General features: G+C 46.7%; 43 protein-coding genes, 2 rRNA genes, 1 pseudogene and 3 riboswitches (2 of these 49 only partly in view). Of the genes and pseudogenes, 36 read left to right on the plus strand and 10 right to left on the minus strand.

Annotated elements, in window-relative coordinates; translation table 11 throughout:
- A protein-coding gene (mutY, locus tag NYE58_RS03480; protein ID WP_341001084.1) for an A/G-specific adenine glycosylase crosses the window boundary here: on the plus strand, window positions 1-185 show its end. It extends 1,099 nt beyond the left edge of the window; only the last 185 of its 1,284 coding nucleotides appear in the window; its start codon lies beyond the left edge, outside the window; the stop codon is at window positions 183-185.
- An 867-nt stretch (window positions 186-1,052) separates the two neighbouring features.
- Here mutY and NYE58_RS03485 read toward each other — a convergent pair.
- Window positions 1,053-1,661, minus strand: a complete 609-nt coding sequence (locus NYE58_RS03485) for a superoxide dismutase (protein ID WP_036676820.1) — start codon at window positions 1,659-1,661, stop codon at window positions 1,053-1,055.
- A 482-nt stretch (window positions 1,662-2,143) separates the two neighbouring features.
- Here NYE58_RS03485 and NYE58_RS03490 point away from each other — a divergent pair, with 482 nt between their 5' ends.
- The 5 genes and pseudogenes from NYE58_RS03490 to folE all read left to right on the plus strand — a co-directional run bounded on the left by NYE58_RS03490 (window position 2,144) and on the right by folE (window position 5,614).
- The gene (locus tag NYE58_RS03490) at window positions 2,144-2,563 is read left to right on the plus strand and encodes a GNAT family N-acetyltransferase (protein WP_036676822.1); all 420 of its coding nucleotides are present in this window, start codon (window positions 2,144-2,146) and stop codon (window positions 2,561-2,563) included.
- 190 nt (window positions 2,564-2,753) lie between these two features.
- On the plus strand, window positions 2,754-3,362 hold the full coding sequence (gene lepB, locus NYE58_RS03495; RefSeq protein WP_076101394.1) for a signal peptidase I: 609 nt from the start codon (window positions 2,754-2,756) through the stop codon (window positions 3,360-3,362).
- A gap of 35 nt (window positions 3,363-3,397) precedes the next feature.
- Window positions 3,398-4,594: pseudogene (queG, locus tag NYE58_RS03500) on the plus strand (tRNA epoxyqueuosine(34) reductase QueG); the annotation flags it as partial.
- 129 nt (window positions 4,595-4,723) lie between these two features.
- Window positions 4,724-4,975 (plus strand): YneF family protein, encoded by a 252-nt coding sequence (locus NYE58_RS03505; RefSeq protein ID WP_036676828.1) that lies wholly within the window; start codon window positions 4,724-4,726, stop codon window positions 4,973-4,975.
- A gap of 45 nt (window positions 4,976-5,020) precedes the next feature.
- Window positions 5,021-5,614 carry a GTP cyclohydrolase I FolE gene (gene folE / locus NYE58_RS03510; RefSeq protein ID WP_036676830.1) on the plus strand — a complete coding sequence of 198 codons (594 nt, stop codon included), beginning with the start codon at window positions 5,021-5,023 and terminating at the stop codon, window positions 5,612-5,614.
- Window positions 5,615-5,732: 118 nt separating this feature from the next.
- Here folE and NYE58_RS03515 read toward each other — a convergent pair whose 3' ends face one another.
- Complete coding sequence (locus NYE58_RS03515; RefSeq protein WP_076105973.1) at window positions 5,733-6,911, minus strand: Fe-Mn family superoxide dismutase; 1,179 nt, start codon at window positions 6,909-6,911, stop codon at window positions 5,733-5,735.
- Between the two features lie 256 nt (window positions 6,912-7,167).
- On the opposite strand from NYE58_RS03515, the gene NYE58_RS03520 reads away from it, so the two are divergent.
- Window positions 7,168-8,544 (plus strand): MATE family efflux transporter, encoded by a 1,377-nt coding sequence (locus NYE58_RS03520; RefSeq protein WP_341001086.1) that lies wholly within the window; start codon window positions 7,168-7,170, stop codon window positions 8,542-8,544.
- On the opposite strand, the gene NYE58_RS03525 is transcribed toward NYE58_RS03520, so the two are convergent.
- Window positions 8,545-9,585 (minus strand): alpha/beta hydrolase, encoded by a 1,041-nt coding sequence (locus tag NYE58_RS03525; protein ID WP_139329954.1) that lies wholly within the window; start codon window positions 9,583-9,585, stop codon window positions 8,545-8,547.
- A 294-nt stretch (window positions 9,586-9,879) separates the two neighbouring features.
- Between NYE58_RS03525 and NYE58_RS03530 the strand changes: the two genes are divergently transcribed.
- Window positions 9,880-10,623: an IclR family transcriptional regulator gene (locus NYE58_RS03530; RefSeq protein ID WP_036676839.1), complete on the plus strand. Its 744-nt coding sequence runs from the start codon at window positions 9,880-9,882 to the stop codon at window positions 10,621-10,623.
- A 421-nt stretch (window positions 10,624-11,044) separates the two neighbouring features.
- On the opposite strand, the gene NYE58_RS03535 is transcribed toward NYE58_RS03530, so the two are convergent.
- Window positions 11,045-11,329, minus strand: coding sequence for a hypothetical protein (locus NYE58_RS03535; RefSeq protein WP_341001088.1), 285 nt, complete (start codon window positions 11,327-11,329; stop codon window positions 11,045-11,047).
- Between the two features lie 856 nt (window positions 11,330-12,185).
- Window positions 12,186-14,927, minus strand: a complete 2,742-nt coding sequence (gene acnA / locus NYE58_RS03540) for an aconitate hydratase AcnA (protein WP_038568617.1) — start codon at window positions 14,925-14,927, stop codon at window positions 12,186-12,188.
- A gap of 453 nt (window positions 14,928-15,380) precedes the next feature.
- Here acnA and NYE58_RS03545 point away from each other — a divergent pair, with 453 nt between their 5' ends.
- The 9 genes from NYE58_RS03545 (at window position 15,381) to NYE58_RS03585 (ending at window position 23,157) form a co-directional block, all read left to right on the plus strand.
- On the plus strand, window positions 15,381-16,412 hold the full coding sequence (locus NYE58_RS03545; protein WP_405173572.1) for an amidase domain-containing protein: 1,032 nt from the start codon (window positions 15,381-15,383) through the stop codon (window positions 16,410-16,412).
- A gap of 20 nt (window positions 16,413-16,432) precedes the next feature.
- Entirely contained in the window at window positions 16,433-17,524 is a 1,092-nt protein-coding gene (locus NYE58_RS03550) for a D-alanine--D-alanine ligase (protein ID WP_076220194.1), read from the plus strand.
- 45 nt (window positions 17,525-17,569) lie between these two features.
- Window positions 17,570-17,887, plus strand: coding sequence for a hypothetical protein (locus tag NYE58_RS03555; protein WP_036679853.1), 318 nt, complete (start codon window positions 17,570-17,572; stop codon window positions 17,885-17,887).
- Window positions 17,884-18,891 (plus strand): UV DNA damage repair endonuclease UvsE, encoded by a 1,008-nt coding sequence (gene uvsE, locus NYE58_RS03560; RefSeq protein WP_341001091.1) that lies wholly within the window; start codon window positions 17,884-17,886, stop codon window positions 18,889-18,891. Before NYE58_RS03555 ends, uvsE begins: the two co-directional genes overlap by 4 nt.
- A gap of 268 nt (window positions 18,892-19,159) precedes the next feature.
- Entirely contained in the window at window positions 19,160-20,044 is an 885-nt protein-coding gene (locus tag NYE58_RS03565; protein WP_036679857.1) for an inositol monophosphatase family protein, read from the plus strand.
- A gap of 15 nt (window positions 20,045-20,059) precedes the next feature.
- Window positions 20,060-20,326, plus strand: coding sequence for a hypothetical protein (locus NYE58_RS03570; RefSeq protein ID WP_076220195.1), 267 nt, complete (start codon window positions 20,060-20,062; stop codon window positions 20,324-20,326).
- A gap of 95 nt (window positions 20,327-20,421) precedes the next feature.
- Entirely contained in the window at window positions 20,422-21,714 is a 1,293-nt protein-coding gene (locus tag NYE58_RS03575; RefSeq protein WP_341001094.1) for a stalk domain-containing protein, read from the plus strand.
- 101 nt (window positions 21,715-21,815) lie between these two features.
- Entirely contained in the window at window positions 21,816-22,367 is a 552-nt protein-coding gene (gene def, locus NYE58_RS03580; protein ID WP_036679906.1) for a peptide deformylase, read from the plus strand.
- 169 nt (window positions 22,368-22,536) lie between these two features.
- Window positions 22,537-23,157, plus strand: coding sequence for a hypothetical protein (locus NYE58_RS03585; RefSeq protein WP_076220196.1), 621 nt, complete (start codon window positions 22,537-22,539; stop codon window positions 23,155-23,157).
- A 363-nt stretch (window positions 23,158-23,520) separates the two neighbouring features.
- Here NYE58_RS03585 and NYE58_RS03590 read toward each other — a convergent pair whose 3' ends face one another.
- Together NYE58_RS03590 and NYE58_RS03595 are read right to left on the minus strand one after the other, a co-directional pair.
- A complete protein-coding gene (locus tag NYE58_RS03590; protein ID WP_076307388.1) occupies window positions 23,521-24,837 on the minus strand; it encodes a glutamate-1-semialdehyde 2,1-aminomutase in 1,317 nt (438 codons plus the stop codon).
- 124 nt (window positions 24,838-24,961) lie between these two features.
- A complete protein-coding gene (locus tag NYE58_RS03595) occupies window positions 24,962-26,008 on the minus strand; it encodes an LCP family protein (protein ID WP_341001096.1) in 1,047 nt (348 codons plus the stop codon).
- A 105-nt stretch (window positions 26,009-26,113) separates the two neighbouring features.
- Between NYE58_RS03595 and bcp the strand changes: the two genes are divergently transcribed.
- From bcp to NYE58_RS03615, 4 genes are all read left to right on the plus strand, one after another.
- Entirely contained in the window at window positions 26,114-26,581 is a 468-nt protein-coding gene (gene bcp, locus NYE58_RS03600; RefSeq protein ID WP_341001098.1) for a thioredoxin-dependent thiol peroxidase, read from the plus strand.
- 123 nt (window positions 26,582-26,704) lie between these two features.
- Window positions 26,705-30,988 (plus strand): acyl-CoA dehydratase activase-related protein, encoded by a 4,284-nt coding sequence (locus tag NYE58_RS03605; RefSeq protein ID WP_341004233.1) that lies wholly within the window; start codon window positions 26,705-26,707, stop codon window positions 30,986-30,988.
- Window positions 30,989-31,204: 216 nt separating this feature from the next.
- On the plus strand, window positions 31,205-31,657 hold the full coding sequence (locus NYE58_RS03610) for a MarR family winged helix-turn-helix transcriptional regulator (protein WP_076130529.1): 453 nt from the start codon (window positions 31,205-31,207) through the stop codon (window positions 31,655-31,657).
- On the plus strand, window positions 31,654-33,165 hold the full coding sequence (locus tag NYE58_RS03615; protein WP_076106051.1) for a DHA2 family efflux MFS transporter permease subunit: 1,512 nt from the start codon (window positions 31,654-31,656) through the stop codon (window positions 33,163-33,165). Before NYE58_RS03610 ends, NYE58_RS03615 begins: the two co-directional genes overlap by 4 nt.
- Before the next feature lie 84 nt (window positions 33,166-33,249).
- Here NYE58_RS03615 and NYE58_RS03620 read toward each other — a convergent pair whose 3' ends face one another.
- Together NYE58_RS03620 and NYE58_RS03625 are read right to left on the minus strand one after the other, a co-directional pair.
- On the minus strand, window positions 33,250-33,555 hold the full coding sequence (locus tag NYE58_RS03620; protein ID WP_052096752.1) for a zinc ribbon domain-containing protein: 306 nt from the start codon (window positions 33,553-33,555) through the stop codon (window positions 33,250-33,252).
- A gap of 95 nt (window positions 33,556-33,650) precedes the next feature.
- Entirely contained in the window at window positions 33,651-34,592 is a 942-nt protein-coding gene (locus tag NYE58_RS03625; RefSeq protein ID WP_076130530.1) for a helix-turn-helix transcriptional regulator, read from the minus strand.
- 150 nt (window positions 34,593-34,742) lie between these two features.
- On the opposite strand from NYE58_RS03625, the gene NYE58_RS03630 reads away from it, so the two are divergent.
- On the plus strand, window positions 34,743-36,005 hold the full coding sequence (locus NYE58_RS03630; RefSeq protein ID WP_341001100.1) for an MFS transporter: 1,263 nt from the start codon (window positions 34,743-34,745) through the stop codon (window positions 36,003-36,005).
- 14 nt (window positions 36,006-36,019) lie between these two features.
- Here the strand turns inward: NYE58_RS03630 and NYE58_RS03635 are convergent, their stop codons facing one another.
- Window positions 36,020-36,688: a DedA family protein gene (locus NYE58_RS03635; protein WP_076106058.1), complete on the minus strand. Its 669-nt coding sequence runs from the start codon at window positions 36,686-36,688 to the stop codon at window positions 36,020-36,022.
- A gap of 107 nt (window positions 36,689-36,795) precedes the next feature.
- On the opposite strand from NYE58_RS03635, the gene NYE58_RS03640 reads away from it, so the two are divergent.
- The 14 genes from NYE58_RS03640 to NYE58_RS03705 form a co-directional block, all read left to right on the plus strand.
- Entirely contained in the window at window positions 36,796-38,169 is a 1,374-nt protein-coding gene (locus NYE58_RS03640; protein WP_341001102.1) for a polysaccharide deacetylase, read from the plus strand.
- Window positions 38,170-38,301: 132 nt separating this feature from the next.
- Window positions 38,302-39,660 (plus strand): DUF58 domain-containing protein, encoded by a 1,359-nt coding sequence (locus tag NYE58_RS03645; protein ID WP_076305524.1) that lies wholly within the window; start codon window positions 38,302-38,304, stop codon window positions 39,658-39,660.
- The gene (locus NYE58_RS03650; protein ID WP_341001104.1) at window positions 39,629-41,968 is read left to right on the plus strand and encodes a transglutaminase family protein; all 2,340 of its coding nucleotides are present in this window, start codon (window positions 39,629-39,631) and stop codon (window positions 41,966-41,968) included. The genes NYE58_RS03645 and NYE58_RS03650 overlap by 32 nt, the downstream gene beginning before the upstream one ends.
- 162 nt (window positions 41,969-42,130) lie before the next feature.
- Complete coding sequence (guaA, locus tag NYE58_RS03655) at window positions 42,131-43,669, plus strand: glutamine-hydrolyzing GMP synthase (protein ID WP_036679874.1); 1,539 nt, start codon at window positions 42,131-42,133, stop codon at window positions 43,667-43,669.
- Window positions 43,670-43,814: 145 nt separating this feature from the next.
- On the plus strand, window positions 43,815-44,279 hold the full coding sequence (locus NYE58_RS03660) for a hypothetical protein (RefSeq protein ID WP_341001106.1): 465 nt from the start codon (window positions 43,815-43,817) through the stop codon (window positions 44,277-44,279).
- A gap of 202 nt (window positions 44,280-44,481) precedes the next feature.
- A riboswitch (purine riboswitch) is annotated at window positions 44,482-44,581 on the plus strand.
- 122 nt (window positions 44,582-44,703) lie between these two features.
- Complete coding sequence (locus NYE58_RS03665; RefSeq protein ID WP_036679893.1) at window positions 44,704-46,104, plus strand: NCS2 family permease; 1,401 nt, start codon at window positions 44,704-44,706, stop codon at window positions 46,102-46,104.
- Window positions 46,105-46,504: 400 nt separating this feature from the next.
- Window positions 46,505-48,760: a glycosyltransferase 87 family protein gene (locus NYE58_RS03670; protein WP_341001108.1), complete on the plus strand. Its 2,256-nt coding sequence runs from the start codon at window positions 46,505-46,507 to the stop codon at window positions 48,758-48,760.
- Complete coding sequence (locus tag NYE58_RS03675) at window positions 48,750-50,528, plus strand: phospholipid carrier-dependent glycosyltransferase (protein ID WP_341001110.1); 1,779 nt, start codon at window positions 48,750-48,752, stop codon at window positions 50,526-50,528. Before NYE58_RS03670 ends, NYE58_RS03675 begins: the two co-directional genes overlap by 11 nt.
- A 97-nt stretch (window positions 50,529-50,625) precedes the next feature.
- On the plus strand, window positions 50,626-51,606 hold the full coding sequence (locus NYE58_RS03680) for a glycosyltransferase family 2 protein (RefSeq protein ID WP_036679898.1): 981 nt from the start codon (window positions 50,626-50,628) through the stop codon (window positions 51,604-51,606).
- Window positions 51,596-52,000 (plus strand): GtrA family protein, encoded by a 405-nt coding sequence (locus NYE58_RS03685; protein WP_081383522.1) that lies wholly within the window; start codon window positions 51,596-51,598, stop codon window positions 51,998-52,000. The genes NYE58_RS03680 and NYE58_RS03685 overlap by 11 nt, the downstream gene beginning before the upstream one ends.
- A gap of 102 nt (window positions 52,001-52,102) precedes the next feature.
- Window positions 52,103-52,768, plus strand: a complete 666-nt coding sequence (locus NYE58_RS03690) for a class D sortase (RefSeq protein ID WP_254848855.1) — start codon at window positions 52,103-52,105, stop codon at window positions 52,766-52,768.
- Between the two features lie 113 nt (window positions 52,769-52,881).
- Window positions 52,882-52,964, plus strand: a riboswitch (cyclic di-GMP riboswitch).
- A gap of 74 nt (window positions 52,965-53,038) precedes the next feature.
- A riboswitch (cyclic di-GMP riboswitch) is annotated at window positions 53,039-53,119 on the plus strand.
- 13 nt (window positions 53,120-53,132) lie between these two features.
- The gene (locus NYE58_RS03695; protein WP_341001113.1) at window positions 53,133-53,942 is read left to right on the plus strand and encodes a transglutaminase-like domain-containing protein; all 810 of its coding nucleotides are present in this window, start codon (window positions 53,133-53,135) and stop codon (window positions 53,940-53,942) included.
- A 367-nt stretch (window positions 53,943-54,309) separates the two neighbouring features.
- Window positions 54,310-55,867: ribosomal RNA gene (locus tag NYE58_RS03700) — 16S ribosomal RNA — on the plus strand.
- Window positions 55,868-56,099: 232 nt separating this feature from the next.
- Window positions 56,100-57,671: ribosomal RNA gene (locus NYE58_RS03705) — 23S ribosomal RNA — on the plus strand; it runs 1,355 nt beyond the window's last position.
- The 16S and 23S rRNA genes sit together here, the layout of an rRNA operon.

The following is a 57,671-nucleotide window of genomic DNA, read 5'->3' on the forward strand; positions in this document are numbered from 1 at the left end:
CAGGAATCGACAGCAGCATGCCTATCGAGAGATTTGAGGACGGGACCGCTAGTCCAGAGGACGGCGGAGCTGTGCGCTGGATCAGCCGCGAAGACATGGCTAACTATGCGTTCCCTAACGTTTTTCTGAAGCTATTGAACCTTTATTTTGATGAGCAGGAAGAGCGGGCGAAGCTAGAGCAGTAGGGGATTCGCTGTGTTGTGTTGCTAAAGTGCTAAATGTACAAAACCTGAGTTTGATGTATGCACCTAAGTAGGGTCGTATGCACCTAAGTATGGTCAAATGCACCTAAGTATGGTCATATGCGCCTAAGTAGAGTAGTATGCACCTAAGTATGGTCATATGCACCTAAGTAGGGTCGTATGCACCTAAGTAGGATCGTATGCACCTAAGTAGGGTCGTATGCACCTAAGTAGGGTCGTATGCGCCTAAGTAGGGTCGTATGCTTCAGTCTGTTCGTAGCAAATATTTGTTTATTTGGTTCAGATTAGTTCAGTCTTGTTCCAACTAAATTCTTCTGGTGTTCTATGGCTACGAGAGTGGTAAAGATTTAATTGGGGAATTCTTCCCTAAAAATAGGTCGATTTGGCTTGTAATTGATCATTTTAGGGAAAACCTCCTTAATAATTAGGAAAATATCGGTTTTATGCCCAAAACGGATAATTTTTAGGGAGTATTTCCCTAATTACTCGTGTTTATGGAGTATATCGCAGAATTTTAGGGAGTTATTCCCTAATCTATTGCTCAGCGACTCCAAACGCAGATTCTCGTAAGCCGAGTATAGATTTATTGCGATTTATTGCGATCTCTTCCGATTTATTCTCATCTATACCGATCTATTCTGATCTATACCGATCCAGCGCATCCATTTAAGCGACGCAAGCGGCGTGAAATGCGGTGTCTGGGAGGATCTCAACCAATCAATCAGTCAATCTCTGTCTTTATCTTTATCTCTCTATATCTCCAACCTAAACAAAGAAGGTATCCCTTAGCCTATTCGGCTCTGAGATACCTTCTTTTTTAGTTAAATGGCATAAGCCAAATGGAATTTCTTATTTTGCGCTTTCGTAACGTTTGCCAACTTCTTCCCAGTTTACTACGTTCCAGAACGCTTTGATGTAATCAGGGCGTTTGTTTTGGTAGTTCAGGTAGTAAGCGTGCTCCCATACATCCAGTCCGAGGATTGGAGTAGCGCCTTCGCTGATTGGGTTGTCTTGGTTAGGTGTGCTTGTTACTGCCAGTTTGCCATCTTTAACAACTAGCCAAGCCCAGCCGCTGCCGAAACGAGTAGTTGCTGCTGCTGCGAAATCTTCTTTGAATTTTTCGAATCCGCCCAGTTCTTTATCGATAGCTTCAGCCAATGCGCCAGTTGGTGCGCCGCCGCCGTTTGGTCCGATAACTTCCCAGAACAAAGTGTGGTTAGCGTGTCCGCCACCATTGTTGCGAACAGCAGTACGGATAGCTTCAGGTACAGCGTTCAGATCTGTAAGAAGCTCTTCAATGCTTTTGCTTTGCAATTCAGGTGCTTTTTCCAAAGCTGCATTCAGATTAGTTACATATGTGTTATGGTGTCTGTCATGGTGAATTTCCATCGTCAATGCGTCGATGTGTGGTTCGAGTGCGTTGTTCGGATAAGGAAGTGCCGGTAATTGAAATGCCATGGAAAAATCCCTCCTGAGTTATATTAGAATTTTGTTATAGATAAAGAATTCTGGCGAACTAACGTCAAAATCCTTTATTGTAAATATGTACTATAGGGTTTCGCCCAATAGGATACTTTAATTAAACCGTATCTAGACCAATAATGCAACACTAAACAAACATAAATGTTTATAAAGTATAATTGGAGAGGGAAAGGGTTTTACAATTGTATTTAGAATGTTAAAATAAATAGTCCCTAACCTATAGACATATATCCTTATTAATACCCTTTTAATGAAGAAATGAACCCCATCCGAAATGTAAACGTTTGATATTAAGCGCTTTCAAAAGAAAAATGATGATATCACAAGAAAAGTGTGCTTTAATAGATTTAAAAGCAGGTATTCCTCGATATTTGATGCTTTTTTTTATTTTCTCTATGTTAAGGGAACCCCTTCTTTTTGTTAAATTCATAAGCCATAGACAAGGGAGATTTTAAAGAATGCACGTTCGTTCCTTTCAATTAAGCGACGTTAGCCCTGTGACTGATTTGCTGCAAACCGCATTATCGGAAGAGTGTTTCGAGAACACTATCGAGCCTTTCTCCAGGCAGCTTTCTTGGGATTCAGATCTCATTGTAGTTGCGGAAGATGAAGAAGAAATTGTTGGAGCACTGATTGGTACAATTGAGAAAAACCACGGTTGTTATTTCCGGATTGCTGTACATCCTGATTATCGCCGCAGAGGAGTCGGTAGAAGTCTGGTATCAGCTATGGAATCCAGGTTTCAAGCTCGTAAAGTCAGTGGTATCTATGTAGCCGTCGATGAGCATAATTCTTTTGCTTTGCCATTGTATGAAGCTATGGGATATAGCGAGAATCAAATCTTTAAATCTGTCCGGAAGCTGAGCATTGTTGGGTAATTTTGATCACTCAGCTGCGAAAGCGGAAACATTTTCTAGAAAAAAGAACTATAGCTGACGATATAGTCTGTTTCATTCATACTCGAGCGTATTTTCCAGAAGTCCATTGCTAATGGCTGGGAGATATGCTTTTTTATTGTTATAATATCTGCAAGTATAGACTTCAATTATTGAGAACAGAGGTGACATATTGAATCAGGAGCCCCAAGTAGATTACACGAGAAATAGGAAACAAAGACATAGATCCTCCAGATCCAAGACTACCCTGGGCGGTCGTTTGGTCTCGGAAATGAAGGATTGGCTGCTTACAGCTGTGATTGTTTTTGCTGTGATGTCTGTTCTTAATGTTTTTGTGTTCAATATATCAACGGTTAAAGGTCAGTCTATGCAGCCAACGCTCTGGGAGGGTGAGAGGCTCTTCATTAATAAAATTTCATTGCTCTTCGTAAATCCAAAACATGGTGATGTTGTCATTCTTCATGATCCAAGTACCGGACCTAGTCATAAGGAGTATTTAGTGAAGCGAGTGATTGGCATACCTGGAGATATCATAGAGGTACGGAATCATCAGTTATACGTGAATGGAAAAATAGTGAATGAGCCCTATATCGATACTGAGATTGAAGATCCGGATTTTGCAGCGTTAACCGTGGAAAGTGGCAATTATTTTGTAATGGGCGATAACCGTCATGCTTCAGCCAGCAAGGACAGCCGTTACTTCGGCTCTATTTCACAGGATATGATTGTCGGCAGGGCTGATTATATATGGTGGCCTCTGTCAAAACTGAATAGATTATAAGAAAGTCAGCGAAGATATGAAAGGAGAAGGCGGAAATGACCAATACATTTCAGTCATCGTATGCTCCCCCGCCTTCCAAGTGGGCACAGCTTAAAGCAGAGATTCAGGAGGCTGCGACATCACTCGGTATTGATGATATCGGATTTACAACAGCAGAACCTTTTTTATATTTAAAAAATATACTGCAAGACCACCGGGACAAAGGATATGAATCTGGCTTCGAGGAACCCGATCTGGATAAAAGGACAGTTCCAGCATTGTCTTCTGGAGACAAGCCGTTATCTATTATTTCGATTGCAGTGGCTTACCCTTCTAAAATGGAGAACCCTCCTAAATCTGAGCCGGGTGCACGTAGAGGCATCCTCGCCCGGGCATCTTGGGGCAGGGACTATCACCATGTGCTGAGGGAAGCCTTAAGTAAGCTAGAGGAATTTATTCACGAGCGTGTACCGGAGGCTGTGCTGGAAAGTATGGTGGACACTGGTGTTCTAGTAGATAGAGCGGTAGCGGAAAGAGCGGGAATAGGCTTCAGCGGCAAAAACTGTTCTATCATCTCGCCCAAATGGGGATCATGGATTTATCTTGGGGAAATGGTTACGAACATTCCTTTTGCTCCGGATGAACCTGTTGAAGAAGGCTGCGGGGAGTGTACTAAGTGCATTGATGCTTGTCCGACCGGAGCGCTGGTGGGTCCGGGTCAGCTTAACGCACAGGCTTGTATTTCTTTTTTGACGCAGACTAAAGGGTTCCTCAGCGAGGAGTATATGACCAAGATCGGCAATCGTCTATACGGCTGTGATACTTGCCAGATTGTATGTCCCAAGAATAGGGGTAAGAACTGGAATCATCGCCCTCAGATGCAACCTGATCCTGAAATTGTGAAGCCGCTGCTGCTGCCGATCCTTGATCTTAGCAATCGTGAGTTCAAAGAGAAATTCGGCAATAGCTCAGCAGCCTGGAGAGGCAAAAAGCCGATGCAGCGAAATGCGATCATTGCCCTAGGCAATTTTAAGGAAGCCGGGGCTGTGCCAAAGCTATCAGAGATTGTTCTGAAAGAGCCGCGGCCAGAGATGCGGGGCACTGCTGCTTGGGCGCTTGGACGTATTGGCGGTGATGAGGCTCTAGCGGCTGTAGAAGCGGGTTTAGAGCGCGAGGAGGATAGCACGGTGAGGGAAATGCTAAGCCGGGCGCAGGATGTGCTCCTTACTGGGAAGAAGGCACGGGAGGACAGCGATATTAATGGAGGAAAAAGTTCATAGACAGGTTGCATATTGCCAATTGCTGTCCAGTTCCCGAAATGCTATGATAGATTCGCGTGCCATATGGCGATGCAGACAATAGAGTGTAGAGGTGGGCTTTAGATGAGTATCGCATTACCTATTATTACATTGGTCGTAGGTCTCATCGGTGGTTTTTTCATCGGTGTATATTATCTGCGCAAACAAATGACAAACATGCAGAATGATCCTGAAATGCTGCAAAAGGTTGCAAAGCAAATGGGTTATAACCTGAACGGGAAGCAAATGCAGCGTGCCCAGCAAATGATGAAGACTCAGGGACAGCCAGGTGCGCGCCCAGGAGCAGCTAAAGGGAATAAACGTAGAAGTAAGTAACCGGGTCCGGATAACATGTATACGGGTGCGGAAGGGGGAGACATCATGGGGAACATCAAGGAATATGTGAACGGTAAAGTTGCAGAGAACCGTGAGCAAATCGAGTATCACGTTGAGAAAATATTAGAATTAATCGGTGAAGATACCGGCCGCGAGGGACTGCTGGAAACACCGGCACGTGTTACGCGGATGTACGAGGAGATATTCGGCGGTTATTCGATAGATCCCCGCGAGGCGCTCGGCGTTACTTTTGATGAGTCTCATGAAGAGCTAGTGATCGTTAAGGATATCGTCTATTACAGCCAATGTGAACACCACATGGCTCCTTTCTTTGGTAAAGTGCATATAGGATACATTCCGAGCGGACGTATTGCTGGACTCAGCAAATTAGCTCGGCTTGTTGAAGCAGTAAGCCGGCGTCTACAGGTTCAAGAACGCATTACGGCGCAAATTGCTGATATTATGACGGAGGTGCTAGGCCCCCACGGTGTTATGGTTGTTGTGGAGGGAGAACATCTGTGTATGTGTGCACGCGGAGTGAAGAAGCCAGGCAGCAAAACGGTAACTATGGCTACTAGAGGGGTCTTCCGTGAGGATGCCGCCGCTCGTGCGGAGTTTCTAAGCTTGATTAAGGAATAAATATCGGGGTGCATACCTCGAAATTGGAAGGACCCATCGTTCACGTAATGTGAATGATGGGTCCTTTTTGGTCAGGGTGTGGGAATAAGAGTGATGTTCACTGTGAATTGAAATAATATCAAAAAGGCTTCCAGGCCAGTTTACTGGCAGCAGCATAACGTTCTGAGACGTAAGGCCAGTTAACGACCTTCCACCAATCCTCAATATAATCGGCCCGATTATTCTGATGTTTAAGGTAATAGGCATGCTCCCATACATCCAGAGCCAGTAACGGAACCACGTCCCATTGTGACAGGTTCTGATGTTTCTCCGCAGTCAAAATCTCCAGTCTATGACTGCGTGGACTCCAGACGAGAATAGCCCAGCCGCCACCTTCAACCTTATTCGCAGCTTCTGTGAACTGTTTCTTGAAGTTGTCATAGCTGCCAAAGCTTTGTTCAATGGCTTCCAGTAAGGCTCCAGTTGGACGCCCGCCACCTTGTGGAGACATTACGTTCCAGAAGATTGTATGGAGATAGTGGCCTGCCCCATTAAAGGCTAGCTCCCGCTCCCAATGCTTAACGAGATCGAAATCTCCTTTCTTGCGAGCCTCAGCTAGCTTGTTCTCCGCTTTATTTAGTCCATCTACATAACTTTGATGGTGTTTATCGTGATGAATCCGCATGGTTTTCTCATCGATGTATGGTTCCAGCGCATTATAAGCATAAGGCAATGGAGGCAGCGTATGTCCGCCAATTGGCACAGCACTCATTTCACGAATATCAAGGATAGTATCTGTAGAAGGAATAAGTCCCTCATTCCGCGTGACATTGTCCTCTTCTGTTCTTACGACATAGTCGGCTGCTGTATAATCTCTCATAATTTGCGTGAGCTGTCCGGGCGAGCTCAGAGTGTGCAGTACGGCAAGGAAATACTCTGATTCGCGAATAATATGCAGGATCACAGTGGTAGCAAGGGGGACGGCTTTGACGGCTGCGCTACTTTCCATAATGGCAAAAAGCTGCCGAACAAATTCTTGGGATTGGGTACAGGAGATATGCAGCAGCTTTTCTGTTTCCGCAGTGAGTTCAGCCTGACTTGGTGGAGAAGCAGAGAGGGCAGAATTCAATAACTGCTGAGCGGCCATCTCTGTGGCACCGAAGACCACTGCCCATTCATCCAGCAGTTTAACATAGGGTTCCTCCAGGTTAGGTACGATTGCTTTGATAACCTCGGTATGCTCTTTCTCTTGTGTTTTCCAGAATACGATTTCTTCTAAAATACGTACTGGCAGCATCGGCCCGTATACATATAACATTCCAAGAAAACCTCCCGTGATATGTCTTCATCAGTCCATTATATGTGTGCTCATGATAGCTTATGAAGAGCATAAGAACGCGATAATAATATCGTTGACAACCGTTTGATATGGTGAAATAATACAGGAAAATAAAGGAAATGATACCGAAAGGTACAACCTCGCGAAAAGGAGGGTGTACCTTTTTTTTGTCGTGTGGACCGATTAATGAAATCCTATGGGGTAGTAGAAAAACTTTGAGAAATGAGATGAGGGTATGAACAAGCTTGAGAAGAAGCAATTTTATAATCAGCTTTTAAAATTAGCGGTACCGATATCCCTCCAAAGTCTAGTCATGGCGGTGCTGTATTTAGTAGATCAATTGATGGTAGGGCAGCTTGGGGGTGTAGCAATCGCTTCGGTTGGGATGGCTAGTAAAATCTATAGCGTGATTTCAGTGGTACTGGCGGGTCTTGCTACGGGTCTTGCTATATACGCGGCTCAATATTGGGGGAGTAAAGACCGAAAGAGCATCACACCACTACTGGGATTAAGTCTTGGAATTGGCCTGATCTTGTCGGGTTCATTTACGATATTTGTTTTTTTCAACCCTCGGCTATGTCTGTCTATTTTTACAACGGATAAAGAAGTGTTGGAGAATGGGTACATTTTTCTGAAAATCGTTGCCCTCAGTTATATTCCAACGATGTTGACGATGCTCTATTCGGCGGTTCTACGAAGTTCAGGACATGTAAAGTATCCAATGATTGTTAGCATAGCTGCTGTAGGAATGAATATTATTTTAAACTATGCGCTTATTTTTGGGCATTGGGGATTTCCAGAGCTTGGACTTGCAGGTGCGGCATATGCAACGTTAATCTCACGTATAGTCGAAAGTGCCTTGATTGTCGGAGCTGTATATCGTGGAAAGCTGCCGGGTGCCGGAGGTATTAAGGATCTCAGTTCGTTTTCGAAAGCGCTGTGCATACCTTTTTTAAGAACGATAGCGCCTATTGTTTTAACGGAATTGGTTTGGGTCTTAGGGGAGGCTTGTTATTCCGTAATATATAGCCGTATGGGCACAGCGGAGATGACCGCTATGACAGTGACCTTTCCGCTGCAGGGGTTGACGATTGGACTTCTGGCAGGGCTTTCTGGTGCAGCTGGCATTATGGTCGGACATAAGCTGGGAGAAAATAATAATGCAGGTGCTTTTCAGTATGCTCGTTTTTTTGTTCGAATAGGAGTAGGGATTTCATTGCTGCTTGGTGTGCTTATTGCTGTTCTTGCCCCGCTCTACGTCTCAGCCTTTAACTTAACATTGGAAGAACGCCGAATGGCCACTTCCGTTATCTGCTTTTTTGCTCTTTTTTTATGGATAAAGGTGGGCAATATGATGATTGCGGGAGGGATCCTGCAGAGTGGTGGCGATAGTAAATTCGTCTTTATTATGGAAGGCTCGACAACTTGGTTGCTTGGGGTGCCTCTAGGGCTACTGTTGTCATGGGGATGGAAACAGCCTCTTCCCTGGGTATACTTCTTTCTGTCCCTGGAAGAGGCTGTTCGATTGGTTATAGGTTACGTGCGTTTTCGCCGTGGTAAATGGTTGAAGCAACTGACCCATCAGGGGACAGAGGCGGATTGTAGTGCTTAACTAGTTACTTGCCATCGCCGGCTGGTTGCCATTGTAGGTTTTGGCTAGTTGAACATTTCCTAAGAAAGCAGAGACTCGCCGCAAATACTCACGCGGGTGCTCACGGAATAGCAATTCATGATGGCTGCCCTCTACGACCCAGGAATCTGAGAACGGATTGCTTTGGTTCGCGGCCAGCTTTTCGGCAATAGGATAAGGAGCTTTATCATCTTCGGTTCCATGCATGAGTAGAATAGGGAAAGGATAATCTTCGGATTTGACCTTCGCATAAGGAATTTGATTCAGCCCCGTACCGTTCAGAACTGGGAACAGCATTTCCATAATCGCCAGGGAAGGCTGGCGGGGCAGATCAATATTTTGCTTAATATTATGATACAGCGTATCTGGCTCTAACAAAAAGGTGCTGTCCAGAATCATCGCGTCAATGTCCTCTGATACTAATCCTGTTTGCAGTGCTGTGCCTGCTCCCATGGAGAAGCCCCATACCACTAACTCCTCAGCTCCACGTTCCTTAGCAAAATCAATAGCGCCTAGAAGCTGCTGGGATTCTTTTTTACCTCCGGTTGCAATATCCTTGTTGCCTTGGGCAGCAAAGCCGTAATCAAACATCACGACATTGAAATTCAGACTGTGTGCATAGTGAGCGAGATCGTACATAGGTACCCAAGATTCTTCCCGGTTGGCGCCATAGCCATGGCTGAACACGATAGTTTTGGTAGCCCCTTCGGAGGGAATATACCAGCCGCTCATCATCCGACTTCCATCTTTAGCTGGAAACGTCACATCCTCGTATGCGAGACCTTTGGCCTGCATGGGATTGGAATACAGAGGTGCGACCGTTGGATTAGATAATACCCAGGCGATATAGCCATGAAGTGAGACAAAGCAGAAGGCTAAGAAGAAAAAAATAGATAATAGCAGTGCAACGATAATATGCTTCACACGAATCATCCGCAGCGATAGCCGGGACGAACTGCCTTGTTTAGGTAGTTTAGGTCGACGGGAGACGGTTGTGCCGGTTTGGCGAGTTGCCAGATCCATATGGTCCCCTCCTAGAATGATGTGAGTACTAGTGCCTAGAAGAATTTGTAAAAATGATTCTAAAGCATCAGTAGATAATTTAATATGTTAATCGTATGAAAAAGCCCTTACAAAGTCAATGAATTAGACGCTTTTGTAATGTAACTGTAAAGTGCGGCCCAACCTTTTCCGGCACATTTTTGGCACAACTCCGGCGGAGTGAATATACTGGACTTTCCATAGAGTTTTGCACTAAGATAGAGTTAGTTATAATGTAACCGAGTTTCATTTGATGAAACACGAGGGGAGATTGTCATGGAGGACCGAAAGCTTACAGTGCGTGCGGTAGAACGTGCGCTTGATATATTGCTTTGTTTTACGCAGGACAGAGATTTAGGGTTGACGGAGATCGCTTCAAAGATTGATTTACATAAAAGTACCGTCCATCGGCTGCTGGCAACCTTGGAGGAAAAGGGCTTTCTCATTCGTAATCCGGCCACTGAGAAATACAGTTTGGGTATACGAATTTGGGAATTATCTACGCATTTGCCTGCTTTTGATGAGTCAGCCGCGGTATTATTGCCGTCAATGGAACGGCTGCGGGATCGGCTAGGGGAGACTGTTAGTTTATACTTACGCGACGGCATAGAACGTGTGCGGATTCAGGCGGTTCAGAGCCAGCAGGCCATCCGGCGAGTGGCGCAGATCGGTGCGAGATTGCCTTTATCTGTGGGGGCATCAAGCAAAGTGCTGGCAGCCTATGCTCCTCCAGAGGTGCTGAAAGAATTGCTGGAGAGTTCGGGATGGCCGGACTACGTTGAGAAGGATGTCTATCAAGAGCAGCTTAATGACATTATCCGGCTCGGATATGCCACTAGTTTCGAGGAACGCGAGCCCGGTGCGGCCGCGGTGGCGGTGCCTGTTACGGGCCGCAGTGGAAATGTGATTGCGGCGTTATCACTGTCCGGCCCAGTTAGTCGCTTATCCCGAGATACGCTAGTGGAATATGCCGCGGTACTGAAGGAAGCGGCTAGTGAAATGGGCATGATGATTCCTTAATTCGCTGGCTGAGACATACCTTGTTAAACAGCAAAGCAGCGATCTCTCCGTTACTGGAGGATCGCTGCTTTGCTGTTTTTGGGGAGAGATGCTTAGTCGATTGTGGGTAAGTGGCAGGAAACGATGGTGATGGGTAACTGAGGGTAATTGATGAGTGACTGATGGGTAACTGACGGCTGACGACTGATGGGTAATTAACGGCTAACTGATGGGTAATCAACAGCTAACTGACGGCTAGCTAATGGCTAACGGCTCCCCTACCTTGCGTTGGTTTGGTGAGCTTCAGTGAATATACGTTCCTTTGGAAGCCTCAGTAACTCGTAATCTGAGGCTCGAGCGTTTGAACCCCGGGTCTAGATAGGCAGAGGGACGGAGGGGCGGGAGGATGGAAGGACGGGAAGGTAGAGAACCCGCTATGAACCTATGAGCCAACGAACCTACGAGCCAACGAACCTACGAGCCAACGAACCCACCAACCAACGAACCCACGAACCCACGAACCAACGAACCAACGAACCAACGAACCTACGAGCCCACGAACCCACGAACCCACGAACCCACGAACCAACGAACCAACGAACCTACGAGCCAACGAACCTACGAGCCCACGAACCCACGAACCCACGAACCCACGAACCCACGAACCCACGAACCCACGAACCCACGAACCCACGAACCCACGAACCCACGAACCCACGTATCTCATAACTCGTACACAAGTAATCCCGGGTTGTTATTTAGATATTCCCTGAGGCTTCCGGACTTAGAAGACGCTATTTGCCCATTTAAAGCCTTTTGGGCATAGTTTCGGACCCCAGTGCAGCTATTCGGCAAAAATGGGCTCCTGTAGCGTGTTTTTTATGCCAATAGCGACTATGGAGTCCGATCGCACGCCAAAAGTCGGATAATCGAGCGTATAGAGTCATCTGAGTCCGATCGCGCGGAATCCTAAGCGTCCCCTGAGACGTGCGGACTCAGGGGACGCTATTTGCGAATTGACAGCCAGTTTGGCATAGTTTCGGACTCCAGTGCAGCTATTCGGCAAAAATGGGCTCCTGTAGCGTGTTTTTCATGCCAATAGGGTCTATGGAGTCCGATCGCACGCCAAAAGTCGGATAATCGAGCGAATAGAGTCATCTGTGTCCGATCGTGCGGAATCCTAGGCGTCCCCTGAGGCTTTCGGACTCAGGGGACGCTATTTGCCCATTTAAAGCCTTTTTGGCATAGTTTCGGACCCCAGTGCAGCTATTCGGCAGAAATGGGCTCATTCAGCGTGTTTTTTATGCCAATAGCGACTATGGAGTCCGATCGCACGCCAAAAGTCGGATAATCGAGCGACTAGAGTCATCTGAGTCCGATAGCATGGAATCCTAGGCGTCCCCTGAGGCGCGCGGAATCCTAAATGTCCCCTGAGCCTCACGCAGTAATGGTGAAGATTCCAAAGACAACAGACAGAGGCACCCTACCCGCCGCAAATTGGCTACTGAAACCACCCCATAAAAAAGGGACTGCTCACAGCCACACATGGCCGTGAAACAGTCCCTTTTTAAGTTACTTTAAATCTATTCTACCGACACCGCGGAAGAGTCTGTAGCATCTGCCAGCATCTGGCGAAGAACAGTCTGCAGGATACCGCCGTTGCGATAGTAATCAATATCGACTGTACTGTCGAGTCGTGCAATGACAGGGAAATCGAATTGTGTGCCGTCTTCACGGGTAGCCGTGACAGTTAGCTCTTGACTTGGTGCCACGTTGTTATCGAGACCAGTAATATTGAAGGTCTCGCGTCCGGTCAGTCCCAAGCTGCTCCAGCCGTGGCCTTCTTGGAATTGAAGTGGGAGTACGCCCATACCGACCAGATTGCTGCGGTGAATCCGCTCAAAGCTCTCAGCGATAACTGCTTTAACGCCAAGTAGAAGCGTACCCTTAGCCGCCCAGTCACGTGAGCTTCCTGTACCGTACTCCTTACCAGCGATGACGATCAGATTTTGTCCAGCATCCTGATAGAGCATGGAAGCATCATAGATGGACATAACCTCGTCGCTTGGCAAGAAGGTAGTAACGCCGCCTTCTGTACCAGGAGCTACTGCGTTACGAATCCGAATGTTAGCGAACGTACCGCGCATCATGACTTCGTGGTTTCCGCGGCGTGAGCCGTAGGAGTTGAAGTCTGCACGTTCTACACCATGATCGCGCAAATATTCGCCAGCAGGACCAGAGGTAGAGATATTACCCGCTGGTGAGATATGGTCGGTTGTTACGGAATCAGCAAGCAGCGCTAGAACGCGTGCATCTTTGATATCCTTAATGTCTCCCAGACCGTCTGCCAGATGTTCGAAGAATGGCGGATTCTGGATGTACGTGGAATTATCATCCCACTCATACAGCTCGCCTTGCGGAACAGGAATCGAATTCCAACGTTCGTTAGCGGTGAATACATTTTCGTATTTGCTACGGAACATCTCCGGACTAAGGGAGAGACCAATGGCTTCACGAATTTCAGCAGTGGTTGGCCAGATATCTTTCAGGAATACTGGCTCACCTTGCGGATCAAATCCAAGTGGCTCAGTCTGCAAATCGATATTTACTGTACCAGCCAGTGCGTAAGCAACTACGAGCGGCGGTGAAGCCAAGTAGTTTGCTTTTACCTGAGCATGTACGCGGCCTTCAAAGTTCCGGTTACCGGAGATGACTGCGGCTACGGTCATGTCATTGTCAGTAATGGCTTGACTAACTTCTTCAGGCAATGGACCGGAGTTACCGATACAAGTGGCACAGCCATAACCAGCCAAGTAGAAGCCCAGTGCTTCGAGTGGTTTCAGCAAGTCTGCTTTTTGCAGGTATTCAGTAACCACCAAGGATCCTGGAGTCAAGCTGCTCTTAACATAAGCTGGTTTGGTCAGACCACGTTCCACAGCTTTTTTCGCCAAAAGACCTGCTCCAAGCATAACGCTAGGGTTGGAAGTATTCGTACAGCTAGTAATAGCTGCGATTACGACTGCGCCTGTGCTGAGCTTGCTGGTAGTATCATTTTTGTGCTGTACTTCTACGACTTGAGCGATTTTCTCATCGCTGAGACCATAACCGCCTTTGTCTACAGGTGTACGGATAATACCTTCGAAATTTTCCTTCATATGCGTAAGTTCGATCCGGTCTTGTGGACGTTTTGGTCCAGCCAAGCTAGGAACGACAGAAGCTAAGTCAAGCTCAATCACATCGCTGAACTCAGGGTCTGGCGTATCCGAGGTACGGAACATCCCTTGTGCTTTGTAATAAGATTCAACCAACGCCACCAGATCATCCGGACGGCCCGTGCTGCGAAGATAAGCGAGTGTCTCGTCATCTACAGGGAAGAAACCGATAGTTGCTCCGTATTCTGGCGCCATGTTGGCAACAGTTGCCCGGTCAGCCAGACTGATGTTAGCAAGGCCAGGTCCGTAGAATTCGACGAATTTGCCGACTACACCCTTTTTACGCAACATTTCAGTTACTGTCAGTGCCAAATCCGTTGCTGTAGCTCCTTCGATAAGGCTGCCTGTAAGCTTGAAGCCCACTACATCAGGTGTAACAAAATAGAGCGGTTGTCCAAGCATTCCTGCTTCAGCCTCAATACCGCCTACACCCCAGCCCACAACACCCAGACCATTGATCATCGTGGTATGGGAATCCGTTCCTACAAGGGAATCTGGATAAACGACAGTTTCACCATCGATAGTTTTAGTAGTGGCAACGGAAGCTAAATACTCTAGATTTACCTGGTGCACGATACCTGTTGCTGGTGGAACTGCACGGAAGTTGTTAAAAGCTGTCTGTGCCCAACGAAGGAAACGGTAACGCTCCTCGTTGCGTTCGAACTCAACGTTCATATTGTATTCCAAGGCGTCTGCTGTACCGAAAGCATCAACCATGACAGAGTGGTCAATTACAAGGTCAACCGGGACAAGCGGATTGATCTGTTTAGGATCTCCTCCGGCTTTTTTTACAGTATCACGCATAGCTGCGAGATCCACGACTACCGGAACTCCGGTGAAATCCTGAAGCACGATACGAGCAGGGATAAATGGAATTTCTTTATTACGGTCAATGTCACCTGACCAATCGGCCAGTTGTTTCACATGTTCTTCAGTAATTGCCCGTCCGTCAAACTGACGTACAGCAGCCTCTAGTAGGACTTTGATCGAAAAAGGCAGGGAAGAAATAGAGCCCAATCCTTGTTCCTCAAGGGACTTCAGATCATAATAGCGATAAGATTTGCCGCCTGATTCCAGAGTCCGAGCCAATGAAAAATGATCCTTGCTTGGCATATATGCGCCTCCTTGTTTCGTCTAATGAAACCCAATTTCAAATTGCTTCTAGCTTAATTATAACGGTTACAAAGTGGGGAGTAAAGTTTTTTTTCCTACATCTAAAGCCCGAATTATGCCTGAGAAAATGCCAAGCTACCCTTCCATTGTTACATTGTATCGTTTCGGGATATTCTTTTTACCTCAAAAAGAGCCATTTAAAGGAGATAATACGAAAGAATTCACCGGAATCCTTGGTTTTACTTAATTATTAGGCAAAATACACACTGAATTTCTCTTCCTCAGTCATTAGGTGATAGGGTCCTCGTTGTCGATGTTGGATTGAGATGTCGGACTTGGGGTTAGAGTTTTTGCTTGAAACATCCTTAACTATTCAACCGATCTGTATAGCGGCCTGTTTCCTTTCATATACATAGAACAGCAGTTAAAAGGGAAAGAAGGGGCGCGAGTATAATGGAACAACAGTGGAAGCAAAGTCTTTATGTATATGTTGATCAAGTGAATAAGGCCAGGGTGGAGCCTAAGTCATCATCGCATACCGTTTCCGTATCCGTTAAAGATCCGCGTTTTCTGGTAGAACAAGGGGAGCGTTCAAGACGTCTTGCGGAGTGGTATAAAGAACGTGGGATAACTCCTTTGCGCGGAGAGACAGGGGTTAAGACTTTGCGGACCGTCCGGCAGACTCCGACCGAGGTAGTAGCAGAGGTTACACTGCATAGTGCGCTTTATTATGAAAAAGGCGGTGTTAACCACCGCGAGGATATTATCGAGCTGGAGCGGCTGACCTTTGTACGGGACGGCGGGGGCTGGGAGATTGCTGGTGTGGAACGAAGTGTCCCTGAAAGAAATACGGTTCATCGGGGAGAGGTAGAGCTATCGGGCAGACTATCCAAATGGGGAGAGGCTTTGCCGGCACCGCTGCCATCACAGCCCCTGCTAAACCGGAATGTTCTCGGAGAAATTGCAGGTTCACGAGAGGTTCGGTATAACCGTGAAGAAGCTGTGGCGTATGCCGACCGCTGGTGGAAAGACGGCAATCCGGAGTTCGAAACCTTCGAGGTGGATTGCACAAATTATGTCTCCCAATGTCTCTTTGCAGGGGGAGCACCTATCAACTATACTGGTAAAAGAGAAACGGGCTGGTGGTACAAAGGTTACCAAGGCAAACAAGAATGGTGGAGCTATAGTTGGGCTGTGTCAGACAGTCTGCAACGCTATTTGAGCGGAAGTCGGAGCAGTGGCTTGCGTGCGGAAGTCATGGAGCGGCCGGAGCAATTGATGCTGGGCGATATCATTCAATATGACTGGGATGGCAACGGGCAGTATCAGCACAGCACAATCGTCACAGCTTTTGATGCAGGAGGCATGCCGCTTGTGAATGCACGTACCGTTAGCAGCCGTCATCGCTATTGGGATTATCGTGATTCCTACGCATGGACTGATCAAACGAAATACCGTTTTTTTCATATTAACGACTACTTATAGTACAGAAAGAGGTTAAGGGAATGGGGAACGCAAAACTAACCGTAGGGCTGGTGTACGGGGGCAAATCAGGAGAACATGAGGTATCGCTACAGACGGCTTTTGCCGTGATGAACTCATTTGATTATGATAAATATGAGATTATACCTTTTTACATTTCAAAACAGGGATTGTGGAAGGTTGGAGAGAAGTTATCAGCGCCTTACAGCCAAGTGGAGCAGCTCAAGCTTGCAGAAGCGACCGAAGATATGGGCACAGCCCTGAACGTGGTATTTAGTGGATTATCCGGTGCGGACAAAACAGTGGACGTAATGTTCCCGCTGCTGCACGGCACGTATGGTGAGGACGGAACGATTCAAGGGTTGTTCGAAATGGCGAATATTCCTTACATCGGTGCTGGTGTTCTTGCCTCTTCGGCAGGTATGGATAAGGTGGTCATGAAGAAGCTGTTCGCTGATGCCGGTCTGGATCAATGCGAGTTTTGTTATTTCAACATCAGCGCTTGGAAAAGAAAACGTCATGAGTTGATTGTTGGTGTAGAGGATAAACTGGGGTATCCGGTATTCGTGAAGCCTGCCAATCTAGGCTCAAGTGTAGGTATTTCTAAGGCTGCCGATAAGGATAGTCTTGTAAAAGCTATTGATTTTGCTTTCCGCTATGATACCAAAGTTATTATTGAGGAGTTTGTGGATGCGCGTGAGGTAGAGGTTGGCGTGCTTGGAAATGATGAACCAGAAGCCTCTGTTCCGGGTGAAATCGTTTCTTCTGGTGAATATTATGATTACGCAGCCAAATATACGGACGGCAAATCGCAAATGATGATTCCTGCACCAGTGGATTCTGAAGTGGCCGATCGTTTACGGGAGTCCGCGATAGTTGCTTTTCGAGCGATTGAGGGCAGTGGAATTACCCGGGCAGACTTCTTCTTGCGAAAATCGGATGGTAAAATTCTAATTAACGAAGTGAACACGATGCCTGGTTTCACTCCTTACAGCATGTATCCGCTATTGTGGCGTGAGACGGGTGTATCTTATAGAGCTCTGTTAGACCGAATGATTGAGTTAGCCTTGGAGCGCTATAATTTTAAACAAGGCCTTAAGTACGACAACGAGTAATAGAAGCTATAGCGGGAAGATCCCGACTGGAAGGAGAGAAGAAACATGGGTTTTCAAACAGAATTCAACTCCGTCTGCAAATTCAAGAGTGAACAAGAGCTGTACGAGCTGCTGGAATATGGGCGCACCAAAATGGTGAAGCAAGGCTTTCGTGTGTATCCGACGGGTCAAAAGGTTATTGCTTACACCCCTGAGAACGTAGCTGTAGCCATTGTCAAAATTTCAGCCTCGATTGCAGAGATTAATTTTCAAGGGCATGAGGTTACCGCGGTAGAGATGGAGCTTGTGCGTAAGCTGAATGAAGAAGAGTCCAGAGTGCAGACGGCTTTGGCTGAGGAAATGTTTTTTGGAGCACAGGGATGATTGTCCGCTTCGGATATGTAGCGATGTCCACCGTTATCAAAGACTGCTCCCCATCTAAGACAATGACGATGGCCTCTTTTAAGAAGCTGGATGACCGTGAAGCGGCACTTCGGCGTTTGGAGAACATCGCTAGAATGAATCTGCATAATACGCTGCGGTTGATGAAGCATAATGTGGCTTCGGACATCATGGTGTACCGCCTCACTTCCAAAATCATTCCTCTGGCGACGCATCCGGATTTGCAGGACTGGAATCCGTTTGCGGTGCTCGCCGAGGAATTTGCGGAAGTGGGCCGATATGTGAAAAAGCACGGGCTGCGTGTTTCTTTTCATCCAGATCACTTTACAGTACTTAGTACACCCCGTCCGGAGGTGCTGATAAACTCCGTACGGGATTTGCAGTACCATGTGGACATGCTGGTTGCTATGGGGCTTCCTGCCATGGCGAAGAACAATATCCATATTGGCGGAGCTTATGGGGACAAGCCTGTAGCGGCGAAGCGATTCGAGGAGCATTTCCGCGCGCTGCCGGCAGCGCTGCAGGAGCGTATAACGCTAGAGAATGACGATAAGACATTTACAGCTCCGGAGACACTGGCAGTCAGTCAGAGCGTAGGATTACCGATGGTGCTGGATATTCACCACCAATGGGTGAATAATGAAGGAGAGCTCCCTTGGGAGCTGTGGCCTGACATTTTGCAGACATGGCGAAGCGAGCTAGCACAGAAGGACGTTCCTTCTGGAGAGCTTTTGCCGCCTAAGATTCATGTATCCAGTCCGCGCAGCCCGTCTGATCCGCGCAGCCATGCGGATGGCGTGGAACCTGCGCCTTTGCTGGCTTTTCTGAAACGTATTGCCGCAGATACGCCTGCTGTCGATGTTATGATTGAGGCGAAACTAAAAGATGGCGCGTTATTTGGATTGATGGAGGCTATGAAGGAGCTGGCTGAGGCTGGTAACGGAATTTCCTTATTAAATGGGGCAAGCGTGAATATTGAACCTTAAACAATGAAAATAAGGAGATAGGTCCCGAATACGGGTCCTATCATGACTTGATATGTAACTTGAAATAGGGTACGTTGAATGAAACTTTAATCGCTTATCGTCTTTATATGGACCTGGGGCATTTATGCTCGCAGATGAGAATTGGGTCCTCTTTTGGCGGAACTTTGGGAACTTGGGGAACGTTTTGACGTATTGCACGGTATTGTGAATAGGATTGCTTTAGAATTAAAGCCATTGGCGATTATGTTCAAGAAAGTGGAGTGAAGATATGAGTCCTTTAAATCCAGAGGGTAAGAATGAACGTGAACCCTATGTAGTAACAAGCAAGGGACATACGGCGGTGGCCATTAATGCGGCTGCCAAAGCAGGAGAATGGATAAAGAGCAGACAGGGTCTCGTGAAGGAGCTGAATACAAAAACTTCAGCACAAGATCTGGTTACGGAAGTTGATAAAGGCGTTGAGCAAATGATCCGCAGGCTGATCCTGACACATTTTCCCGACCATGCCATTCTCGGGGAAGAGGGGGTTTCGCCGGGAGCAGCAGCGGCTACCGCTGCATTGGAAGAAGCTCGTGAGCATGAATATTTGTGGATTGTAGATCCTGTAGATGGTACGACTAATTTCGTACACGGATTTCCTTTTTACTGTGTCTCCATAGCGTTGGTGATTCGCGGTGAACTAACAGTAGGCGTTATTTATGATCCGACTCGTGATGAAATGTTCGTCGCTGAAAAAGGAAAGGGAGCTTACATGCACGGTGTCCCTACCTCGGTCTCTACGGAGACTGATTTTGGAGACAGCCTGATTGCTATGGGCTTTCCTCCGGATCGTGAGTTTGCACAACCTGTGAATATGGCCGGACTGCAAAGTATTCTTCCGCAGATTCGTGGTATTCGTGCCGGAGGCGCGGCTGCTCTACATTTAGCTTATGTGGCGGCAGGCCGTGTAGATGGCTATTGGGAAGTGGGCTTAAGCCCTTGGGACTGTGCAGCAGGAGTACTGCTTGTACTTGAATCAGGAGGCAAGATTACGGATACCCTAGGACGTTCATATGATATTGGTACACGCCATGTAGTAGCAAGTAATGGCCACATTCACGAATATTTGGTTTCGTCACTGAAGAATGCTGAAGCAACAGGATATAAGCTTTAGGGAGGACGATACAGCATGAGTGAGAAGGATGATTTGGAACGCAAGCTGAGCGAAATGTTGGTAGATGGTGAGATGGAACAAGGCGATCGTACGGCTAAGGAAATCCGGGAAATCTCACCTAAATATGAAATTCGTATTCAGACTACGCTCGATCCTATTGTGGAAGAAACATTACGTTATCGTAAGATTGGATATGAGCTGGATGACCGTTATGATAAATATCTGGAGCGTGCAGGGCAGAAGTTAGAGTCAGATGAAGAGTCAGACAATAATAGCCAGTGATTTGCGAGGGGCGGTTTCCTGAATATAGGAGGCCGCTCTTTTGCGTTGCTATCCTGGATGGTAGAATGGAATTAGAACAATTTGGGAGGGATACGATGCTAGGCAATTGGAAAAAAATTTGGGCAGCTGGCATAAGCAGCCTGCTTTTGTTATCTGCGCTGATTAGCGTAGGAGCAGGCACGGCAAATGCGGCTGACACGACTGCGATACAAGACTCTGGGCAAGATGTCTTTCGCATCGTAGCTCTAGGTGATTCCATTACTGCTGGCTACGAGCCAGGAATGACGGACGTGAATACTAAGCCATACGGCTATGCGGAGAGATTGCTTGAGCAGGGCTGGTATCATGGCAGAAGTGCACTTACTAATTATGGTATTCTAGGGCTGACTACGGCCGGATTACGTAATTACACAGGAGCGATCAAGGATGGTTCAGTGATTACTGCTGAAGGAGTTCAGGCAGGTCTCCCAGATCCACGAATAGAGCAGTTCGTGAAGCTAACTCCGCAGATCGCAGCAGAGCTTAAGGAGGCTGATCTGATTACCATTACGATTGGTGGGAATGATGTAAGCAGTCTGTTCTTGCAGTTCAAGGAGCTGACGGATGCGGATTTCCAAACACAGCTGGACCAGCGGCTAGCGGATTATCAAACAAATGTGAAGGCAGTGCTGGAGAATATTCGTGCGGTAAGTCCGCAAACGACGATTATACTGGCCGATCAATATCAGCCTGCCCCTAAGGTTGCGCTTGGTCAAATGTACAACAGATTAATGACGGCAGCGGGCAAATTTACGGAAGCAGCGGATAGTGTAGCTGCAAGCGTGAACCAAGAGGGAGCGAAGGTGCTTGTAGCTCATGTTGCGGCTAAGTTTGCCGGGGTAGAAGGCTCGCTGACACATATTATTGGAGCAGGGCAAACTGATTTTCACCCGACGCAGCTTGGATACGAGACTATTGCTAAGGTCTTTGCGGAGTTACAATGGGGAGAGTATCGCGTTCCTACTGTAGCTACAATGGCTACTGCATCGGTACCGATGTCGATTGTAGTGAAGGGCGTGGAGTTGAATACACCCAATAAGCCTATCCTTAAAAATGGGCAGAACTTTTTGGCGCTAAAAGATATTCTAAATGCCGTGGGCGCAAGCGGGAAGTGGGTTAACAAAACCTCCAGCGCTACCATCGTGTATGGTGGAAGAACCGTTGTGATCACCATTGGCTCGAAATTTATTAAGGTGAATGGAGAGAACGTGGCTATTGATACTCCAGCTTTTCTGCAAAAGGTAGGCAAGGAGGACAAAACCTACTTACCCCTTGCCGCTTTGGCGACAGGACTTGGATTCGATGTTAATTACAGCAGCAAACTGCGAACTGCTTTCATAAATCCATAAAGCTGCATACTATACATCATAAGAAATTAAATTAAGCCCGTAAGGAAAAGGTGGATGGAATATTGTCTAGTTCAAAATATAATGCTGAATATATCATCACCATGGATGATATAGTGCGGGAGGGTCATCCCGTACTTCGTACCGTAGCACAACCAGTGGAGCTTCCATTACAGGCGGAAGATCGTGAGGCTTTGCAATGTATGCTTCAATTTCTGAAGAACAGTCAGGACCCGGAGATTTCCGAAGAATATAAGCTGCGCTCTGGCGTAGGTCTGTCGGCGAATCAAATCGGACTGGAGAAGCGTATGTTCGCGATGTATCTTACAGACGAGAGAGGGCGGGCTGTAGAGCATGCTTGGGTTAACCCTAAGATCATAAGCCACTCCTTGTCTATGGTGTACTTACCAGAAAGCGAGGGCTGTCTGTCCGTTGATCGTCCCGTGCATGGCTTTGTACCTCGGTATGAAACCGTGAAGGTGAAGGGTTATGATCTGGAGGGCAAGGAGGTTGTCCTTAAATTTAAGGGCTACCAAGCTATCATCATCCAGCATGAAATAGACCATCTCGATGGGATTATGTTCTATGACCGAATTAACAAGGAGAATCCGTTTAAGCTGCCTCAGGGCGTGGAGATCAGGAACTTATATGAGTAGGAGAGTAACTCTGAATTAAAAAGCGGGCGACCTTACAGCGTAAAGCTGATGGTCGCTTTTTTTTTACCTATCGGCAAGATTATAATATTTCAAATATTTTACAAATCAATCGGAAGGATGTACCCTTACAATTAATGGATTTAAATTAGTAATAAGAGGAGGGCGTTAAATGAACTGGAGCAGAATGCCAATTAGAGGATTCGCCAACGAATACAATGATGAGGTTAAAAAGATTGATGAGCAGATTTTGAGTCTGATTCAGGAACGTAAAGCTATAACAGGCAAGAAACGATTATCCCCTGATAGTAAGCTACTTGAGGAATGGGCAACTAGATTCGAGATGAATACTACTCAGATTGTGCAGCATTTGCACCTTATGAATGAAACTGTACCCAGAAGACAATATTGGGAAGAGCCTGGTTTATTGCTGGGAGTGCTTCCGATTGTGAAGCGGACGGTCGTTGAAGAATGCGAGTATATACTTACGCATGCTATGCAGTATGAAGCCTTCAGCATAGTTACTGTGGAAATCAAATATTTAAAAGAAGCTGTAGGACATATCCATCTTCGAACGGCTTTAACGCTTGAAGTGGCGGGTGAGAATGAATATGAAGTGCAGCCGCATGGTGGTCATGGAGGTGGAGCGCATACACAAATGCAATTCTTGGTCGCCCCAACGCTGCCGGAGCATCTGGAGGGTGTAGAGTTTTCACTAGTACCTGGGAGCGAGCAAATGTTAAGACCGTTAATGACTGAGATTACGTTGGACAAGCAGGTGGATTTTACATGAGAGCAGTAGAATATTTGGACTTCCAAACGCTGTTAGCGGATGAAATCCGTAGATAAAGGTGGTCACTATCGCTCACACTCTTACAAAACGATTCTTTGTTTAACCCCTAGACTATATACGGTGTGTTTCTGCTTTTTGCGGTGTGAGCTACAGAGTTATTAGGGAAAACTCCCTGAAAATAACCTATATTCTCTGTAAATGAACAGAATTAGGACCGTGGATGAGTAAAAATGCAGAGCAGCGATCCTCCAATATAGGAGAATCGCTGCTCTTTTAACATTTGCGGTTTATGGGACTGGGACAGCCCCTTAATCTATGCAGCTGTTATTCAGCTTATAGAGCACTGCGTTTCATAATCCATTCTTATTTCTCAGCCGCCATAGCGCGGAAGGATTCTTCAGCTGCGATAAGTGTAGCATCAATATCTGCATCAGTATGTGCTGTGGTCAGGAACCAAGCTTCGTATTTCGAAGGGGCAAGGTTAATGCCACGGTTCAGCATATGCCGGAAGAAGCTGGCGAACAATTCGCCGTCTGTATCCTGAGCCTCGTCATAATTCGTAACCGGATGATTACAGAAATGAGTGGAGAACGAACCACGGATGCGGTTGATTGTCAGTGGAATGCCATGACGGTCTGCAGATGCTTTAAGTCCATCGGCGAGGCGGATTGCAAGCCGATCCATTTCTTCGTATACACCCTCTGCACTCAGAACCTCTAAACAAGCAATCCCTGCAGAGATAGACGCAGGATTGCCCGCCATTGTGCCGGCTTGATATGCCGGTCCAAGTGGAGCTACCTGTTCCATAACATGCTTGCGGCCGCCGTAAGCGCCGATAGGCAGGCCGCCACCGATGATTTTACCAAGTGCAGTAAGGTCAGGAGTAATGTCCTCATGATTATCCAGCCCCGCATAGGTTTGTGTAGAACCATAATGGAAGCGGAAGGCAGTAATGACTTCGTCATAAATAACAAGGGAGCCATTATCGTGAGCCAGCTTGCAAAGTCCTTCGAGGAAACCAGGCTTAGGCATCACCATGCCGAAATTCCCCACAATCGGTTCAACCATAACAGCTGCGACATCTTCGCCCCATTTCTCCAGCGCCTCTTTCAGGCTGTCCAGATCATTAAAGGGAACGGTGATTACCTCCTGGGCGATACTGCTTGGAACACCGGCACTATCTGGAATGCCAAGTGTAGAAGGTCCTGATCCTGCTGCTACAAGCACCAGATCAGAGTGGCCGTGGTAACAGCCAGCGAATTTTACGATTTTGCTGCGTTTTGTATAGGCACGGGCTACACGGATCGTTGTCATAACCGCTTCGGTTCCAGAATTGACGAAACGTACTTTATCCATAGATGGAATGGCTTCTTTTAGCATTTTAGCAAGTTTAATTTCGAGCTGGGTTGGGGTTCCGTAAAGAACACCATTTTCTGCTGCTGTCGTAATTGCTTTGGTAATATGAGGGTGGGCATGGCCGGTAATGATCGGTCCATAGGCTTGGAGATAATCGATATATTCATTGCCGTCTTCATCCCAGAAGTGAGATCCACTGGCACGTTTCATAAATACAGGTGCTCCGCCGCCAACGGCTTTGAAGGAGCGGGAAGGGCTATTTACACCCCCAACGATATGCTGGAGGGCTTCGTGATAAAGTTGTTCAGATGTGGAGCGATTCATAATGTGATCATCCTTTCGATTGTTGGTGCTCAAGGGAACGGGCGAACAACGGTGTTTTCCGTTGTCCGCCCGTATTATACCAAGTCACTGCTTTGTGTACATGTGAACTTTGCTTGTCAGGCCCTTAATGGGTCCCGCCAGAACTGCTATTGGAGGTGTTCTCCGGTGTAGGGGTTGGTGTTGGCTCAGGACCATTTATGGTATCCTGTATAAATTCTTTTAGCTTCTTTTCGCTACGAATTCCGATAACCTGTGATCCGTCACTTGTAGTCTCCTCAGTGAGCAGATCCATTGGCGGAATTTGCTCACTGCCACCCATACTGCTATTATACCCTACGCTTGCCAGCTTCCACATATCATTAACTGACATATTGGTTTCAATATAAGGCGTAACCTGCGACAGGATATTTGGCAGCTTGACAATGGAGGTGGTGCTGATCAGCTTATCAGCCACAGCCTTGAGAAAACCGCGTTGGCGCTCGGTTCGAGTGAAATCGGAGGTAGCGTCATGCCGAAAGCGAACATATTGTAGCGCCATGTTGCCGTCAAGATGCTGATATCCTTTTTTTAGATCAATATCATATTCCGGACCGTCTGCAACGGTTTTGTAGACCATATCTTTTTCGACTTCATAATCCACACCCCCAACGGCATCAACCAGCTTGATGAATCCTTGGAAGTCCGTGTAGACATAATATTGAATTGGGATACCGAGCAGATCGCTGACGGTCTGCATCGCAGTATTAGGTCCATAAATAATCGCTGTATTAATACGTTTCTCGCCATGATCTGGAATCGGAACGTACGTATCTCTCAGTATTGAAAATACACTGATTTTCTTCTTCACAGGGTCAAGAGAAGCGACGAGCATTGTATCTGAACGGGGGATTTCCCCTTTCTTCACACCTCTGGCATCTACACCCATTAATAGGATATTAACAGGCTCTGTACCCTCCCACTTAGGAGGCTCAGGGGTATCGACATCAACGGTCTCTGCATTTTGAAAAGGTGAATCTTCAGTATTCGACATGCTACCAAGCTCATTGTAAATGGTTGTAATGTAGAAAATGGCCCCACCGGTAATAAGGAGGAGTATAATGGCCAGCGTCCAAAGCAGCGGTTTCTTTTTTGACTTACCAGTCTTTGCGTGCCTTTTCTTTCTAGGTGGCATTTCTCGTTCTTCCTTTCGCATTCACGTTGACTACATTATAATTTCTTTTGGGGATACGTGCAATTTAGGAATAATTCCCCAATCTTAAGAAGGAGTGGATATATCTTGATCGAAGTAGCTATTGGACAAAAAGTACCCAATTTCACTCTTCCCTCTTCCAATGGGTATGAGGTTAGTTTGAGTGATTTCTTGGGCCGAAAGGTCATCTTATATTTTTACCCTAAAAATATGACACCAGCCTGCACGCAGGAGGCCTGCGAATTTCGTGATGCTTTTGATCAAATCACGGCGGTGGGTGCGGTTGTTCTGGGCATTAGTCCGGACTCTTTGGCATCACACGCTAAATTTACAGAGAAGCATAGTTTGCCCTTTCCACTGCTGTCTGATGAGGATCATAAGGTAAGTGAAATGTTCGGCGTATGGCAGCTCAAGAAACTTTACGGCAAAGAATTTATGGGAATTGTGCGATCTACTTTTCTGATTGATGAGCAGGGGATATTAGTGGAAGAATGGCGGAAGGTACGGGTAAAAGGGCATGTCGCAAACACGATAGCAGGAATAAGCGAATCATAAATTTTACTAATTACTTTTTATAGATGTCTATTACATTTTTAACAGCTTATATAAGGTGTTGTCATGATATAGTTTCCTCATAATTGCTTCAAATTTGGAGCAAGAAGAGGTGGTGGAGTGATAATGCTGCATATTGGGCTTGATATCGGATCAACTACTGCTAAATTAGTTGTCATAGAGCGGGACATCATTGTTTATCAAGACTATGTAAGACATTATAGCGATATTAAAAAAGCGGCCCTCTCTCTTCTGTCTGATGTACGTGACAGATTCCCAGAGAGGGGAGCTAGGCTTACTGTAAGCGGTTCCTCGGGGTTGTCTTTATCCAAATTAGGTGGAGTTCCCTTTATTCAGGAGGTGATTGCCTGTACGCAGGCGATCAGTGCGCTGATCCCGGAATGTGACACGGCGATTGAACTGGGTGGAGAGGACGCTAAGATAATATATCTTCGGGGCGGCATTGAGCAGCGTATGAATACAGCCTGCGCGGGCGGAACGGGAGCGTTCATCGATCAGATGGCAGCGCTGCTGCAGACCGATCCGGCAGGCTTAAATGTTTTGGCGGAGAAGCATGAGCGAATCTATCCCATAGCTTCACGCTGTGGTGTATTTGCCAAAAGCGATGTACAGCCGCTGCTTAATGAAGGAGCGCGCCGGGAGGATGTGGCGGCTTCGATCTTTCAGAGTATCGTTAATCAGACGATTAGCGGTCTTGCTTGTGGACGTCCGATTCGAGGACGGGTGGCTTTTCTTGGCGGCCCGCTGACCTTCCTGCCTGCCTTGCGGCAGCGTTTTTCGGAAACGCTGGAGCTGGCGGAGGAGGATATCCTGTTCCCGGAACGCTCACAGTATTTCGTGGCGATTGGAGCTGCGCTCTCCGAAGCTGATCCAGTCGTATTGCCACTTTCAAGCTGGATCACGCGAATTGCGGCGGTTGATTTTACTGCGGATCGAGCTGCGGATGCTGAATTGCCTCCGCTTTTTGAGAATGCCGCTGAGCTTGCAGAATTTCGGCTTCGTCACGGCAAAGCCTCTGCAGCGAGATCAGATTTAGCCTTATATCGTGGACCTTGTTATCTAGGAATTGATGCCGGATCAACCACAACTAAACTCGTGTTAACCGGTTCGGCTGACGAAATTCTCTATACCTTTTATGGCAGCAACAAAGGCAACCCGCTGCATTCGGTCAGCGATGCACTGAAGGAGATCTACCGGGTTCTGCCTGAAGGCTGCCATATCGCAGGATCATATGTGACAGGGTACGGTGAGGGGTTAATCAAGGCCGCTCTGCGGACAGATGGCGGAGAAGTAGAGACTGTTGCACACTACAAGGCAGCTTCCAAGTTCATGCCAGAAGTAGATTTCATACTGGATATCGGTGGTCAGGACATGAAGTGCATCAAAATCCGTGGCGGTGCTATCGACAGCCTTATGCTCAATGAAGCTTGTTCAGCCGGTTGTGGCTCTTTTCTGGAGAGCTTTGCCTCTGCCCTCGGACTTGGGATCGAGGAATTTGCCAAAACTGCACTCGAAGCGACTCAGCCTGTTAATTTGGGCTCGCGCTGCACGGTGTTCATGAACTCTAAGGTCAAGCAGGTTCAGAAGGAGGGCGCATCATTAGCGGATTTATCGGCGGGTCTTGCCTACTCTGTGATCAAGAATGCTCTGCAAAAGGTAATTAAAATCCGCAATCCGGAGGACTTAGGGCGAAATATCATCGTTCAGGGCGGTACCTTCTATAATGAAGCTGTATTGCGCGCCTTTGAGTCCTTGACGGGGCGGACGGTGGTTAGACCGGATATAGCTGGCGTAATGGGAGCTTACGGCTGTGCACTGATTGCGCGTGAGCAAGCAGGGGTTAACGGATCCAGTACGCTGCTTGGACCAGAGGAGCTTGCCAGCTTTAAATATGAGGTCTCCTCAGGCCGCTGTGGCCGCTGTGGGAATAACTGTGCGCTGACGATCAGTCGTTTTCCGGATAAGAGCTTTTATGTGACCGGCAATCGCTGCGAACGCGGCGCAGGAGTCAAAAAAGAGAAAAATGTCCTGCCGAATCTGATGCAGTATAAATATGAACGGTTTTTTGAGTACGAGAGTTTACCGGAAACAGGGGCATGGCGGGGGACCGTCGGGATTCCGCGTACCATGAATATGTTTGAGAATTACCCGTTCTGGCACACTTTTTTCACCAAACTGGGCTATAGGGTGATTCTCTCCCCTAAATCAAGCAAGAAGCTCTTCGAAAGCGGCATGGATACGATTCCTTCAGAATCGATATGTTATCCTGCGAAAATGGCCCATGGACATGTGCAAAGCCTGATCGGTAAAGGTGTCGATTTTATTTTTTATCCAGCGGTGGTGTATGAGAAAAAAGAAGATGAAGCTGCGGATAATCACTTCAATTGTCCAGTGGTCGCCTCTTATCCCGAAGTCATTCGCAACAATATGGATGGGTTAAAGGACAATGGAATCAAGCTTGTCAGTCCATTCCTGACCTTCGATGATATTTCTGCGCTGACCAAAGGGCTGGTGAAGACATTTACCAGCATTCCGCGAGAAGAGATTGCGTCCGCGGTGCAAGCGGGACTTACAGAGGCTGATATCGCCAAAGGTGATGTGCGTACCAAAGGGGAAGAGACCCTTGTGTACCTAGCTGATACTGGAACCAAAGGAATCCTGCTCTGTGGGCACCCTTATCATGCCGATCCTGAGATTAATCACGGGATAGCGGATATGATAACCGGGATGGGACTCGCCGTGCTGACAGAAGATTCTGTCTGCCATCTGGACCACAGCGAAGGGGATGTGGCTGTTGTTAATCAGTGGACCTACCATGCCCGGATGTACCGTGCAGCCCGCCTTGCTGCAGTCCGCTCGGATCTGGAGCTTGTTCAATTGACATCCTTCGGCTGTGGGATCGATGCGATCACTTGTGATGCCGTACAGGATATTATGGAAAGACATAACAAGGTATATACATTGATCAAAATCGATGAGATCAGCAATCTTGGTGCAGCGCGCATTCGGCTTCGTTCATTGCTGGCGGCAATGCGTGAGCGTGAAAAAGGTAAGGTAGTGCCGCAAAAGCCGCCAAAAGTGCAGGCTAATGTGTTATTTACAAAGGAAATGAAAGAGACCTATACCATCCTTGCACCACAGATGTCGCCTATTCATTTTGAATTGTTTGAGCAGGTGTTTCGCGATGCCGGATACCGTCTGAAGATACTTGAGACGACCGGACCCGAAGAGACAGAAGAAGGTCTGAGATACGTTAATAATGATGCGTGTTATCCGGCAATTGTGACGATTGGCCAGATTCTGTCGGCGCTGAAAAGTGGGGAATACGATCCGGATCGTACTGCTGTGATTATGTCACAGACGGGTGGCGGCTGCCGGGCTACGAATTATATTTCTTTGCTGCGCAAAGCCTTAAAGGATTCAGACCTTGAACAAATCCCGGTGATTTCACTCAATGCTTCGGGGATAGAGAATCAGCCGGGTTTCCGTATCAGTCTTAAGCTGGCGAATCGGTTGATAGCTGCCGCTTGTTATGGTGATCTTATGATGCGGATGTTAAATCACTTTAGGCCGCATGAGGTTGTTCCAGGAAGTGCTGAAATTCTATTCCGCAAAGGGATGGAGCGTTGCAAGGCAAGCTTATCCAACTTTTCATTCCGAGAATACAAACGCCTGATTCGTGAGATTGTTGCAGAGTTCTGCAAGCTGCCCGTTACAGGTGTTACTAAACCAAGAGTAGGCATTGTCGGTGAGATCCTGATCAAATTTCATCCGGATGCCAATAACCGCATTATAGAGATGATCGAGGCAGAGGGCGGGGAAGCGGTAATGCCGGATTTCCTGGATTTCATTTTCTATTGTGTATATAATCCGATCTACAAAGCTGAGCAATTCGGCAAAAGCAAACGGCTCGGCTATATCAATCCCATGCTGATCTCTTATCTGGAAATTTACCGTAAGCCGATTAAGGTTGCCCTTGAGGATGCGGGGCTGGCTAAAGGACGGGAGAATATTTATGGTCTTGCCGAGAAGGCCAGCCGACTGGTGTCCGTAGGGAATCAGATGGGTGAGGGCTGGTTTTTAACCGCAGAAATGATGGATTTGTTGGATAATGGTGTGAACAACATCGCCTGTATTCAACCGTTCGCGTGCCTGCCCAACCATATCACCGGGCGTGGGATGATTAAAGGTCTTAAGGAATTATATCCGGGTGCAAATATCGTGGCGATTGACTATGATGCTGGAGTTAGCGTAGTCAACCAAGCGAATCGGATTAAGCTGATGATGTCAATTGCCAGCAGCCAGGAAGAGACTAAGCCATCTAATTTAAAACTGCAGGATAAGCCTCAGCAGCAGACTTTACCTGAAAGTTCATACAGCTTAACCTGAGCATTGTTCAGACGAAAAAGCGGGCCAAGGATCTACCTTGGTTCGCTTTTTTTATGCTTTGTGCACTTATGTATGATTTTCATGTTTTTCCTGCAATATAAAATTACCTTTCAGAAAGTTACAGCAAAATATTGACCGAAATTTAGTTAAGGTGTAAAATAGTACGCATGCGAACTATTAGATGGTCTAACTAATTAATTCTTTGGAGGTAAAGATTTGGAAGATAAGGAGCAGCAATTAGATGATATTTTCTCCTCTTTTCGCCGGATTAGCCATGCATTTCAGCAGCTGCTGTGGAAGGATGCTGAAGAGCTGGACATCACACCAACACAGTTGATGGTTCTCCGCAAAATATCTGCAAATCCCGATATTGGCATTACAGATCTTGCCGAGCTATTACATTTGGGGAACAGTGCAGCGAGCGGAGTAGTGGACCGGATGGTGAAAGCCGATTTGATCACAAGACAGCGCTCTGAGGTAGATCGGCGTATATACAACTTGGCGATTACTGAAAAGGGCAGAGAGATCAGGGAAAGAAGTAAGCAATCGCTCAGAAGACACTTACTTCCACTATCCAATATACCTGCCGAGGATGCAGGCGAATTACTTAGGATTCATACCGAAATCATTCAGATCTTAGAGCAGGGGAGAGACAAACAGAATTTATGAGTACAATTACAGGTAACGCTGCAGCGGCAACTAAGGGAATACGTAGAGGACCGATTATTGCAGCGCTCTTAATAGGTGCATTTGTCGCACTTTTGAACCAAACACTTCTTAATGTGGCATTGCCGAGCATAATGGACGATCTAAAAATCGCAACGAATACGGCACAGTGGCTAACAACGGGATTTATGCTCGTGAACGGTGTGCTGATACCGATTAGTGCGTTTCTGGTGGAAAAGTTTACGACCCGCCAGCTATTCATCACCGCGATGTCACTTTTTTCGTTAGGTACACTTGTCTGTGGAATCGGAACAGGCTTTGAAATGATCATGGTCGGCAGAGTCATTCAGGCGGTTGGCGCAGGGATTTTGATGCCGTTAATGAATATTGTGTTTCTTCGCATCTTCCCAATTGAAGAGCGGGGAAAAGCGATGGGGCTAATGGCGGTAGCCATGATTTTTGCTCCAGCTGTAGGTCCAACGTTGTCAGGGTGGGTAGTTCAGAACTATTCTTGGCGCGTATTGTTCTTTATCGTTCTTCCGCTGGCTATTCTTTCTACCTTGCTAGGTATGAAAACAATGCAAAATGTAGGGCAAACAACTTCTCCGAAGCTGGATAAAACGGGTGTTATCCTGTCTACCATTGGTTTTGGGGGATTGTTGTACGGCTTTAGTGATGCTGGAACCGATGGTTGGGGAAGTGCAACAGTCATTACCTGCCTCATTGTGGGTGTGATTGCACTGGCTTTATTCGTATGGAGAGAGCTTAAGGCTGAGACACCACTGCTTGAGTTCCGGATTTTCAGATACAATATGTATTCACTCACGACATTAATCAATATCATCATTACGATGGCTTTATATTCGGGTATGATTTTGCTGCCGATTTATTTGCAGACGATCCGTGGCTTTACGCCAATGGAGTCCGGTCTTATGCTGTTGCCGGGAGCCATTCTAATGGGAATTATGTCTCCAATCACGGGGATTATATTTGATAAAATCGGGGCAAGATGGCTGTCTGTGGTAGGCCTGATTATTACAGTAATTACGACCTGGCAATTCAGCCAGCTTACAGACAGTACGACGTATACGCATATGATTATTACTTATACGGTTCGGATGTTAGGCATGTCGATGTTATCGATGCCGATTGTAACGGCTGGACTTAACCAGCTTCCACAGCGTTTAAGCTCGCATGGTACAGCAATGTCGAATACGTTGCGGACGGTCGGAGGCGCGTTGGGAATGGCGTTGTTCGTCAGTCTAATGACCAATAAGACGAAGAGCACAATCACTGATACACTTATGAGCGGAACGGTTTCGTTAAACGATAAAGCAGCGATGCTTAAGCTTACGCAAGAGGCTACAATTAGCGGGGTTACGCATGCCTTTAACATTGCTACCTGGATCACTGTAGTTGCTTTGGTATTGGCTTTCTTTATTAAAAAGACTTCACCGCAGCCAGACTTCCTGAAGACGGAAGAAGTGCAGCCACAGCAGGACAATCAATAAAAAACTGGGTTAACAAAGAATGGAAAAAGGAGCGTCCTACGAACTGTTATGGTTCCGTAGGGCGCTTCTTTTGTTGTGATGCTATTAGTTAGCTGGAGACACAGCTGCAGGATCGCTCCAACGTTTCAGATGTGGCAGCTGCTCCGCGAGAAGTTTACGGGCAACATTCTCATCCATTCCTTCTTCGACCATATAGCCTGTACAAATGTCAGCCATTTCTTGCAACGTGATGTTAGGCTGTTTGAATGCGCCATTCTCATAGCAGTACACGCAGTAATCTTCGATCTTGTTGCCATTCTGGTCCGTTCCAAGCAATTCCGCCGTAGGCATTGGCATTCCACAGCTTTGACAAATTTTAAGATCTCCTTGCTCTACATGTTCATGTCCCATATTTAACACTCCTTTAAAGGTATGCAAGCTCTCGAGCGCCCGCTTTAAGTTCAGTATAGAACAATAAACCTGACGACATTCCGTCAGGTTTATTGTTAGGTTGTATATTTTGCTGCTATGCCTGCTGCAAGCTGCCCCAGCTTTTGCCGAATATGCGGTGGCTCTAAGATTTCTACATGCATCCCGAAGCTTAGCAGGAAACCATACAGCCATCCATCCTCAGGATAGTTGATGGTAACCTTGTAACCTCCATTACCGTCGGGCAGTAGCTCGGTAGAATCAAACCGCTCTTCCGCTAGATGTTTGCTTTCAGCCTTAAACTGCAAAACGATGGGTGTTGCTGTTGTTACGGTTGATCTCTGATACTCGTTGCTCCAAGGCAGCTCGCTTGCATCCACATCTTTTGCAATAAAAACTTGGGTATTCTTAACGAGCTCTTTCATGCGCAACAGCTTAAATAGACGGAAATCCTGACGATTGAGACAAAATCCATATAAGTACCATGCTTGCCCCTTCAGCACTAAAGTATAGGGCTCTACCGAACGCTGGCTTGTCTGACCCGCAGCATCCACATAATCAAAGTTTACGGTCACGCTTTCCTCAAGTGCTTCTTTTAGAGTGGCAAGCTTTTCTTCCAGAATACGTTGAAGACCCCATGGGGAGAAGTCGATGATGAGCTGAGTCGTTTTGCTGCGGAAGGCGGCGGATTGGGAGGGCGGGATTACGCTGCTGATTTTTTCCATGAGCAGAGTATGTTCATTTCCTCCATAAGACGAGACGCTCTGCAGAGCCGTGAAAATATCCGCCAGCTCACGATCCGTCAAAACATTGCGGTCCAGCCGGTATCCTTCCATAAGCCCGATCCCACCGTTCGCTCCCTGATAGGTAACGATAGGAATTCCGGCCCCATTAATGCTTTCAATATCACGATAAATCGTGCGCACAGATACCTCGAACATATCGGCTAGCTCCTTCGCCTGAATTAGGCGGCGGTTCATTAGCAGGATAACGATAGAGAGCAATCGATCTATTTTCAAAAGACAATTCCTTCTTTCCCGGAGATTTCCGTGAAGTAATGCTGTATTTCATCTTAGCAAATCCTTGAAAATAAAGCATTGTCATAAATTAATGATTCGATTAATATCTAATTAGATATATGTATAAATAGATGAAATGAGGTTTATTTTATGAATAATCACTCAGCTGTTGCGATGTTTAGGAGTCATAAGGGATATTCACGATTGTTCACAGCCGGCTTGATCAATGGAATTGGTGATCGTTTTACTAGCGTTGCAGTACTGGCGCTGGTTCTGCAGTTGACGGGATCAGGCATGGCGGTAGGGATTTCGTTAGGTGTGAGACTGTTTCCTTATTTATTTCTGGCCCCGCTTGGAGGCATACTTAGCAGCAAAATTCCACGCAAATATATCATGATAGCTACAGATATGCTGAGGGTCCCAGTAGCCTTAGCCTTTTTATGGGTGGATGGGGAGGAGAAGCTGTGGTTGTTATATATGGCAAGTTTTTTGCTGGCAGCGGGTGAAGCCATTTACAGCCCTGTTCGTAAGTCCACTATCCCCTTGCTCGTCACCAAAGATTCTCTGCTGACCGTCAACGGACTAGAGCAGTTAATGAGCGGCTGCGTGCTGATCCTTGGAGCGTTCAGTGGAGGGGTGGTGTCGATGTGGTTTGGTCCGGAGGCAGCGTTCATTATGAATGCAGTGTCTTTTTTAATCGCAGCGATGTTCATTTACGGTATCGATTTTCCACAACATACGGAAATGGTGACGGTGGCTAAGAAGGCTACATATTCTCCTGAGGGGGACTTAGAAAAATCCGATAAAGAAGCACAATACGGTCGGCTGCGTGCTCTGGGAATGGTAATTGGCGGAAGCTTAACGTTGCAGGTCATTTTCGGTTATGAGCTGTTGGTGCCGTTGCTAAATGGTCTGGATAATGTACTGATCAGTGTCTATGCGATACAGGTATTTCACGCGGGGGATATTGGAGTGGGGGCATTTTATGCGGCGCTTGGCATCGGTCTTAGCCTTAGTTTTTTTACCTCACGTTATTTAAAAAAGGGGCTGCTGATTGTAGCCATCGGAGGGCTTTTACTAGAAGGTGTGTTACTCATGGGCATCAGTGTCAGCAATCATTTTGCGGCAGCATTTATGTTATACATCCTGCTGTCATTTGCCGGGGGGACGGGGAATGCCTGTCTGGATACGCTCGTTATGCAGGAAACCCCATCTGCTATGCAGCCCTTTGTGTTTGGACTCCTGTCTGCAGTAGGAAATACGCTGCTGGGATTATCTATGCTGTTCGCCGGGTGGCTATTAGAAGGGGTGGAACCAAGAATGGTAGGGTTTGCTGGGGGAGCGGGATTTGCCATAGTTGCGCTTTTACTCGCAGGATACGCGGGGGTACGCAGCAAGAAAAAACGTACTTAAAAAGGGCGGTGGCTTCACCGTCCCTTGGAAGTTTTTTTAACCTGAGTCTGTAGCTTAATGGCAGCTTTGCGCGGGAACAGGCGGATGCTTATCTTTTTGCGGTAGCGATACAGGATTACAAGGGCAGCTATAGCTACACCGCCAGAGATAATCCATAGTGCATATAACTCGAATAAATGGAAAATACCCATCCACTGCGGACCAAATACCCGTCCTATGCCAAGAAACAGCACTACCCAGAATAACGCTCCACTATAAGCGTAGAGGGCGAATTTACGGAAGGGCAGCGCAACTATACCAGCAAAATAGCCGGTAAAGTGACGAACGCCTGGAATAAAATATCCGATGGAAATAAGGATACTGCCGTATTTCTCGAACCATTTTTGCGTTTTATCCAGCTTGGCAGGGGAGAACAGCAACCACTTTCCGTATCGCTGGATGAAGGGCATTCCGGCTTTTAAGCCGACAAAATAGGTGAGGGTCATCCCGGCTGTGGTCCCAGCAAACGCCACTAGAATCAACGTTATGAAATCAAGTCTTCCCGTATAGGAAAGAAAACCTGCAAAAGCCATGGTAGTTTCTCCGGGAAACGGCAAGGCAACGAATTCGAGCAGCAATCCAAAAAACAATACGCTATATCCATATTTGCTGAATAATTCTTGTATAAAGTTCAGCATTTCCATAAGATTCTCACTCTCCAAGGGGCAGTTGCCTTATTCTATTTTGAAGCTTGTCTTCATACAATCTACCAAATGGCTTTTGAGCCAATAGAATGCTGGAGGTAGAGAAGATGAAAGGTAACAAAAACACTCACGGCCGCCGAAACTTGATAAGCGGATTGCTTGTTATGGTTGTAATCGTCATCGTAATGCTGGGATGGAACGCAGGGGAGAGTGTAGATTCTTGGATGAATCGTTCATTACAGTCCGCAAGTGCGGAGTCTGTCTCTGTTAAGAATAATCTCCCGTTAGTGGCGATGCAAGAATTGCCTCCTAAAGCAGAGTCCATTGTGACTGCTTCTCCAGAAGTTAAATTGAATTCCAGTACGGCACAAGTATCCAAAGTGTCGACAACATATTCAGCAATTACGGCCGCAAAGAAAGCTTCAAAAACGGTCTATATTACATTTGACGACGGACCGAGTGACAATACCTTCAACGTTCTAAAAATTTTACAGCAGCAAGGTGTGAAGGCGACCTTTTTTGTCCTTGGTAATCAAGCGAAAAGCCATCCAGAGCTAATTAATGCCATATGGGAACAAGGACATGCTATTGGCAATCATACCTATAATCATAATTACCATGATTTATATAGTGGATTCACTGAATTTTGGAGCCAGATTAAAAAGACCGAAGAAATTGTTCGGGGCATTACAGGGGTTCGCCCACAACTTATCCGCGCCCCGGGCGGAACCTTTGATCACTTTGATAATACCTACTTCAATTTGTTGAAGCAAGCCGGTTATATCGTTACGGATTGGACGGTGGACAGCGGGGATTCTAAACGCAAAGGGGTACCGGCGTCAGAAATCTTAAAAGAGTCAACTGCAGATCTGAAGTCCTCTCGGGTTATTCTTCTGCTGCATGATGGCGGCGGCCATCAGGAGAGTGTTAAAGCACTGCCTGATATTATTGCGCGTTATAAGGCTGCTGGGTACAGCTTTGGCCTTTTAGATGAGACGGTGGAGCCTGTACAATTCAGAGTCTCCTCAAAAGCAAATAGCTTGGGCAGAGTGAAACCTTCGGAAGCTTGGATCACCTCGAATATCATACCGAATGCAGAGCTGTTTGCGCCCGGCAAACCTTTGGTGCTGGAGGTTGGAAAGCTGGAGACGAAGCTGGCGCCAGGTGAATATGCTCTGCAAAAAGGGAAATATATGGTGCCACTTCGCGCTGTGATCGAACGGTTGGGAGGGCAGATTAGTTGGGATGCGGGCAGTCGCAGTGGGAAGATTGCCTGGAACGGCAAAGATATCATCGCGGATGTGGCGAACAAGGAACTCCTGTTAAATCTTCCTGATCATGTTCAAAAGATAAACGGTGCCAGTGTGGAGATGATTGGCGGTTCTATCTGGGTATCGCTGCGTGAGCTGCTGGAGACAGCCGATCATCCTCCTTTAAATATAAGCGTTACGGAAGGTGAGCGCCGGGTAATAGCCTTCTGAGATTTAGCGCTCAGGCAGTTTTTTTAAAAGAAAAAAACAATGTCTGGGCACCCTTTTTCATGGGAAGAATAGATAGTAATAAGTTCCTCAGCTGGGAACAAGTCTAGACCCAAAGGAAGGGTGTTCGTTCCATTGTCCTCTTCAAAAAAAGTAGAACACAAATTAAATAACAAGACTGAAAGAGTTAGAAGCTATCCGCGTAGCCGTAGTGCGTTGGGTGAATGGCTGCGGATGCTGGCTGTGGCTGGAATTATAGGTGTTTTATATGCATGGCGCGGAGGCGCATCACTCTTATTTCTGCTGATCGCTGTAGGCGTTATCATGGTTGGCGGACTGATTGTTCAACTTTCAGGTCCACGGGCGATAAAGATTGAACGGACAATCACTCCAGTAAGACCGATAGCTGGAAGTACATTGCTTGTGAAGGTGCGGGTGAATTTCTCTGCCCGGCTTCCACTGCCATGGCTGACTATCGCTGATTTTTGGGGGGACAGAGGACATCACAAGCTACTGTTTCCGGGATTCAGACGCTCTTTTGAATACACCTACCTTCTTGAGAATATGCCGCGGGGACATCATCATTTGCAGGGCTGTAGAGTAACCTGGGGAGATTTGCCCGGCTGGTTCACAGGCCGATCTGAGCCTGCTGAAGAGCATAGCGTTAAAGTGCTGCCAGCCCCCCTATATTATGGCGGAGCAGTCCCGGACAGCGGCTTTATTAGCGGTGATTCGCGCTATTCCAGAAGGGGAAGAAGCAGCAATGATGAGACCATGGAATCGCGGGAATATGAGCCCGGTGATCCGCTTAGCCGAATTCATTGGAAGAACAGCGCCCGGCTAGGAAATCTGCAGAGCAAAGTTCCGGAGCGTGAAAAGGCAAGAATGAGCTGTATCGTGTTGGCTAATGATCCCAAAAGCTATGAGATTCCAGCCAATGCACTTACACCTCGTGGCAGTCGGGAGGAGCAGCCTCCGGTATTTGAGAAGGCGGTGTCAACGGCGATGGGGCTGATGCTCTTTGCTGAGCAGTCAGGTGCTTATGTCCAGTTATTTAGCGGAGGCTGGCCGGAAGGAATGGCTAGGCATGAAGGACTGGGTAAAATCCCAGGGAGAGTGCTGGATATTCTAACTGATATTTCTCCGAATGGAACAAGAACCCTGTCCGAGCTGTTGGAGGATGCTTCTAGAGGCTGGATTCCGGGAATGACCGTTGCTATAGTGACCGGAAGATTAGAGGAACAATCCGCTAAGGTTATCGCTAAATTCTTAGTGCAAGGTGTAAAAGTTGAGCTCTATTATGCTTGGGATCAGCCAGCTCCGCTGCCTGCTGAGGTAATGCTGCAGGAGATCCGCCAGCCTGTGCGGGGAACGGTCGGGGATAGTCTGGGTCGTCTGGGAGCACGGATGTTTTGTCTGGATGATGCATTGCCAGCTTACAGGCTCAGGGAGGTAGAGTACCATGAATCATCCGGAAAACCAACGCTACGGTAAGCGGATACCGGGTGACACAAGCTTCTCTATGAATGAGCACAGTGGGAAGGAACCAAAGCAGCTCCATTTGGAAAAACTGGAGAACAGTCATGCCGGTAAACAGAGAAATATACCTCTGTATTATCGCATGCTGTTCTCTTTGGCTATTTTGGGGCTGTTTTTAGAATGGCTGCTCCCTTTATATAGAACGACTTCATTGGAAGATACTGCTAGATTGCTGCAGATTCTGATGATTTCTGCTGCCGTGCTGTTGATGTGGGGAATCCTTCAGATTCCCGGGTGGCTATTGCTAAGTATCCAATGTTTGATGATCGGAACAGCTTGGCTATATCTATGCAGCGAGAGCGTAGGGACAGGATGGCTGGGCATTTATGCAGTAGAAATTCCAAATGATCTGATTTTGCTCTTTTCCGGGCATGTTTCTCAGCTAAGCGAGATCAGCAGACTTTTGATTTTGATTGTTGGCTGGGGGCTGCTGGTATCTTCGGTGCAGCAGCTTGCACTTTTCAGAGGTAGTACGCTGCTGTTTACAGCGGTGACCCTCATTTATCTATTAGTTCTGGATATTGGCTTTGGCGTTAATACGACAACGGATGTTGTAATATCAGTGGGGCTTATTGTATGGATGCAAGCAATGAGTGGTTTGCTCCGTCTGCGGGAACGGGTGGGCAGCATTCACCTGCCGTATGCCCGATGGGGAGTTTTGGCATTAGCGGCTGCTATATTCGTTATGATGACAGCATGGTTTGGTGGGCAGGTATATGAAGTACGACCGCCTAACCAAACTACACTCCAGTCAACCTTTGAAAAGCTGCAGGAATGGGCTTCGGGCCATATGCCCGAAGATAATGAGGCTATACCTGCAGGAACAACAGGGTATAGTACAAATGATGGAGAACTGGGTGCTCCATTATCACGCAATACCGAGCCAGTCTTCACAGCGTTGACCAGTCAGCGTACCTATTGGCGCGGGGAAAGCATTGCCTACTATGACGGTCGCCGTTGGATCAGAGGTGGTGAGGAGTTTACTCCGCTTAACTTGTCCAGCCTGCCTCAGATTCCGGCGACGGTAACCACCACTAATGGGGGGCGGACTTTGCAACAGCGGATACAATTTGCTATTCCCTCTTCCGGTGGAATTCCTGTATTCAATGCGGGTACCCTAACAGATGTTGAGACAGTTCAACTATCCAATGGCAGCCAGCTTGGTTATGTTCTGGCGAATAAGGACAGGGATACCTTTCGTCTGCCAGATTCGGTGGGGTCAACTCGGATTACTGAGTATATAGTTGATTCTATACTTCCCGAGAGTAATCCAGTACTGCTGCGCGGGTTGGGTGACGCTGATCCACAAGAAATAAAGAATAAATACTTGCAGCTGCCTGATTTATTACCTGAGCGAGTGAAAGCTCTGGCAGAGAAGCTCACAGCTTCCTCGGGCAACCGATATGATTCCGCAACCGCCATTCGGGATTATTTGCAAAACGGGTATTCTTACACGCTGGATACCATGGTTCCGCCAGCTGGGGCTGATTTTGTGGATCATTTCCTGTTTGAGACCAAACAGGGTTACTGTGTGCATTTTGCCACAGCGATGACCGTATTGCTGCGAAGCACAGGTATTCCAGCGCGGTATGTTCAAGGTTATGGACCTGGAACCCAGCAGGAGGAAGCCATGCCGGCGAAGTATTTAGTCACCCAAGGGGATGCGCATGCTTGGGTAGAGGTTTATTTTGCCGGCGCAGGTTGGGTTCCTTTCGATCCGACGCCGGGTCCTGCGCTTGCGGCTGGCTTCCCTGCGCCGGCACGGCCTGCGGCCCCAGCAGTCGCACCGCAAGCAACGCGCAGCGCGGAACTGCCCGCCCTGCCGCTGGCGGGCGGGCCCTTTTCAGCGCCGCTCGCTGCCGCGGCGCTGCTTCCCGCCGCCGCTTGGCGCTGGCGGCGCAGCCTGGCTCTGCTGCTGGCCGCGCGTCGCGGCAGCAGCTTGAGCCGTGAGAGGCAGCTGCGCGCGGCCTCTCTGGCTTGGCACGGGCTGGCGGAGCGGTTTGGACCGCCGCCGCCCGGCGTTACTGGCAGGGAGTATGTGGACTCCCTGCGGATTTACGATGCCGGACTAGACGTGGCCGTCCGGCAGTTTGTCCGCCAGTGGGAGACCCTGGCGTACGCGCCAGCTTCGGCCTCCACAGCCGTGATCTCTGCCCGCGACAATCCCGTAGACTCCGCTCCCGCCCTTGGCGGCGAACCTTCGGCTTCTGATGCGGCCGCGTTTATTCGCGAATGTCTGCTCATTACCTTCCGTTTAACATAAACGGCTAATAACGCTTAGATCCGCTATCTAATTTATGCCATAGCAAGGAAGGTTCTGCATGAAGTTTTATCACTCTCTGATTATGAGAGGCGTGTCCTCCTTTCCTTGACGATGAGAATTAACCATGAGTATAATGAATCCAATAATCAAGGGAGGCACGTAATGAACAAGCCAAATGAAATTATCGTCGTTCTCGATTTTGGGGGACAATACAACCAACTTATCGCGCGCAGAATTCGGGACCTGGGAGTATACAGCGAACTTTTGCCGTACAATACGCCAGTTGACAAGATTAAAGCACTTTCGCCTAAAGGAATTGTCTTCTCCGGCGGACCTAGCAGTGTATACGCTGAAGATGCACCACACGTAGATCCGGCTATTTATGATCTAGGAGTGCCGATCTTCGGTATTTGTTATGGTATGCAGCTGATGGCTCATCAGCTTGATGGTAAAGTAGAACGTTCGGCTAAACGGGAATATGGTAAAGCTGATGTTGACTTTGCAGAAGGAACTGCTTTAGTTGCAGGATTGGAGAACCGCCAGACTGTATGGATGAGCCACGGTGACCATGTAGTTGAGCTTCCAACAGGCTTCAAGCTGGATGCAGGTACAGAAAGTGCTCCAATTGCAGCAATGAGCAACGCGGAGCGCAAACTGTTCGCTGTGCAATTCCACCCAGAAGTACGTCACTCCGTTCAAGGTAACGAGATGATCTCGAACTTCTTATACCAAGTTTGTGGTTGCGACGGCAAATGGACAATGGAATCGTTTATCGATGAAGCCGTTCAAGATATTCGCAATCAAGTCGGAGATAAAAAAGTACTCTGCGCTCTTAGTGGCGGAGTGGATTCTTCCGTTGTGGCTATGCTTATCCACCGTGCAATCGGAGATCAATTGACCTGTATGTTTATTGACCACGGCCTTCTGCGTAAAGGTGAAGCAGAAAGCGTTATGGAGACTTTCGTAGGCAAATTCGATATTCATGTAGTGAAAATCGATGCACGCGATCGCTTCATGAGCAAACTTGCAGGTGTTGAAGACCCTGAGCAAAAACGTAAAATCATTGGTAACGAGTTTATCTACTGCTTCGACGAAGAGTCAGCTAAGCTCGGAGATTTTTCTTTCCTTGCACAAGGTACGCTTTATACGGATATCGTTGAGAGTGGAACAGCTACAGCGCAAACCATTAAATCCCACCACAATGTGGGCGGCCTGCCAGAAGATATGAAATTCAGCTTGATCGAGCCGCTAAACACCTTGTTTAAGGACGAAGTTCGTAAACTCGGTGAAGAGCTTGGCATGCCACGTGCGATCGTATGGCGTCAGCCTTTCCCAGGTCCAGGTCTTGCTATTCGTGTCTTGGGTGAAGTAACAGAGGACAAGCTTACCATCGTTCGTGATTCTGACTACATTCTGCAAGAAGAAATTGCTAAAGCGGGATTAGACCGTGAAATTTGGCAATACTTCACTGCCCTGCCTAACATGAAGAGTGTCGGAGTTATGGGTGATGCTCGTACGTATTCCTACACAGTAGGTGTTCGTGCAGTAACTTCCATCGATGGCATGACCGCTGACTGGGCACGTATCCCATGGGATGTTCTTGAGAAAATCTCTGTACGTATTGTCAACGAAGTTGAGAATGTAAACCGGGTAGTGTATGACATTACTTCGAAACCACCTGCAACGATTGAGTGGGAATAGCATATAGCAATAAGAAACCTGCAGCTCCTTATTTATTAAGGGACTGCAGGTTTTTTTATTAACCGTGAAGCTTGTGACGGACCCTATATAGCAACTTTAGAGAATGTGATAAACTGGGAAAAATAAACTTACAGGAGCCATTAGAATGGGATTCTCACTTATTGGAACACTAATAGCTATGGTTATTCTTGCCCCAAGTTTACTGATGATTAAGTTTCCGCCCGATCATGTTCCCAGCGGTTTAAAAGATGCCGGCATCTTTTACACTCTTTTGGAGAGAGTAGGGCAGTTGGGGTGTATAGCCATTCTTGCGATTTCAAAGGATGACTTTGAAAATGTAGAATTCGGGATCTGGGCTGCACTTATCTTTGTGTTTATCACGATTTATTACGGTTTATGGATTCGTTATATGGTTAAGGGACAGCAATTCAGATTATTATGGGCTCCATTATTGTTTCTTCCGATTCCCATGGCAGTTCTCCCTGTTTGTGCATTTGGATTTGCGGCTATATGGGGCAGATCTTTCTGGTTGGGTATTGCAGTGATTTGTTTAGCTATAGGGCATTTTGTTAATTCTTGGCATAGCTATCAGTATTCCAAAGGGCAATAAGCCAGGGAACACCGAAATTGTTTTATAGGGAAAAATACCCATTTGATAAGGCTTTTGATAGTTAATAAGCTGCATGTTTTAAAGGATTTTGGGGTTGAAGTTAAAGATAAAAATGTATGAATTACGAACAATAGAAAAAATAAAGTCGAAAATGTTCGCTTTTTTCATTGACAACTTATGTGATGTCCACCTAAAATGATAAAGCACAACAACATAATTCTTTCGTATATTTCCGGGAATAGGCCTGGAAGTTTCTACGAGGTCACCGTAATGACCTGGCTACGATTAAGAAGAGCTGAGCAACCCGTATTGTCCTGAATCTAGGGCTATAGTCATGGGTGCTACTCTTTTTTTCGAGCCGGTGTCGATCAGATACCGGCTTTTTGTTGCTGTCAGCCACAACATACCTTAGGGGGAGAACAATTTGAATCGGTTTTTCAAGTTGAAAGAGAACGGCACTACAGTACGTACAGAGATAATGGCCGGCTTGACTACGTTCATGGCTATGGCTTACATCCTGTCGGTTAATCCGAGCACATTAACAGCATTTGGCCGCATCGATATGGGCTGGTACTCTGTATTTCTAGCGACTGCGCTGGCAGCAGGTATTTTCACCATTGCAATGGGCGTGTTTATAAACTTTCCAGTAGCATTGGCACCAGGTATGGGACTTAATGCATACTTTGCTTCCGTAATTTTGTCTTCTGCAACCTCAGAACATCCATTCACTTGGCAAATGGGTCTGACCGCAGTATTTATTTCCGGTTTGATCTTCATCCTGCTCACGGTTACCCGAGTGCGGCAGATCTTACTGACAGCCATTCCTGACAGCTTGAAGCATGCCATTACCGTAGGTATCGGGATGTTCATTACAATCCTTGGGCTTAAGAACAGTGGTTTGATGACGATTGGTGTCGAAGCTGGTAAAGATATTTCCGCCAATACATTCACAGATGTCCTATCCTTTGAAACAATTATTCATATGGGTAGCCTAGAGAACACTGATGTACAATTGGTAATTATCGGATTGCTTCTTATTTCCATCCTGATGGTACTGCAAGTTAAAGGTGCGATTTTATTCGGTATCTTGGGTACAACCCTCGCGGGTATACTGATGGGTGTAGTTGATTTTGGCTCATTGTCCAGTCCGACAACCCCTTGGGTGCCTGACCTGACGCAATTGAACTTTTTCGAGTTTGACTGGGATGGTATCCTGCACACCGGTATTGTTTCAGCAATCGCAACATTCACTTTTGTAGAATTGTTCGATACATTTGGTACACTTGTAGGTACTGCTCAACGCGCTGGTATTATGGACAACCCTGAAGAAGGTAACAAACGTGTAGGTAATGCAATGTTTGTCGATGCCATTGCTGTTGCTGGTGGTGCGGCATTGGGTACTTCCACTACTACTGCTTTTGTAGAAAGCGCGGCAGGTGTTGCTGAAGGTGGACGTACAGGTCTTACAGCTGTAACAACGGGTGTGTGCTTCTTGCTTGCGTTGTTCCTTGCACCAATAGTAGCTCTGATCCCTGGATCTGCTACAGCCGCAGCATTGATTGTCGTAGGCGTGCTCATGGCACAATCGATTCGCGAAATTGATTTTCAAGATATGGTTGTTGCGATTCCAGCGTTCCTTACTCTAGTAATCATGCCTTTCACTTATAATATTGCTAATGGTATTTCCTTTGGTATCGTAACTTATGTAATCCTTGCTTGTGTAGCTAACCTTGCTGGCAAGAAAAAATACGATATTCACTGGATGATGTGGGTACTTGCTATTCTGATTATTCTCCGTTATGTATTTCTTGGTAGTGCGGGCTAACTCATATATAGCATACAGATGTGCATTCAACGGCTCCTTCATAACTGAGGGGGCCCTTTTTTTATATTTTTGTTGGCACTTAACCATTCAGCCTAGTCTATGTTTCTAGCTTTTCATCATCTATGATTTAGATTATATTGTTGAAGAGGTGATGTTCAGGACGAGGCAGCCTTGGCGTTAGAGTCCAATTTGTTCCCTCCTTGATCCTGATCTCTGTTTATTTTGTACTGAAAATACTTCAAACCCCTAGGTGGTCCTATGGTCTTACCATTTTGTTAGTTCTCTCGCTTTATGCTGATAGAATGGCCTGTTTTTTTGCTCCGGTATTTGCTTTAGCCACTGCGATTCTTCTATTCTATATAAGAGTCTATATAAGAGCCTTGAGGCTTAGGGCGATCCTATGGAATGGAATATTGTGGATGGAAGGGTCTGCGATCCAGATAAGGTTAACATACCCTATATTTATATGCTCTTTTATGAGAAAATCAATCCAAATGATTTCTTAGCAACGGTGAAATACACTAATTCGGGAGCTGTTTTTCAGAAGGGATATGCTTTTGGCTGGACTAAGATGAATATAGGACGAGGTGAGGTTGGGACGATGATCAAGAGTACACGTGCGGCCGTAATGACTGTATTGATGCTGTTATTGTTTGTGCTTCCTGTAACAAGCATTTATGCAGAGGGGAATCTATTGCAGAACCCTGGCTTTGAGGAGGGGGGAGATGATGCGCCTTCTAACTGGACTAAGGATATGTGGATTTCAGGAGACAACTCAGCTCTACTTTCAATCCAATCGGAGGAAGTTCATTCCGGCAGCAAGGCGGCAGTCATTGAGAATATCGAGCCCAATCATTCGAAATGGGTGCAGACGATTGAGGCTACGCCGAATAGTTATTATAAAATCTCTGGATGGATCAAAGTAGTAAGTACAGCAGGCGAGGGAATGGGCGCCAACATTCTTGCCGTTGGAGTAGGCGGGGGGTATCCCAGCGTAACTGATACGGCAGGTGAATGGCAGTATCTTGAATATATCGGCCAGACAGGACCGGTGCAGAAGTCATTTGGCATAGGCGCAAGTCTGGGCGGCTACTCTAGCTTGATTCAAGGTAAGGCTTATTTTGATGATTTTGCTGTAGAAAAATTAGACGCGGCTCCCGAAGGGGCTAACGTTATTTCGCTGGATAGTTCAGCGGTTAGTCCAGATGCCGGCGACAAAAAGGCAGACACTCCACATAAAGTATCTCCAACTAAGATGTTGCTGATCTCAGCGCTGTTTAGCGTGTTTTTTGCAGTGCTTTATACTAAGGCATTCCGTAGTGAGAAGCTTATGAAGCAGCCTGAGAATATTTATTCCAAATGGCTGAGCATTGCCATCGGAATTGCTTTTATCCTGAGAGTATGGATTGGTCTTACCGCGCAAGGATATCAGAATGATATGAATACCTTTATTTCTTGGGGACAGCGTATGGTGGATTTAGGTCCAGGCAAATTTTATGAAGAAGGTTATTTTGCCGATTATCCTCCTGGCTATTTGTACATATTGTACGTGCTTAGCGCCATTCGTGGCGTTTTAGGATTCACTCAGGGCTCAGGTGGAGAGAATTTGCTCTTCAAGCTCCCTGCGATCCTTTCTGATTTGGTGCTCGGCTACTTCATTTATCAAATGTCACGCAAAAAACTCGGCACAGGAATAGCTTTCGGCTTAATGTTGTTGTTTCTGTTTAATCCAGCGGTACTTATTAATTCAGCGGCTTGGGGACAAGCAGATTCATTCTTTTTGATCTTCCTGCTGCTCAGTATCCATGGCGCTGCGAACAAAAAGTTTGTTCGCTCCGCAATTTTGTTTGCCTTAGCGACGCTAATTAAACCGCAAGCGTTGATATTCACGCCGGTATTGTTGTTTGCTTTTTATCATCACCGCGCTTGGAAGCAGCTTGGATTCGGAGCTTTGTATGGATTAGGGATCTTCGGATTGCTTGCGGCACCGTTTTTCTGGAATAACGGAGGTCTGGTAGGGATTATTGATCTTTACAAGAGTACGTTATCTTCCTATCCGTATTCTTCAGTGAATGCATTTAATCTGTATGCACTGACTGATCCGATGTGGTCATCCCTTGATCTAACCTGGCTTGGCATTCCATACCGTGTATGGGGCTTCATATTTATTTTAGTGGCTGTAGCTGTTGCGGCATTTTATTCCTTTAAAAAGGATCGCTTGGATCTGACCAAATCCTATTTTATCGGGATGGTGCTTATAGTAGTGGTCTTTGTGCTTGGCACCAAAATGCATGAACGTTATATGTTTCCTGCTCTTATTCTTTGTTTGTTTACTTATATAGAAAGTCGGGACCGCCGCTTTTTATCGCTATTTCTCGGATTCAGCTTAACGCAATACATCAATGTGGCGTACACCTTATCCCACCTGAATGCAGATGTTAGCCCGGGTGCAGACGGAATCGTATTAGTGACTGCTATAGCTAATCTAGCATTGCTGCTTTATATGCTGAATATCGGATACGATTTGTATGTCCGCAAGGGAATAAAACCTCTTCCAGCGCCAATTACACCGGAAGAACAGTATGAAGAAGATTTGAGAGTTGTCGGGCAAATTAAACTGCATCAGAAGGGAGGGCGATTTAACGATGAAGTTTAAGCGTATAGATTGGATATGCATAATAGCTATCACGGCCGTTTACGCAGCGCTTGCTTTATATAATCTTGGCTCTACTAAATCTCCAGAGACCTTATGGGAGCCTGCTGCCAGTGGTGAAAGCTTCTATGTAGATTTGGGGCAGAGTAAACCATTGGAACGGGTCAATATCTTTGGTGGCGTGGGCACGGGTAAGTTCAAGCTGGAATTCAGCGACAATCCTGAGGTCTGGAGCAGTCCGATGGATGTCAGTGAGGATGTTGGGAATGTCTTCATCTGGAAAAGCCAACCCCTGAACGTTACAGCGAGATATGTGAAGTTAACAGTTACCTCTCCAGGGTTCACTTTGAACGAAATGGCCTTTTATGAGCAGGGGGGAGAAAGAATCCCCCTTCCTATTGCCGGTGTGACACCGGATGCTAACGCTGTACCTAAAAGAGGAGCAGCGGCCAATCTTTTTGACGAGCAGGCGCTCATTCCGGAATATTCTAACTTTATGAATAGCACTTATTTTGACGAGATCTATCATGCGCGAACAGCTTATGAATATACGCACGGGATTGTGCCTTACGAGAATACGCATCCACCGCTTGGTAAGCTGTTAATTGCCATAGGTATGGAGCTGTTCGGGGTCAATCCATTCGGCTGGCGTATTATCGGAACATTGTTCGGAGTTGCCATGTTACCTCTCATATATGTAATGGCGCTTCGTTTGTTTAAGAAAAGCAAATACGCCGCCCTCGCGGCAGGATTGTTTGCACTGGATTTCATGCATTTCACACAGACAAGAATCTCCACGATTGACGTATACGGAGTATTCTTCATTATGTTGATGTTCTATTTTATGCAGCGGTATTACACAATGAATTTCTACAAGCAGCCTTTAAGAAAAACATTAATTCCGTTATTCTGGTCTGGCTTATTCTTCGGAATCGGCGTAGCTTCGAAATGGATTGTGCTCTATGGAGGAGCAGGGCTGGCCATTATGCTGGCTATCTCCCTTTTTGAACGCTACAGAGAATACCAAGCCTCCGGACGCCTGCTGGCAGAGGGGAAGATTAAAGACAAGGAATTGCTGAGCACCTGTCGTGAAGCAGTAGATTCTTTTTGGAAAAAGACTATTATTACGTTGGCTAGTTGTATCGGGTTCTTTGTAATTATTCCAGTAATTATTTATAGCTTATCTTTTGTGCCGGGGTTATCTGCATCAGCAGAGGGCTTCACTATAAAAGGTTTGATTGATTCCCAAAAGAATATGTACAACTACCACAGTCAGCTTGTAGCTACACATCCCTTTGCTTCCTCATGGTGGCAATGGCCGTTTATGAAGAGACCGGTCTGGTTCTTTAGTGGCGGTGAAGGTTTGCCGGAAGGTCAGGTCAGCAGTATAGTGACTATGGGGAATCCTCTTATCTGGTGGACGGGTATTTTTGCGATGCTGGCAACACTGTGGATTACGCTGAAACGTAAAGATAAGAATCTCTACATGATTTGGATTGCCTTCTTCTCGCAATATGTTCCGTGGATGCTTGTCCCAAGAGAAACATTTATTTACCATTATTTTGCTATGGTGCCATTTATGATTCTTGGTATTGTATATATAATGAAGTTGTTGGATACTAAATTCCCTGAGGCCCGTTACGTACAGTATGTCTATGTAGCTGTTGCTTTGCTGCTCTTTATTGCTTTCTACCCGGTACTGTCAGGGATGCAGGTCAGTGGAGATTACGTGAAAGATATGCTGCGTTGGTTCCCTACTTGGGTTTTCTAGGATTTAATAAAAATCTATAAAATAAGTTTATGCATGCAGCGTTATTATGAAGTGTAGATGGATGTAACGCTCCAAAAAGCTTGTAGGAGGAATAAAGGTGAAAGCCAGATATAGTGTGATTGTACCCATGTTCAATGAGGAGCAAGTAATTAGCCATACTTATGAACGTTTGAAAAAAGTAATGGACGAGTGTGGCGATACTTATGAGCTGGTCTTCGTCAATGACGGCAGTCGTGATCGTTCCGCCCAGATGATTCGGGAGATCTGTGAACGAGACGAGCATGTCAAGCTGATTGACTTCTCGCGTAATTTCGGACATCAGGTAGCGATTACAGCTGGCATGGACTATGCCGAAGGTCAAGCGGTTGTTGTTATTGACGCTGATCTTCAGGATCCTCCGGAGGTCATTCTGCAAATGATCGAGAAGTGGAAAGAGGGCTACGACGTTGTATATGCGAAACGCCTGAAGCGCCACGGAGAAACGATGTTCAAAAAGGTCACCGCGAAGCTTTTTTACCGCCTGCTCAGCAGTATGACAAGTGTAGATATTCCTACGGATACAGGCGATTTCCGTCTTATTGACCGTAAGGTATGTGATGTCCTGCGGGGACTTAAAGAAAAGAACCGCTATGTCAGAGGTTTGGTGAGCTGGGTTGGCTTCAAGCAGACTATGGTGGAATATGAACGGGAAGAACGTTTTGCCGGAGAAACCAAATATCCGCTGAAGAAAATGATTCGTTTTGCGTTAGATGGCATCACCTCTTTTTCACATAAGCCGCTTAAGATTGCTACGTATATTGGATTCTTCCTTTCATTCTCTAGCTTTCTCTATTTATTTTTCGTCTTGTTCCAAAGGATATTTTTCACCTCCTGGACGGTTCCGGGCTGGGCTTCCATTGTAGGTGTCAATCTGCTCTTTAACGGTATTGTTCTGATGCTGTTGGGTGTGATTGGGGAGTATATCGGACGGATTTATGACGAGTCTAAAGATAGACCGCTATATATTGTTAGTGAGACTAAAGGCTACCAGAACGAAGAACAACTGGACCGCCGGAAGGACCACAATGATGTCAGATAAGAACTTGCGCGCTGCATTCATACAGTTCCTCAAATTTAATGCCGTAGGTTTGCTCAATACGCTTATTGATTTTGTGATTTTCACATTGTTGAATTCACTAGGGATGGTATACGCATTGGCGCAGGTGATCTCCTATAGTGCAGGCACGGCGAATAGCTTTATTTTGAATAAAAAAGTTACCTTTCGTGATCGCAACCGGGGGAATAAAGAAGGCTTCGACCGCGTACAGCTGGTCAAGTTTATCGTGCTGAATCTGGTAGTGCTCGGAATATCACTGTTGTTAATGCATCTGTTGACAGACAAACTAGGTATTCAAGTCTTGATCTCCAAGGTGCTGGTTACCTTTATCACGGTGATCATCAATTTCTTTGGAAGTCGTAAATGGGTATTTTAAACATTAATTTCAGGCAGAAGGAGTTGCTATGCTTAAAGGCAAGTAGCTGTTTCTGCTTGATTTGTATATAACCATAGAAACAATATACGGAGGTGAATAACATTGCGTAAATTCTCCTATCTACTCATACTGGCTGGGATACTTATCATGTTATATCCGACAGCTAACGAGTGGTACAACGACAGGCAGCAGGAGAAGTTATTAGAAACGGCTGAACTAAGCACTGCCGATAGTACTCCCCAGCCAGATCTGAAGAGCAGGTATGCTGAAGTTACTCAGCTGTTAGCAGAGGAATCGGTTCTGGATGCCCAGGCACAGCCCCAACCCCAAGAGACAGAAAAGCCTGAACCGGAGATTGCAGTCGGTGGCAAAGTAATCGCATTAATTGAAATCGATAAGATTGATTTGAAGCTGCCTGTATTAGAAGGGGCTACAAAAGCTAATATGAAACATGCTGCAGCCCATATGAAAGAAACGGCACCCCTTGGAGAGATCGGGAATGCTGCAATCGCGGCGCATCGGGCTCGAACTACGGGTCGTTTGTTTAACAGATTGAATGAGGTTGTTGTGGGGGATGTTATCACGGTAAAGACTAGTGATCAGGTGTTTAACTATGAGGTGTATGATATTTCTGTTGTAGATCCGAGTGATGTCTCCGTTCTTGACGGGAATGACAAGGATAAGATTCTTACTCTGATTACATGTGATCCGCTAGTGAATCCAACGCATCGGCTGATTGTTCATGCCAAATTAACAAAAGGAGAATAGTGAATGACAAGAAAACACAAATACCGGGAGATATTTATAAAATAATGGGTAATCTAGTAAATTAGGTCTTGTTCACAACTATAAATATGATAGTATTATACTATGAAAGCTAAACACGATAACGGCAAACCTTCCGAAAGGTAGGGACGCAAAGCTAAAGGGCCTTTTCCCGAAAGGATGGCAGCCAGCTACCGAATGAAGAGGCTTTTTTTGTTTGTTTCAAATGGATTCTATCAATTATATCTAGTAAAGCTAGAACAGATAGAGCTTATACGATAACGGCAAACCTATCGAAAGGTAGGGACGCAAAGCTAAAGGGCCTTCCCGAAAGGATGGCAGCCAGCTACCGAAAGGAGTTTTATCCGTGAAAAAGGTTTATTTTATGCTGGTGGCGTTGTTCGTCCTAACGACTTCAGTTCCGGTAAGTACAGCTCAAGCTGCAAGTGCAGATGCCAGCTGGTTGATTACATCCAAAGTGGCTCAAGGTGTTATTGGTATTAACTATGATATTCCGAAAGATAAAAGAATCAAACTCATGATCACCAAAGATAACAGCAGCTATACATATAACTTGTATGCTTCTGGACAAGCTGAGGACTTCCCTTTGCAACAAGGAAATGGGACTTATAAGGTTTCTGTTCTGGAGAACACAACCGGCAATAAATACAAAGCATTATATTCCGAAGTAGTAGACGTAACCATGAGTGACTCGAATTCCGTATATTTGGGCTCCGTACAGAATGTGAAATGGAGTTCTTCTGATAAAGCGATTGTCAAAGCTAAACAATTAGTACAAGGCAAAACAACAGACGAAGAGAAAGTTAAAGCGATCTATAACTATGTAGTTGCGAATGTACAATATGATTACTCTCTTGCTAATAGTGTAACTACTGATTATATTCCAAGCATCGATAAGACATTGACTACTAAAAAAGGGATTTGCTATGATTACGCTTCTCTTTTTGCCGCAATGCTGCGGAGTGTAGATGTTCCTGCTAAGTTGGTAATGGGGAATACAAGCTACGTTACGCAATATCATGCATGGAACGAAGTGTTGCTTAATGGGAAGTGGGTTACCATTGATACTACAGTGGATGCAGGACTTGCAAAGAGTGATAAGAAAACCGATTTAATTAAAGCCTCAAGCAAATATACTGCGGCAAAATACTATTAAGTTCGTCGCTAGAAACATAACTCTATTAAATAAACAACTAGCTTAATTATTAAGCTAGTTGTTTATTTTTATATTAGGGGTTGCTTTTCTATTAATAGTTGGGGTATTATAGGTAAGCGTTGTTAGACAGCGTACAGGCGATACAGACGAGGCTGATAAAAAGCTTCAAAAAATAAAGCTTGCATTTCTGAAAACAACATGATATATTATAAGAGTTGCTGCTGAGACATTAAACGGCGCCAACGAGAACTTGATCTTTGAAAACTGAACAACGAGTGAGTAGGAAATCACGTAAGTGAAATCCAAAATTAGAGAATTAATTTTCTCGTCAGATGTTTCAAAATGAGCATATCGCTCTTTTCAATACTAATTGGAGAGTTTGATCCTGGCTCAGGACGAACGCTGGCGGCGTGCCTAATACATGCAAGTCGAGCGGAGTCATTTTGAAAGCTTGCTTTCAAAATGACTTAGCGGCGGACGGGTGAGTAACACGTAGGCAACCTGCCCTTCAGACTGGGATAACTACCGGAAACGGTAGCTAATACCGGATAATTTCTTTTTTCTCCTGAGAGAAGAATGAAAGACGGAGCAATCTGTCACTGAGGGATGGGCCTGCGGCGCATTAGCTAGTTGGTGGGGTAACGGCCCACCAAGGCGACGATGCGTAGCCGACCTGAGAGGGTGAACGGCCACACTGGGACTGAGACACGGCCCAGACTCCTACGGGAGGCAGCAGTAGGGAATCTTCCGCAATGGGCGAAAGCCTGACGGAGCAACGCCGCGTGAGTGATGAAGGTTTTCGGATCGTAAAGCTCTGTTGCCAGGGAAGAACGTCCGGTAGAGTAACTGCTACCGGAGTGACGGTACCTGAGAAGAAAGCCCCGGCTAACTACGTGCCAGCAGCCGCGGTAATACGTAGGGGGCAAGCGTTGTCCGGAATTATTGGGCGTAAAGCGCGCGCAGGCGGCTATTTAAGTCTGGTGTTTAAACCTTGGGCTCAACCTGAGGTCGCACTGGAAACTGGGTGGCTTGAGTACAGAAGAGGAAAGTGGAATTCCACGTGTAGCGGTGAAATGCGTAGATATGTGGAGGAACACCAGTGGCGAAGGCGACTTTCTGGGCTGTAACTGACGCTGAGGCGCGAAAGCGTGGGGAGCAAACAGGATTAGATACCCTGGTAGTCCACGCCGTAAACGATGAGTGCTAGGTGTTAGGGGTTTCGATACCCTTGGTGCCGAAGTTAACACAGTAAGCACTCCGCCTGGGGAGTACGGTCGCAAGACTGAAACTCAAAGGAATTGACGGGGACCCGCACAAGCAGTGGAGTATGTGGTTTAATTCGAAGCAACGCGAAGAACCTTACCAGGTCTTGACATCCCTCTGAATCTGCTAGAGATAGCAGCGGCCTTCGGGACAGAGGAGACAGGTGGTGCATGGTTGTCGTCAGCTCGTGTCGTGAGATGTTGGGTTAAGTCCCGCAACGAGCGCAACCCTTAACTTTAGTTGCCAGCAAGTAATGTTGGGCACTCTAGAGTGACTGCCGGTGACAAACCGGAGGAAGGTGGGGATGACGTCAAATCATCATGCCCCTTATGACCTGGGCTACACACGTACTACAATGGCCGGTACAACGGGAAGCGAAGCCGCGAGGTGGAGCCAATCCCATCAAAGCCGGTCTCAGTTCGGATTGCAGGCTGCAACTCGCCTGCATGAAGTCGGAATTGCTAGTAATCGCGGATCAGCATGCCGCGGTGAATACGTTCCCGGGTCTTGTACACACCGCCCGTCACACCACGAGAGTTTACAACACCCGAAGTCGGTGGGGTAACCCGCAAGGGAGCCAGCCGCCGAAGGTGGGGTAGATGATTGGGGTGAAGTCGTAACAAGGTAGCCGTATCGGAAGGTGCGGCTGGATCACCTCCTTTCTATGGAGAATCGTTCTCTGCAATGAGGACATTCAAATCGGAAGCTAAGCTTCCAAAACTCAGGTTTAGGCCTGTTACTCACTCGTTGCTCAGTTTTGAGAGTTTAAGCTCTCAAGTAAGACTTGATCCTTGAAAACTGGATACCGAAACGAATTTGCGTTTTAGAACATCTTTTAGCAACTTGTGCAAACAAGTAAATGTTATTAGTGAGATTTTTCTTCGGAAGAATCAAGGTTAAGCTAATAAGAGCACACGGAGGATGCCTAGGCGCCAGGAGCCGACGAAGGACGTGGCGAACAACGAAACTGCCTCGGGGAGCTGTAAGCAAGCTTTGATCCGGGGGTGTCCGAATGGGGAAACCCAGCTGTGGTAATTCGCAGTTACTCATTTCTGAATACATAGGAAATGTAGAGGCAGACCAGGGGAACTGAAACATCTAAGTACCCTGAGGAAGAGAAAACAATAGTGATTCCGTCAGTAGCGGCGAGCGAACGCGGAACAGCCTAAACCTAAGAGCTTGCTCTTAGGGGTTGTGGGACGTCTCACATGGAGTTACAAAGGAATATGGTAGGCGAAGAGGTCTGGAAAGGCCCGCGATAGAGGTAAAAGCCCTGTAACCTAAACTGTATTCTCTCCGAGACGGATCCCGAGTAGTGCGGGGCACGTGAAACCCCGTATGAATCCAGCAGGACCATCTGCTAAGGCTAAATACTACCTGGCGACCGATAGTGAAACAGTACCGTGAGGGAAAGGTGAAAAGCACCCCGGAAGGGGAGTGAAATAGAACCTGAAACCGTGTGCTTACAAAAAGTCAGAGCCCTATTAATGGGTGATGGCGTGCCTTTTGTAGAATGAACCGGCGAGTTACGTTTAACATGCAAGGTTAAGCCGAGAAGGTGGAGCCGCAGCGAAAGCGAGTCTGAATAGGGCGAATTAGTATGTGGACGTAGACCCGAAACCGTGTGATCTACCCCTGTCCAGGGTGAAGGTGCGGTAACACGCACTGGAGGCCCGAACCCACGTACGTTGAAAAGTGCGGGGATGAGGTGGGGGTAGCGGAGAAATTCCAATCGAACTCGGAGATAGCTGGTTCTCCCCGAAATAGCTTTAGGGCTAGCCTCGGTATAAGAGTAGTGGAGGTAGAGCACTGATTGGGTGCGGGGTCCGCAAGGATTACCAAGCTCAGTCAAACTCCGAATGCCATATACTTATTGCCGGGAGTCAGACAGTGAGTGCTAAGATCCATTGTCAAAAGGGAAACAGCCCAGACCATCAGCTAAGGTCCCCAAGTGTGTGTTAAGTGGGAAAGGATGTGGAGTTGCACAGACAACCAGGATGTTGGCTTAGAAGCAGCCACCATTGAAAGAGTGCGTAATAGCTCACTGGTCGAGTGACTCTGCGCCGAAAATGTAACGGGGCTAAACACACCACCGAAGCTATGGCTAGATACGTATGTATCTGGGGTAGGGGAGCGTTGTGTAGGGGTTGAAGGTGTACTGAAAAGAGCGCTGGACACTACACAAGTGAGAATGCCGGTATGAGTAACGAAAAGATCAGTGAGAATCTGATCCGCCGAAAGCCCAAGGTTTCCTGAGGAAGGCTCGTCCGCTCAGGGTAAGTCGGGACCTAAGGCGAGGCCGAAAGGCGTAGTCGAAGGACAACAGTTTGAAATTACTGTACCACCGTAATCCGCTATGAGCGATGGGGTGACGCAGGAGGGTAGTGACGCGGACTGATGGATGTCCGTCTAAGCAGTGAGGCTGATGTGTAGGCAAATCCGCACATCGATAAGGCTGGGCTGTGA

Source organism: Paenibacillus sp. FSL L8-0708, assembly GCF_038009325.1.
GTDB classification, from domain to species: domain Bacteria; phylum Bacillota; class Bacilli; order Paenibacillales; family Paenibacillaceae; genus Paenibacillus_AQ; species Paenibacillus_AQ odorifer.

Excerpts from the sequence above, each read along its gene's own strand:
- NYE58_RS03585 (WP_076220196.1), top strand. The coding sequence starts at position 22,537 with ATGAACTGGAGCAGAATGCCAATTAGAGGATTCGCCAACGAATACAAT.
- NYE58_RS03675 (WP_341001110.1), top strand. The coding sequence starts at position 48,750 with ATGAAGTTTAAGCGTATAGATTGGATATGCATAATAGCTATCACGGCC.
- NYE58_RS03550 (WP_076220194.1), top strand. The coding sequence starts at position 16,433 with ATGGGGAACGCAAAACTAACCGTAGGGCTGGTGTACGGGGGCAAATCA.
- NYE58_RS03685 (WP_081383522.1), top strand. The coding sequence starts at position 51,596 with ATGTCAGATAAGAACTTGCGCGCTGCATTCATACAGTTCCTCAAATTT.
- NYE58_RS03605 (WP_341004233.1), top strand. The coding sequence starts at position 26,705 with ATGCTGCATATTGGGCTTGATATCGGATCAACTACTGCTAAATTAGTT.
- def (WP_036679906.1), top strand. The coding sequence starts at position 21,816 with ATGGATGATATAGTGCGGGAGGGTCATCCCGTACTTCGTACCGTAGCA.
- NYE58_RS03505 (WP_036676828.1), top strand. The coding sequence starts at position 4,724 with ATGAGTATCGCATTACCTATTATTACATTGGTCGTAGGTCTCATCGGT.
- NYE58_RS03590 (WP_076307388.1), bottom strand. The coding sequence starts at position 24,837 with ATGAATCGCTCCACATCTGAACAACTTTATCACGAAGCCCTCCAGCAT.
- NYE58_RS03650 (WP_341001104.1), top strand. The coding sequence starts at position 39,629 with ATGAATCATCCGGAAAACCAACGCTACGGTAAGCGGATACCGGGTGAC.
- NYE58_RS03615 (WP_076106051.1), top strand. The coding sequence starts at position 31,654 with ATGAGTACAATTACAGGTAACGCTGCAGCGGCAACTAAGGGAATACGT.
- NYE58_RS03575 (WP_341001094.1), top strand. The coding sequence starts at position 20,422 with ATGCTAGGCAATTGGAAAAAAATTTGGGCAGCTGGCATAAGCAGCCTG.
- NYE58_RS03620 (WP_052096752.1), bottom strand. The coding sequence starts at position 33,555 with ATGGGACATGAACATGTAGAGCAAGGAGATCTTAAAATTTGTCAAAGC.
- folE (WP_036676830.1), top strand. The coding sequence starts at position 5,021 with ATGGGGAACATCAAGGAATATGTGAACGGTAAAGTTGCAGAGAACCGT.
- NYE58_RS03595 (WP_341001096.1), bottom strand. The coding sequence starts at position 26,008 with ATGCCACCTAGAAAGAAAAGGCACGCAAAGACTGGTAAGTCAAAAAAG.
- NYE58_RS03535 (WP_341001088.1), bottom strand. The coding sequence starts at position 11,329 with ATGAGATACGTGGGTTCGTGGGTTCGTGGGTTCGTGGGTTCGTGGGTT.
- NYE58_RS03640 (WP_341001102.1), top strand. The coding sequence starts at position 36,796 with ATGAAAGGTAACAAAAACACTCACGGCCGCCGAAACTTGATAAGCGGA.
- NYE58_RS03555 (WP_036679853.1), top strand. The coding sequence starts at position 17,570 with ATGGGTTTTCAAACAGAATTCAACTCCGTCTGCAAATTCAAGAGTGAA.
- NYE58_RS03520 (WP_341001086.1), top strand. The coding sequence starts at position 7,168 with ATGAACAAGCTTGAGAAGAAGCAATTTTATAATCAGCTTTTAAAATTA.
- NYE58_RS03530 (WP_036676839.1), top strand. The coding sequence starts at position 9,880 with ATGGAGGACCGAAAGCTTACAGTGCGTGCGGTAGAACGTGCGCTTGAT.
- NYE58_RS03565 (WP_036679857.1), top strand. The coding sequence starts at position 19,160 with ATGAGTCCTTTAAATCCAGAGGGTAAGAATGAACGTGAACCCTATGTA.
- NYE58_RS03490 (WP_036676822.1), top strand. The coding sequence starts at position 2,144 with ATGCACGTTCGTTCCTTTCAATTAAGCGACGTTAGCCCTGTGACTGAT.
- NYE58_RS03660 (WP_341001106.1), top strand. The coding sequence starts at position 43,815 with ATGGGATTCTCACTTATTGGAACACTAATAGCTATGGTTATTCTTGCC.
- NYE58_RS03630 (WP_341001100.1), top strand. The coding sequence starts at position 34,743 with ATGAATAATCACTCAGCTGTTGCGATGTTTAGGAGTCATAAGGGATAT.
- NYE58_RS03570 (WP_076220195.1), top strand. The coding sequence starts at position 20,060 with ATGAGTGAGAAGGATGATTTGGAACGCAAGCTGAGCGAAATGTTGGTA.
- acnA (WP_038568617.1), bottom strand. The coding sequence starts at position 14,927 with ATGCCAAGCAAGGATCATTTTTCATTGGCTCGGACTCTGGAATCAGGC.
- NYE58_RS03485 (WP_036676820.1), bottom strand. The coding sequence starts at position 1,661 with ATGGCATTTCAATTACCGGCACTTCCTTATCCGAACAACGCACTCGAA.
- guaA (WP_036679874.1), top strand. The coding sequence starts at position 42,131 with ATGAACAAGCCAAATGAAATTATCGTCGTTCTCGATTTTGGGGGACAA.
- NYE58_RS03545 (WP_405173572.1), top strand. The coding sequence starts at position 15,381 with ATGGAACAACAGTGGAAGCAAAGTCTTTATGTATATGTTGATCAAGTG.
- NYE58_RS03515 (WP_076105973.1), bottom strand. The coding sequence starts at position 6,911 with ATGTTATATGTATACGGGCCGATGCTGCCAGTACGTATTTTAGAAGAA.
- uvsE (WP_341001091.1), top strand. The coding sequence starts at position 17,884 with ATGATTGTCCGCTTCGGATATGTAGCGATGTCCACCGTTATCAAAGAC.
- NYE58_RS03525 (WP_139329954.1), bottom strand. The coding sequence starts at position 9,585 with ATGGATCTGGCAACTCGCCAAACCGGCACAACCGTCTCCCGTCGACCT.
- NYE58_RS03635 (WP_076106058.1), bottom strand. The coding sequence starts at position 36,688 with ATGGAAATGCTGAACTTTATACAAGAATTATTCAGCAAATATGGATAT.
- NYE58_RS03670 (WP_341001108.1), top strand. The coding sequence starts at position 46,505 with ATGGAATGGAATATTGTGGATGGAAGGGTCTGCGATCCAGATAAGGTT.